Source organism: Geodermatophilus sp. SYSU D00525 (assembly GCF_054050475.1).
The window spans coordinates 115,344-161,124 of sequence record NZ_JBJGZK010000011.1 but is presented as its reverse complement, the minus strand read 5'-3'; the positions used below and the strand labels follow the sequence as shown (position 1 = coordinate 161,124).

Here is a 45,781-nt window from a genome sequence, read left to right as displayed (position 1 = left end):
ATATGGCGGCAACAACGAATAAAAAAAAAAAAAAAACCCAAGCCCCCCCCCCCCCCCCCCCCCCCCCGCCCCCCCCCCCCCCCCCCCCCCCCCCCCCCCCCACAGCGAGATCGCTTCGCACCGGGGGGACGTCCCGCTCACGGACAACGGGGTGGAGATCGCCCGGCAGGTCGGCCGTGACCTCGGCAAGGAGAGGCCGGCTTTCCGTGTCCTGACCGGCGGGACGTTGCGTACCCGGCAGACCGCCGAGGCCGTGGCCGAGGGGGCGCGGAGCGAGGGGGCGGAGGTCGAGGGACCTCGCGTGGCCTTCGCGCTGCGCAATCCCGACATCTACGTGGCAGGCGAACGGGTCGACATGGTGAGCAGCGCCGGTGCCCTCGCCGAGCAGGTTCCCGGCATGACCGAGGACCAGGCGGCGTCGAACCTGTTCTTCTCCGGGTTCTTCGACCACCCCGACCGGATCGGCTGGTGGCTGCGGCTACCGAACGTCCCCGGTGACGACGCGACGACTCTCGCCCGCCGCATCGACGCGTTCGCCGGCAGCCTGGCCGACCCAGGCGGCCCCACCGGTGGGCTCACCGTCGCGGTGACGCACTCCCCCGTGCTGCGCGCCTGCGCGCTGGCCCACCTCGGCGACGACCCCGGGGAGCCGCCGTGGGTGGGTGGCCTGGAGTACGCCGTCCTTCCCGACAGGTCGCTGCGGGTCAGCGCCTTCGCCATCGAACGCCCCTGACGCCGATCGACTGACGGCCTCCGTCCTCACCGACGTGCTCGTCCTCGGCTGAGCCATCGGCCGGCTCGACAACCGCCGCTGACCCACGACCAGCTAGGAGCTGCACATGCCTTCCACCGTCACCACGGTCGACCCGGCCACCGGCGAGCCACTGACGAGCTACCCCGGCTCCGACGTCGACGAGGTCCTCGCCGTCCTCGGCTCGGTGGCTGAGACGCAAGCCTCCTGGGCCGCGACCCCGGTGGAACAGAGAGCCGAGATCATCCGTGCGATCGGCGCTCAGCTGCGCAAGGACGTCGAGGAGCTCGCCGCCCTCATGACCGCCGAGATGGGCAAGCCGATCGCCGAGGCGCGCGCCGAAGTGGAGAAGTCGGCCACGGCGTGCGACTACTACGCCGACCACGGACCCGCTGCGCTGGCTCCAGTCGAGGTCGACACCGGCGACCAGCGCAGCTGGGTCGCGCACGAGCCCCTGGGCGTGGTCCTGGCCGTCATGCCCTGGAACTTCCCCTTCTGGCAGGTGCTCCGCTTCGCCGCGCCGACCCTGCTGGCGGGCAACACGGCGATCCTGAAGCACTCCCCCAACGTCACCGGCTGCGCGCTCGCCATCGAACGCGCCTTCCGGGACGCCGGCCTCCCCGAGAACGTGTTCCGCAGCATCGTCGTCGCCGAGGAGGACGTCCCCGCGGTCAGCCAGGCGCTGATCGAGGACGACCGGATCGCCGCGGTCAGCCTCACCGGCAGCGAGCGGGCCGGCTCGGCCGTCGCTGCCGCCGCCGGCCGGGCGATCAAGAAGAGCCTGCTGGAACTCGGCGGCTCCGACCCCTTCGTCGTCCTCGACGACGCCGACCTCGACCTCGCCGTCGCCGCCGCGGTCAAGAGCCGCTTCATCAACGGTGGGCAGAGCTGCCTGGCCGCCAAGCGGTTCGTCGTCCACCATGGGGTCGCCGCCGAATTCAGCCGCCGGTTCGCCGAGGCGGCGACCGAGCTGACCGTCGGACCGCCCACCGACCCGACCACGACCATCGGCCCCATGGCGCGAGCGGACCTGGTCGACGGGCTGGAGCGGCAGGTCCGCGAGTCGGTGGACGCCGGGGCCACGCTGCTGACCGGTGGTGAGCGGCTCGACCGACCGGGCGCCTGGTTCCCACCGACCGTCCTCGCCGACGTCACGCCGGAGATGCCCGTGATGGCCGAGGAGACCTTCGGACCGGTGGCCGCGGTCGTCGCGGTCGCCGACGACGACGAGGCAGCCCGCATCGCCAACACCACCCGCTACGGGCTGGCGGCCAGCGTCTGGAGCACGGACACCGAGCGCGCACTGTCCGTGGGACGGCGCATCACCTCCGGCGCGCTGTTCGTCAACGCCGTCGTCGCGTCCGACCCCCGCCTGCCGTTCGGCGGCACGAAGCGCAGCGGCTACGGCCGAGAACTCGGCGAGGCAGGCGCGATCGAGTTCACCAACGCCCGCACCTACGTCATCGGCTCGGGCGTGCTGCCCAGCGGCCCGCCCACGGAATGAGGTCCTGATGCGCGTCGTCCTGCTGGGCCCGCCGGGTGCGGGCAAGGGAACCCAGGCCCAGATCATCGCCGGGAGACTCGGTGTCCCGGCCATCTCCACCGGGGACATCTTCCGGGCCAACGTCAGCAACGGCACCGATCTCGGCCGGCAGGCCAAGGCCTTCATGGATGCCGGGGACCTGGTGCCGGACGAGATCACCGTCGCCATGGTGCTGGCTCGACTGGCCGAGACCGACGCCACCGGAGGTTTCCTCCTCGACGGCTTCCCGCGCTCCATCCCGCAGGCGGAGCGCCTGGACGAGGCGTTGGCCGAGCGGGGCCAGCGGCTCGACATCGTCCTGGAGCTCGTCGTCGACGAAGAGGAGGTCGTCCGCCGCCTCTCCGGTCGCCGGCTGCTGGTCGACGGCGAGTGGGTCGCGCGCGAGGACGACAAGCCCGAGACGGTCCGCCGCCGTCTGCAGGTGTACCGGGACCTCACGGCGCCGCTCACCGCCTTCTACGCCGCCGCGGGCCTGCTCCGTCGAATCGACGCCATCGGGGAGATCGCCGAGGTGACCAAGCGGGCATGCGCCGCACTCGGTCCCAGCCCAGTCTCCACCATCAGTCATCCCTGACCAGTCACCCCGGAAGGACGGCGAGGATGCCGAGGTACTACCGGCCGACCACCACGGCCGACGCGCTGACCGCACTGGCCGACGGCGGCGAGCGCGCACGGCCGCTCGTCGGCGGCACCGACCTGCTGGTCGGGCTCCGGCACCACACCGTCGAGCCGGACCTGCTCGTGGACCTCAAGGCGGTCACCGACCTGCCCGAGCCGATCATCGCCACGGACGACGGCGTGCGGATCGGCGCCACGTGCACGCTCGGCGAGCTCGTCGCGCATCCGGTGGCCCAGGACTGGTACCCGGCGCTGGTCGAGGCGGCCCTCACGGTGGGGTCCGTGGCCATCCGCAACCGGGCGAGCCTGGTCGCCAACTCCTGCAACGCGTCGCCCGCAGCTGACACCGCTCCCCCGCTGCTCGTGCACGACGCGCGGGTCACCATCGCGTCGCTGGACGGCGAGCGCACCGCGTCGCTCGACGAGTTCTTCCTGGGGCCACGGCGCACCCTCTGCGGGCCCGGCGAGCTGGTGACGCGCATCGATCTCCCCCACCCCTCGCCAGGCTCGGGGTCGGCCTTCCGCCGCCTCACCCGGCGGCGCGGCGTCGACCTCGCCACGGTCAGCGTGGCCGCGGGGGTGCGCTCCGACGGCGGGCTGGTCGTCGGGATGGGGGCTGTCGGGCCACGGCCGCTGCGCGCCGAGGTGCCCGGACCGGTCGACCTGGCCGACGAGGGCGCCCTGGGCGCGGCCCTCGACCAGCTGCTGTCGGCCGCGACTCCGATCTCCGACGTCCGGGGCAGCCGCGAGTACCGCCTCGCCACGCTCCGCGTCCTCGCCGCCCGTGCGGTGCACGCCGCCGCCAGCCGACGCAACCCCAGGGAGATGGCCTCATGAGCGTCAACGACCACCTCGTGGACGACGAGTTGCAGCCGGTCACGCTGACCGTGAACGGCAGCGAGCGCACCGTCGCCGTCCCCGCCCACCGCACCCTGCTGGACGGCCTCCGCGACGAGGTCGGGCTGCCGGGGACCAAGAGCTGCTGCGCCGAGGGCGAGTGCGGCGCGTGCACCGTGCTGCTCGACGGCAAGGCGGTCAACTCCTGCCTCGTCCTCTGCGTCGAGGCCGAGGGCCACGAGGTCACGACCGTCGAGGGGCTGTCCGCCGACGGCCTCACCGACCTGCAGGAGGAGTTCCTCAACGCGGGCGCGGTCCAGTGCGGCTTCTGCATCCCGGGCCAGGTCGTCTCCGCGGAGTACCTGCTGCGGACCAACCCGGCGCCCGACGAGACCGAGATCCGCGAGGCCCTGTCGGGCAACCTGTGCCGCTGCGCCGGTTACCAGCGCATCGTGCGCGCGGTGCAGGCGACCGCCGTCCGGCGAGGAGCGGCGCAGTGACCACCGCGCCGGAGCGCGCGATCGAGCAGCGCGACGACCTGGGCATCCCGGCGGATCTGCATCCGGGCGGGCAGGTCGGCCGGCCCGTGTTGCGCTACGGCGGGGACGCGCGGACCTCGGGCGCCCAGCGGTTCCTCGCCGACCTGCGCTTCCCCGGGGCGCTGCAGGTCGCGGTCGTGACGCTGCCAGTGGGCAGCGCGGACGTGCTCCGCATCGACGCGACGGCCGCCCGAGCGATCCCCGGCGTCGTCGACGTGGTGACCCCGGCGGACCTGCCCGCCCCCATGCCGCGGTTCGGCGTCTCCCACACCGACCGTCCGGTGCTGGCCGACGGCCGGGTCAACTACCACGGCGAGCCCGTGGCGGCGGTGGTCGCCGAGACCCTCGATGCGGCCCAGGCCGCCGCGCGCGCCGTCGTCGTCGACTACCGGGAGCTGCCGGGCGTCTACACCCTCGAGGCCGCCCTCGACCCGGGTGCGCAGCTCGTCCAGGACCCCTCGATCCGGCCGGGACACGCCCTCGCCGGCACCAACGTGCTCGAGGACGCGCACTACGCCTGGGGCGACCTCGAGACAGAGGAGGCGCGCACGGACGTCGTGGTCGAGAACACCTACACGTTCCCGATGGTCACGCACTTCCCGATCGAGCCCGGCGGCACCGTCGTCGTCCCGACGGACCAGGGCGGCCTCGACGTCTACTCACCCGTGCAGCACCCCTTCGTGCTGCAGCGCACGATCGCCTCGGTCATCGGACTGCCCCTCAACCAGGTGCGGGTCTTCGCGCCCGACCCCGGCGGAGGCTTCGGGGGCAAGCAGAACCCCAAGATCGAGCCGCTGATCGCCTTCCTCGCGCTCCGGACCCGGCGGACCTGCCGGATCGTGCTGTCCCTGGAGGAGACCTTCCAGAGCATGCGGCGTGCCGGCTGCCGGATAGCCGCCCGGACCGGCTTCACGTCCGACGGCGCGCTCACGTTCCACCAGGTGTGGGCCGACTTCCAGATCGGCGCCTACGCCGACGTGGCCCCACGAGTCATGGGCAAGGGCAGCTACGTCGCGGCCGGGCCCTACCGCATCCCCGGTGTGCGGATCGACGCCCGCGCCGTCATGACCAACACGACGCCCAGCACCGCCTTCCGCGGCTTCGGCAGCCCGCAGGTCGCGTGGGCGATCGAGTCGCAGCTCGACGCGGGCGCGAGGGAGCTGGGCTTGGACGGCCTGGAGATCCGTCGGCGGAACCTGGTCGCCCAGGGCGAGGCTTTCGTGCGCGGCGAGTCCGAGGCCGCGGCCGACGGCAGGTGGCACGAGAGCCTGGAGAAGGCCGCCGAGCTGATCGACTGGGGGACGCCGCTCCTCCCCAACAGGGGCCGTGGCATCGCGGTGGGCATCAAGCCGGGCGCCACCTCGGGGCTGTCGCAGAGTCTCGTGCGGCTGCTGGCCGACGGCAGCGCGATCGTCTACGCGGGCACCTCCGACATGGGCCAGGGCGCCCGGACGCTGTGGCAGCAGATCCTCGCGGACGAGCTCGGGGTGGCGCTCGACCACGTCTCAGTGGTCAGCGGCGACACCGGCACCGTGCCCTTCGACCTCCAGACCTCGGCGAGCCGGTCGACGGTGTTCATGGGCTCGGCCGTACTCGAGGCCTGCCAGGACGTGCGCCGGCGGGTGCTGGAGCTCTACGCCGAGTCGAAGGACGTCCCCGCCGACGAGTTGTCCGAGCGTCCCGGCGTGCTGGTCACTCCCGACGGCGAGCTGAGCCTGCCCGAGGCGGCCCGGCAGGCACTGGGCCCGCTGCGCGGGGAGTTCATCGGCCAGGGCACCCGGCGGCTGCGCGGCAAGAGCAAGCACCCGCTCGGCGGCGACGCCGCCTTCTACGAGTTCAACGCCACCGCCATCGAGGTGGAGGTGGACCGGGAGACAGGAGAGCTGCTCCTCACCAGGCACGTGACGGTGAGCGACGTCGGCACGGAGCTCAACCCGCTGCAGGTGGTCTCCCAGGACGAAGGCGCCGCGATCATGGGACTGGGCCACAGCCAGATGGAGCAACTGCTGCTCGACGAGCACGGACGAATCCGCAACCTCGGCGCCCTGGACTACCGCATTCCCACGTTCAAGGACGTCCCGGTGGAGCTGGTGAGCGCCGCCGTCGAGAACCACGACGGTCCAGGGCCCTACGGGTCGAAGGGAATCAGCGAAGGCGCGCTGCTGTGCACGGCCGGGGCCCTCGCCGCGGCAGTCACGGACGCCACCGGCGTAGTGATACGGGACCTCCCCCTGACACCGGAGCGGGTCTGGGCCTCGATCCAGGAGGCCGCGACCGACCGGCCCGGCTGAGCACGCGCCTCCCGCGGTGAGGACCCGGACTGCCCGGAGGCCTGGCTAGGGCCACCGCGACGCCTGGGTCCAGCAGCGCGTCGACGGCGACCTCGTCACCGGGACGACGTCTCCCGGCCGGCAGCCCTGCCCCGGCCCACATCGCGGCGGTGAGCAACGACGCGGACGGGTCGTGCTCACCGGGCTCGAGCACGAACGTGCTCCAGCAGCCGATCGCATGCCTGGCCTCCGGCAGGCGAACAGCAGCGACCGAGCCCTTAGGGCACGTCACATAGGCGCCCTCCAGACGAGCCAGGCGCTGGTGTCCCTGAGCGGCCGACTTTGGGACATCCGTCCAGCCATACTCCGTCGGAGCGTCCCTCGGTTGGCCCTGCCCCAAGTCCTCGTTATGTCCGACTACGCCCGCTTCACGTGATCGAGTTGTCCGGACGTTTCTCGATTGCATTGGGCGGCTGCGCCGTTAGCCGAAGCTTGTCAAGGGCCCCACCACTGAACCTGAACGTCCTTCACCTCCACTCCGTCGCCCATCTCCCAACTGATGGTGTCTGACGGGGTGATCTCGAGCGATCCATCCTCCCTCCTAACAGCACTTTGGATGGTCGACGAATCGAGTGAGAACTGAGGATATTGACGCAAGGGATGAGTCAAGTGGTCGACTCCCCCGACCATGACCGCGGTTACGTATCGCGACAGGGGAGCGCAAGCAAGTGGCGACGCGGAATCGCCTGACCCCATCTCCTCAGCAAAAGACTCCTCCACGCCCAGGAGTTGCAGTATCGCCTCACGAAGATAAGCGGCGATGGTCCGATAATGAGTACCTGAGAGTTGGCGAATCTTCACCATGTCCAGATAGCCGTGCTCCAAGCCATCACTGGCCTCACGCGCTTCTGCGTACGCTTCCGCGTCTCCTCGGCAGAGAACCCGTCTACGAACCTCGGAATCCAGTTGCTTCAGCTCTATGCCCCACTCGGCGAGCAGGTCATCTCTCGAGCCTGCACGCGCGACCTCTCGCGCCCGCGCGATCGGGGTGAGAGCCTCCATAGCCATCCAGGCATGCGCTATTGCCATTATCTCCATGCCGGGACGCATGTATCGAAGCGTCTCGATGTATTGCCCAACGGCTCTCAGCATGCGCGCGGGATCATTTATTCGATGAACCGCCCTGAGGATCGCGTCGAAGTGCTCGCCGTTCGGGCGGCGCATGACGCGGGGTATGCCGACCTCCCGGTCGAAAAGTTGTTGCCAGAGCTGGTGCTCTTGCACGGCCGGAGTCGCATCGAATACCAACTCAAGCTGCAAGTAATCCATGGCAGCATTGGCCGCCAAGGACAGCATCTGCAATATTATGCTCGTAACTTGGGGTCCGTGTTGCATCGCGTCTTCAATCGTTGGCGCAGGCATCGAAACCTCGCACCAGAGATGGCGCGGAACCGAGCCACGGTCTCCGAGATCCTCATAAAAGGTTCGAATTGCTACGACACCCTCACCGAAGGCGGTCGCGACCGACACTGTGAACGTCTGATCCTCGTCCAGTCGCACGGCGGACTGGCAGCGAACGACAACAACGAAGCGGGGTAGCGCAGTAGGGGCTTCCACGGACGGGACGGTATCCATCCGCAACTGCGGGGCACTCGCGCCGGCGCAGCAATCTGGTACGGGCCTCGGCCCGACAGCTCACCGGACGAGCGCCCACGTCCCTAAAGCCGCCTTCAGGGACGGTCTCCAGCCACCGCGGCTGACTCGCGCATGGCCTAGCTTCACACCTGTCGTTCGCTCCTGGCCTTGATCCCCTCGGCCTCGGCGATGAGGTAGCGATCGGTCAGCCGGCGGTAGAACCGTCCCATCACCACGCCCACGGGCCCGGCCTGCTCCACCGCCAGGGTGACGCGCGTGCCGCCGACGCCGAGATCCTCGAGCAGGTGCCGAGCGGTGGTGCGGACGCCCGGACCGGTGGCCACCCAGGTGAACGAGCGGCTCGGCTCGAGCTCCGTGACCACGTACTCGGTCGAAGGGATCCGGGGCTGCTCCACCCGAACCCGGGACCCGACGGTGAGTGGCCCGTCGTCCAAGCGTCGAACGGAGGTCACCGTCGGCGCCCACTCCGGCCACAACTCGACCTCGCTCAGCACCTTCCAGACCTGCTCGACCGGCGCCTCGACGTCGATCCTGGTGCTCTGCTCCACCAGGTCATCCTGCTCTCATCGCCACCGGAGATGGCCAAGATCAAGTGCCACACACCTCTTGCATTGTCGGCCGCGGCTTTCGTCGTGATGATTAGGATGGCCGCCATGGCCAGGAGGCGGAGGGAACAGCGAGAGCCCAATCAGCAGCCACGGACAGCGGCGTCTCCGAAGCCTGCGCCCAGCGTCGATGCCGGACGCGCAGAGGCGACTTCCGTTGCGGCCGATCCGAGTGATCGCCGCCGAGCAGCGACGACCTGCGGATGGTGCGGCGGACCGATCCAGCCGAAGGCCCGCGGGCGCATCCCCACCTGGTGCTCACCGGCATGCCGGCAACGCGCCTGGGAGCAATCACGGGCCGCGGCCTCCGGCCTCAGCGCAGTCCATGTCGTCGAGCGGCGCGTGGAGGTCCCGATGCGGCAGCCGCTCACTCGCCGAGACTGGCCCCAGGCGCTACAGGAGCTGGCTCAGCAGATTGATGACGGGCGGATCTACGACCGCGACCTCTCCGGGCTGTCCGTTGCTCTCGACGCCGTCCTCGACGCCTACAACCGCCGGCCCTACGTCCGCCTCCGAGCTGCCGACGAGCACCGCATGACCTGGGGTCCCCGACACCCGTCCCGCTGACGTGTGCGCCTGGGACAACGGGCGTACCGGAGGTCTACTGCAGGCGCCGTTCTGCAGACCGCCTCGGGAACGTGTCCTGAGCGGCCCTCTCCAGCTCTCCTCCAGTTGAGGCTCCGGGACCTGGAGAACAGTCGCAGCCCCGAGCCCCCCGCCGTGTCGACAGCGCATGCCTGGTCGCAGATGCACTGGAGGAGCACCCGAGACCGTTCCCCCATCGTCGACGGACGCACCGCATCAGCCGCCGTGCGCGAATGGCCGCAGTCGGGCGTCGGCGGGCGGAGTGGAAATGCGGAGGAGATGACATGGGCGACCCGGAGCGCCTTCACGACCTGCTGGCCAGCAATCCCCTGCTGCTGACCCCCGAGGAGGCAGCGACGGTCCTCCGCATCGGTCGGACGACCATCTACGCGCTCATGAAGGCCGGCGACCTACGCCCGGTGCACATCGGCCGCAGTTGCCGACTCCCCCGCACCGAGCTCGAGCGCTACGTCCGCTGCCTGGAGACGTCCGCGAACGCCGCGCCGGCACCGACGGCCGAGCGCCATGCAGCAGGCTCTCCGCGACGTCGGATCGACGCCAGCCCACGCCGCATACACGCCCGATAGCCGTCCCGCCTCTCGGCTGGGGACAACGCCGCCGCCATCCACCGGTTTGTCCCGCCGGCGGCTGCACCAGGCGCACCCGTGGTGACGTCGCCCAGCTGGTCTCGGGACCGCAGGTCGCCGGCAGGGAGCGAGTGCCCGGGTAGGCCGACATCGCCGGAGGAGTCGACGTGGCAAGACGCGCGAACGGCGAGGGGTCGATCTTCCGGCGGAAGGACGGCACCTGGTCGGCAGAACTCAGCTACCGAGACGACCACGGCACCCTGAAACGTCGGACGGTCCACGGGAAGACGCAGGCCGAGGTCCGGGCCAAGCTCCGCGAGGTCCGCGAGCGGATCGAGTCCGGAGCACCGGTCAAAGACGCCTCCATGACGGTGGCCGCATGGCTTGAGGACTGGATCACCAAGTCGCTTGCCGCCAGCGACCGCAAGCAGGCAACCAAGGACCTCTACGCCACCCTCGCCCGCACCCACCTCGCGCCCACGGTCGGGACGATTTCCCTCGGCCGGCTGCGTCCCTCAGACGTCGAAGCGCTCATCGTCACCAAGCGGGACGCCGGCCTGGCTGCATCAACGGTGCGGACGATCTACACCGTCCTGCGGGCGGCGCTCGACGTCGCCGCTCGCGACGGGCTGATCCGCAACAACCCCGCGGCCGCCGTCAAGCGGCCCGGCGTCGAGCGCAAGGACGGGCCGCACCTGCCCACGGAGCAGGCGCATGCACTCCTACACGCGATCCGTGGCGACCGGTTGGAGAGCCTGTTCCGGCTCATGCTGGCCACCGGGCTGCGCCGCGGAGAGGCGCCGGCCCTTCACTGGTCCGACGTGGACCTCGACTCCGGGCTACTGCGGGTCCGCTGGACCCTCGCCCGGACCTCTCAGGGGCTGCGGCTCGACGAGCCCAAGACCGACAAGTCCCGCCGGACCGTGCCACTCCCCCGCTCGGCCATCGAGACGCTCCAGGTGCACCGAACCCGGCAACTGGAGGAACAGCGCACGGCTGTCGGAGCCTGGCAGGACCACGGCCTGGTCTTCACAACCGAGATCGGCACACCGCTCGAACCCCGCAACGTCCTACGGCGCTTCGAAGTCCTCGCCGCGCGCGCCAGCCTCCGCGGCATCACCCTGCACACCCTCCGGCACTCCGCGGCCAGCTTCCTGCTGGCGGCCGGAACCCACACCAAGGTGGTCCAGGAGCACCTCGGTCACTCGTCCTATGCGATCACTGCCGACATCTACAGCCACGTCGGCCCCGCCCAGCAGCGCGAGGCCGCCGACCGGCTCGAGCAGGCACTCCGCTGGTGACCGCTGCTGTATCGAGCGCCGCGTTGCTGTACGCGTTGCTGTACTGACGCGAGAGGCGGGCCACCCTCGTCGGGTGACCCGCCTCTGACCTGCGGTGTCGCTGTCGGGCTGACAGGATTTGAACCTGCGACCCCTTGACCCCCAGTCAAGTGCGCTACCAAGCTGCGCTACAGCCCGAGCGCCGGGCGGCTCGCGCCGCCCGATCGCTGCGTAGAGCAGGTTACCGCACCTGCTCCCCCGCTCCGCCCGGTGGTCGGCCGCGTGCCGCGGTGAGTCGTTCGCCGGCCTCCCACAGCCGGCGCCGGACGTCGGGGTCGCTGCCCTGTCCGGGCGTGGGCAGCTCCCGGCGCCGCGCGAACAGCTTGCCCGTCACGGTCGCCGTCTCCGGGGCGGTCGCCGGCCACAGCACCGTGTCCGCGCCCTGCTCGGGCGTGCGGCCGAAGCGGTGTCGGGAATGCGCGACGACGGCCGGCGTTGGTGGTTGACCGTGACAACCGTGACCCGGGCCTCGGTCGGGCTCCGTTCCGAGCGCGGCCCCGTGCTCGGGGCGGTCATGCTCAGCACCGCGCTGATCGCCCTCGACAGCACGATCATCGCCACCGCCGTCCCCGCCGTCGTCGACGACCTCGGCGGGTTCAGCCAGTTCCCCTGGCTGTTCAGCGTCTACCTGCTGACCCAGGCGGTGACCGTGCCGGTCTACGGCAAGCTCGCCGACGTCCTCGGGCGCAAGCCGGTGCTGCTGTTCGGCATCGCGGTGTTCGTCGCCGCCTCGCTGTTCTGCGGCCTGGCCTGGTCGATGCCGGCGCTGATCGTCGGGCGGGCGCTGCAGGGCATCGGCGCCGGCGCCATCCAGCCGATCGGCATGACCGTCATCGGCGACATCTACACCGTCGAGGAGCGCGCCCGGGTCCAGGGCTACCTCGCCTCGGTGTGGGGCGTCTCGTCGGTGCTCGGGCCCACGCTCGGCGGCGTCTTCAGCGACTACCTGTCCTGGCGCTGGATCTTCCTGGTCAACCTGCCGCTGGGCGCGCTGGCGTTCGTCGCGCTGCTGCGCCGGTGGAGCGAGCGCGTCGAGCGCCGCGAGCACCGCTTCGACGTCGCCGGAGCCGTGCTGCTGTCGGCCGGGTTCGCGCTGCTGATCCTCGGGCTGCTGCAGGGCGGCAGCGCGTGGGCCTGGACGTCGGGGACGTCGATCGCGGTCCTCGCGACGGCGGTCGTCCTGCTCGCGGCCTTCGCGGTCGTCGAGCGGCGGGCCGCGGAGCCGGTGCTGCCGCCGTGGGTGCTGCGCCGCCGGATCCTGCTGTCCGGCAACGTGGCCGCCCTCGGCCTCGGCGCGCTGCTGATCGGGCTGAGCTCCTACCTGCCGACCTGGGCGCAGGGCGTCCTCGGCGCCGGTGCGCTCGAGGCCGGCTTCGCCCTCGCCGCGCTGACCCTCGGCTGGCCGATCGCGGCGAGCCTCGCCGGCCGGCTCTACCTGCGGATCGGCTTCCGCAACACCGCGCTGATCGGCGTCGCGCTCGCCGTCGCCGGGACCGTCGGGACGGCGCTGCTCGGCGCCGACGCCCGGCTGTGGCAGGTCGGCGCGTGGATGTTCGTCACCGGCGCGGGCCTCGGGCTGTCGTCGTCGCCGCTGATCGTCGCGGTGCAGTCGGTGGTCGGCTGGGACCGGCGCGGCGTCGTCACCGCCACCAACATGTTCGCCCGGTCGATGGGGTCGGCGGTCGGCGCGGCGGTGTTCGGCGCGATTGCGAACACCACGCTGGCCGCCCGGTTCGCCTCACCACCGCCGGGCCTGGACGGCGCGGTCCCCACCGACGTCGACAGCACCACCGCGGCGCTGTCGCAGGGCGGCGCCGTCGCGGAGTTCGCGCGGGAGAGCCTGCACGCGGCCTCGCACGGCGTGTTCGTCGCGACCGCCGTGACCGCCGTCGTCATCGCGCTGGCGGTGCTGGCCATGCCCCGCCGGACCGAGCCGCTGCGCTTCGACGACGACCCGGCCCCGGCGGGCTGACCTCAGCCGCGCCGGTCGTTCCCCCGGCCCTCGCGGACCTTGACCGAGATGTCCAGCGGCGTGCCGCCGAAGCCGAACCGCTCGCGCAGCTTGCGCTCGAGGAACCGGCGGTAGCCGGCCTCGAGGAACCCGGTCGAGAAGACGACGAACCGCGGCGGCCGGACGTCGGCCTGCGTCACGTACTTGATCTTCGGGGCGCGCCCGCCGCGGGCCGGCGGCGGCGTCTCCTGCACCAGCTGCCGCACGTAGGCGTTGAGCTCCGCCGTCGGCACCCGGGTCTCCCACGAGGCGAGCGCGGCGCGCAGGTGGTCCGGCAGCTTGCCGATCCCCCGGCCGGTGGCCGCGGAGATGTTGACCCGGCTGGCCCACCGGACGCGCGCGAGGTCGCGCTCGACCTCGCGCTCCAGCTGGGCGTGCCGGTCCTCGTCGAGGGTGTCCCACTTGTTGAACGCGATGACCAGCGCGCGGCCGGCCTCGATCACCTGGGTGATCACCCGCTGGTCCTGCTCGCTGATCACCTCGTCGGCGGCGAGCAGGACGACGGCGACCTCGGCGGCCTGGATCGCGGCCTCGGTGCGCAGGCTCGCGTAGTACTCCGTGCCGCTCGCCGTCGACACCTTGCGGCGCAGGCCCGCGGTGTCGACGAACCGCCACTCCTCGCCGCCGAGGGTGATGATCGAGTCGACCGGGTCGACGGTGGTGCCGGCCACCGAGTCGACGACCGAGCGCTCCTCCTTGGCCAGCCGGTTGAGCAGGCTGGACTTGCCCACGTTGGGCCGCCCGACCAGCGCCACGCGGCGCGGGCCGCCCTCCTCGGGCTGCTCCCGCGGCGCCTCGGGCAGCGCGTCGAGCACCAGGTCGAGCAGGTCACCGCTGCCCCGCCCGTGCAGCGCGCTCACCGGCTGCGGCTCCCCCAGCCCCAGCGACCACAGCTCGGCGGCGTTGGCCTCGCTGCGCTCGTCGTCGATCTTGTTCGCGACGACGATCACCGGCCGGTCGCTGCGGCGCAGGATGCGCGCGGCGGCCAGGTCGGTGTCGGTGGCGCCCACCCGGCTGTCGACGACGAACACGATGACGTCGGCGGTGCGCATCGCGAACTCGGCCTGCCGGCTGATCGACGCGCCCAGCCCCTCGGCCTTCGGGTCCCAGCCGCCGGTGTCGGTGACGGTGAACCGCCGCCCGTTCCACAGCGCCTCGTAGGAGATCCGGTCGCGGGTCACGCCCGGCACGTCCTGCACCACCGCCGCGCGCCGGCCCAGGAACCGGTTCACCAGCGTCGACTTGCCCACGTTGGGCCGGCCGACGATCGCCACCACCGGCAGCGGACCGCCGGTGCCCTCCTCGCTCATGCCCTCTCCCCTGCCCCGACCGCCGAGAGCGCCAGGTCGACGATGCGGTCGACGACGGCCTCCCGGTCCAGGTCGGTGCTGTCCACGACCACCGCGTCGGCGGCCGGCCGCAGCGGGCTGTCCGCGCGGCTGCTGTCGTACTCGTCCCGGCGGCGCATGTCGGCGGCGAGCGCCGCGACCTCGGCCGCGGTGCTCAGGCCCAGCTGGGCGGCCCGCCGCTGCGCGCGCGCCTCGGGCGCGGCGGTCAGGTAGACCTTCACCGTCGCGTCGGGCAGCACCACGGTGCCGATGTCGCGGCCCTCGACGACGACGGCGTCGGCGGCGGCCACCAGGGCGCGCTGCTGGTCGACCAGCTGCCGGCGCACCGCGGGCACCGCCGAGACCGCCGAGACGTTGCGGGTCACCTCGGCGCCGCGGATCCGCACCGCGACGTCGGTGCCGTCGACCTCGACCCGCTCGGTGTCGGCCGCCGTCCCCACCTCGATGCGCGCGCCGGCCACCACGCGGGCCACCGCCCCGGCGTCCCCGGGGTCGACGCCGGCGTCGAGGACGGCCACGGTCGCGGCCCGGTACATCGCACCGGTGTCGAGGTAGGCCGCGCCCAGCCGGGTCGCCGCCGCTCGCGCGACGCTGGACTTGCCCGTGCCCGACGGCCCGTCGAGGGTCACCTGGCCACGGAACCGCGCGCTCACTGCGCCGTCACCCCGCGCAGTGGTGTCCGCTCGCCGGCGCTCGCTCACTGCGCGATGTCCCGTCGCAGCGCCACGGCACCCCGCAGGTACACGTGCTGGATGTCCTCCCGCGGCCGCTCGGTCTCCACGTGCGCCATGAGCCGCAGCACCCGCGGCAGTGCGTGCTCCACGCCGATCTCCGTGGCGCACATCAGCGGCACGTCGCCCATCCCGAGCTCGCGGGCGGCCAGCGCCGGGAACTCCGAGACCAGGTCCGGGGTGGCGGTGAACAGGATGCTGATGATGTCGTCGTGGTGGAGGCCGTTGCGCTCGACCACGGTGCTCACCAGCTCCCGGGTGGCCTCGAGGACCTGCTCGCGCTCGTCGGCGTCCACCTGCGTCGCGCCCCGGATGGCCCGTACGGCCACGTGCACCCTCCTCGGTCGGTACCGGCTCCCGGATCAGGGGTGCCCGGTCGAGTCTAGGTACCCCGCGCCACCTCCCCGCCGCCGGTGACCGCACCCGTCGGCGCCCCCCGTGCCTTCCCCGTCCGCGCCCGGACCTGCCATTGCCAAGTGGTTGGGGATAACGGGAATGCGCGGAGTGCCGGGCACCGGTGGCCCCGCTTCCTCGACGGGGACGTGCGGACCGTGACGGGCCGCACTCCTTGCGTGTCGGCCCGCGGTGGACCGGGCCGTCCCCGGGACCTAGGGCCCTGGGGATTCCGGACGGATTCGTCACGGTGAGGGGGTGAGTCGAGAAGAGGCCCACCGCCGCACCGCCGCCCGACGACGGCGTGCCCCCTCGGGACCGCCCGCGATCCAGCGGGAGCCCGAGGACGGCGCCCGTCCGCTGCCCCCGCTGTCCACCGCGCGCACCGACCGGACCACCGGCGTCATCAGCGTCCGCGGCCGTCTCGACCGGATCGGCGCCGAGGCGCTGTGCCGGACCGTGACCGGGCTCCGGCGGCTGGGCCACCGGCAGGTCGTCGTGCGGCTCGACACGGCGACCGTGGCTGACGACGCCCGTGCGCTGCTCGCCGACCTCGCCCGCCGGATGCCCGCCGGCGAGCGCCTCGTGCTGCGGTGAGCGCGGACACGCGGCGCCGCGAGCACTGGACGATGGGCGCGGACGACGTGCGCCCCCTCGAGTGCGGCGGGGAGTCGCTGGACCTGCCGGTGGGCCGCCTGCACGCGGTGGGCGGCGACGGGCTGCTGGTCGGCCGGTCGGTGTGCCTGGCGCCGGTGACGCTGCTCGACCCGGCGGTGTGGTCCTGGCCCGAGGACCGGGACGACGCCGGCGACCCGCTGTGCTGGATCTGCCTCGCCCTGACCGCCTGACCCCCGCTCCGGCGGTCAGAGCGGGCGGATGCCCCAGGTGCCGGTCGTGGACTCCCCCGGCGCCAGCCGCCGCACGGCCTCGCCGGTGCGGAACGCGTCCGGCGGGCACGTCATCGGCTCGACGGCGAGCCCGTGCCGGCGGCGCGACGGCGGCTCGACGACGTCGCCGGTGAACACCTGCAGGTGCCCGTAGGAGGCGTCCATCCAGACCGCGGCGCCGCTGCCGTCGGGGCGGACCAGCCGCACCTCGGCGAGGCCGTCGGCGTCGCGGGCGAGGTCGGTGAAGCAGTCGTCGACCACCAGGTCGCCGACCCGCCGGCCTCCCCGCAGGTCGAACGGCGTCCCCTCCACCGGCTCGCGGCCGACCGGCAGCAGCCGGTCGTCGGTCAGCAGCCGGGTGGCCGCGGGCAGGGTGAGCGTGCAGTCGTCGACGAGCAGCCCCGGGCCTACGGCGAGGTAGGGGTGGTGCCCCTCGCCGTAGGGCAGGTCGGTGGCGCCCTCGTTGGTGGCGGTGGTGGTCACCCGCAGACCGTCGTCGGTGAGCTCCCACGCCACCTGCAGCCGCAGGCTGAAGGGGTACCCCGGCTGCGGGTGCAGCAGGTGGCCGAGGACGACGCGGTCCTCGGCCCGCTCGAGCACCCGCCAGGGCACGTGCCGCACCAGCCCGTGGATCGCCGTCCCCCGCTCGGGCTCGGTCACCGGGGTGACGTGCCGGACGCCGTCCCAGGACCAGACGCCGTCGCGCAGCCGGTTGGGCCAGGGCGCGAGCACGTGCCCGCGCACGTCGGCGGCCATCTCGGCGGTGTCGTAGCCGTCGACGACGTCGCGGCCGCCGGCCCGGTAGGTGCGCAGGCCGCCGCCGACCTCGACGACGACGGCCTCGGCGTCGCCGCGGCGGAGGACGTGCTGCTCGCCGGTGGGCGGGAGGCTCACCCGAGCCGCTCGCCGTCGACGGTGGAGAACAGGTGCACGTGGCCGGCGCGCGGCGTGACGTGCACCCGGTCGCCCTTGACCGGCGGGCGGCGGCCGTCGACCCGGACGGTCACGGTGTGCCGGGTCCCGTCGAGGTCGGCCCCCTCCAGGAGGGCATGGCCGTACACGTAGGCGTCGGCGCCGAGCTCCTCGACGACGTCGACCTCCACCGGGATGCCGTGCTCGCCGACCTCGAGGTCCTCGGGGCGGACGCCGAGCACCACCCGGTCGGCGGCCGCGCGGCCGAGCACCTCGCGCTCGACCGGGTGCACGGTGTCGCCGAACCGGACGCCGCCGTCGGTCACCGGCAGCTCGACGAGGTTCATCGCCGGCGACCCGAGGAAGCCCGCGACGAAGACGTTGCGGGGCCGGTCGTAGAGGTCCCGCGGCCGGCCTGCCTGCATGAGCAGCCCGTCCTTGAGGACGGCGACCCGGTCGCCCATCGTCATGGCCTCGACCTGGTCGTGGGTGACGTAGACGGTGGTGATGCCCAGGCGCCGCTGCAGCGCGGCGATCTGGGTGCGGGTCTGCACGCGGAGCTTGGCGTCGAGGTTGGACAGCGGCTCGTCCATCAGGAAGACCTGCGGCTGGCGGACGATCGCCCGGCCCATGGCCACGCGCTGCCGCTGCCCGCCGGAGAGGGCCTTGGGCTTGCGGTCGAGGTACTGCTCGAGGTCGAGCAGCTTCGCCGCCTCGCGCACCCGCTCGCCGATCTCGGCCTTGCCGACCTTGGCCATCTTGAGCGCGAAGGCCATGTTGTCGGCGACGGTCATGTGCGGGTACAGCGCGTAGTTCTGGAACACCATCGCGATGTCGCGGTCCTTGGCCGGCAGGTCGGTGACGTCGCGGTCGCCGATGAGGATGCGGCCGCCGTCGACGTCCTCGAGGCCGGCGAGCATCCGCAGCGAGGTGGACTTGCCGCACCCGGACGGGCCGACGAGGACGAGGAACTCGCCGTCCTCGACCTGCAGGTCCAGCGCGTCGACGGCGGGCCGCTCGGCGCCGGGGTAGACACGGGTCGCGGAGTCGTAGGTGACAGTGGCCATGGGGGTGCTCCTCGGGGGTACGGCGACGGTGCCGGTGGTGCGGGGGTGGGTCAGGTCAGGTCCGGTTCGCGGTGAGGTCGCGGACCTCGGCGTAGCGCTCGCGGACGGCGGGGGTCGGGTCGGCCTCGTGCACCTCGGTGCCCGGCCGCGGCCACTCGGGTGCGGTGTCCGCGCCGGACAACACCCAGGCGGCCTGGCGGGCGGCGCCGTCGGCCACGTACTCCCCCGGCGGCGGCACGAGCACCGGCACGCCGAGGACGGCGGGGGCGATCCGGCGGACCGCCTCCGAGCGGGCGCCGCCGCCGACGAGGAACACCCGGCGCACCTCCGCGCCGGTGGCGCGGACGGCGTCGAGGCCGTCGGCGAGGCCGCACAGCAGCCCCTCGACGGCGGCGCGGGCGAGCGAGGCGGGGGTGGAGGTGGCCAGCGTCAGCCCGTGCAGCGCGCCGGTGGAGTCGGGACGGTCCGGCGTGCGCTCGCCCTCCAGGTAGGGCACGAGGACCAGGCCGCCGGCGCCGGCCGGGGCCGACAGCGCCAGCCGGGACAGCTCGTCGTGGCCGACGCCGAGCAGCCGCGCGGTGGCGTCGAGGACGCGGGCGGCGTTGAGCGTGGCCACCAGCGGCAGGTAGTTGCCGGTGGCGTCGGCGAACCCGGCGACGGCGCCGCTGGGGTCGGCGGCCGGGGTGGTGGAGACGATCGACACGACGCCGGAGGTGCCGATCGAGCAGACGACGTCGCCGGGCTCGGCGGCCAGGCCCAGCGCCGCGGCGGCGTTGTCGCCGGTGCCGGGGCCGAGGACGGCGCCGCTGGTGCCGCCCCACGCCACCGCCCCGGCGGCCTCGGCCGGGCCGAGCACCCGCGGCAGCACCGGCGTGCTGCCGAAGGCGCGCTGCAGCAGGTCGGGGCGGTACTCCCCCGTCGCCGCCGACCAGTACCCGGTGCCGCTGGCGTCGCCGCGGTCGGTGACCAGCGAGTCAAGGCCCGGCTCCCCGGCCAGGACCCAGGTCAGCCAGTCGTGCGGCAGGCACACCGCGGCCGTGCGCTTCGCGTTGTCGGGCTCGTGCTCGGCCAGCCAGCGCAGCTTGGTGACGGTGAACGACGCCACCGGCACCAGGCCGACGGCGTCGGCCCATGCCTGCGGGCCGCCGAGCTCGCGGGTGAGGTCGGCGGCCGCGCCTGCGGAGCGGGTGTCGTTCCAGAGCAGGGCGTCGCGCACGACCCGGCCGTCCTCGTCGAGGCAGACCATGCCGTGCTGCTGGCCGCCCACGGCGACGGCGGCGACGTCGTCGAGCCCGCCGGCCTGCGCCACCGCCTGCTCCAGGGCGGCCGCCCAGGCCGCGGGGGCCACCTCGGTGCCGTCGGGGTGCGGCGCCCGGCCCTCGCGCACGAGGGCACCGGACGCCGCGTCCCGGACGACGACCTTGCAGGCCTGGGTCGAGGTGTCGACCCCCGCGACCAGTGCCATCAGCGGGCGCCGAGCAGGTGCTCGAGGGCCAGCTGGGACAGGCGGACCTGGCCACCGCGGCGGCCGCCGGCGGCCGCGGCGTCGAAGTCCTCGAACGCCGAGCGGTCGGCCAGCAGCTGCTCGTAGGACTCGCCGTCGCCGAGGGTCGGCTGGGCGAGCTCGGGCACGGCGGCGTCGGCGAGGGCCTCCTGCACCTCCGGGTCGGCGCGGAACGCGGCGGCCCGCTCCTTGAGCAGCAGGTAGGTGCGCATGTTGGCCTCGGCCGACTCCCAGACGCCCTTCACGTCCTCGGTGCGCAGCGGCTTGTAGTCGAAGTGGCGGGGGCCCTCGTAGCGGGCGCCGCCGGACGGGAAGCCGTTCTCCAGCAGGTCGACGGTGGCGAACGCCGACAGCAGGTCGCCGTGACCGAAGACGAAGTCCTGGTCGTAGCGCGGGCCCTTCTGCCCGTTGAGGTCGATGTGGAAGAGCTTGCCCTGCCACAGCGCCTGGGCGATGCCGTGCGTGTAGTTGAGGCCGGCCATCTGCTCGTGCCCGACCTCGGGGTTCACGCCCACCAGGTCGGCGTGCTCGAGGGTGTGGATGAAGGCGATCGCGTGGCCGATGGTCGGCAGGAAGATGTCGCCGCGCGGCTCGTTGGGCTTGGGCTCCAGGGCGAAGCGCAGGCCGTAGCCGCGGTCCTCGGAGTACTGCGCCAGGGTGTCGAGGCCCTCGCGGTAGCGGTCGAGCGCGGCCTTGAGGTCCTTGGCGCTGTCGACCTCGGCGCCCTCGCGGCCACCCCACAGCACGTAGGTCTGCGCGCCGAGCTCGGCGGCGAGGTCCATGTTGCGCATGACCTTGCGCAGCGCGAACCGGCGGACGCCGCGGTCGTTGGCGGTGAGCCCGCCCTCCTTGAACACCGGGTGGGTGAACAGGTTGGTGGTCACCATCGGCACGACCAGGCCGGTGTCGGCCAGCGCCTTCTTGAACGCGTCGATCCGCTGGGTGCGGGCGGTGTCGTCGCTGCCGAACGGGATCAGGTCGTCGTCGTGGAAGGTGACGCCGTAGGCGCCGAGCTCGGCGAGCCGGTGCACGCTCTCGACCGGGTCGAGATCGGGGCGGGTGGCCTCGCCGAACGGGTCGCGCGCCGGCCAGCCGACCGTCCAGAGGCCGAAGGAGAACTTGTCCTCGCGGGTGGGCTGAGGTGTCGACATGGGGGGTTCCTCTCGGGTGCGGTGCGGTGCGGGGGTGGAGTCGGGATCTGCGGTCAGCGGAGGGAGACGGCTGTCCAGGAGACCGGCGGCAGGCTCATCCGGAGCCCGCCCTCGATCAAAGCCGTTCGGGCGTTCGGCTGCAGCCGGACCCGGTCCTGCCGGTCACTGGTGTTGGCCGCGTGCGGGTCCGGGTCGGAGAGCGTCAGTGCCTCCTCGACGGTGCTCACGCCCAGCGGTGCGAGGTCGACGGAGACCTCCGCCTCCTCCGTCTGCGAGCGGTTCACGAGGAAGAGCGCGGCCACGCCGTCGTCGGCCGTGGCGGCGGCGTCGACGACGGGCACCTCGCCGTACTCGGCGGTGTCGTAGCCGGGGCACTCGACGCCCACCCGGAGGGAGACGCCGCGCGCCAGGCGCGCGGTGGTCGCGAACGGGAAGAAGGTCGACCTCCGCCACGCCGGTCCCTGCGGCTCGGCCGCGATCGGGGCGATCACGTTGACGAGCTGGGCCATCGAGGCGCTCGTGACCCGGTCCGCGTGCCGGATCAGCGACATCAGCAGGCTCCCCACGACGACGCCGTCGGCCACGGTGTAGGGCTCCTCGCTGATGGCCGGCGCGAGGGGCCAGTCGTCGATGCGCCTGGCGAGGCCGGCCGGCACCTTCGACACGTACCAGACGTTCCACTCGTCGAAGGAGATGTCGATGGTCCGCTGGCTCTTGCGGACGGCCTTCACGTGGTCGGCGGTGGCGACGACCGTCTCGATGAACCGGTCCATGTCCGTCGCAGAGGCGAGGAAGGACCCGAGGTCGCCGTCCTTCTCCTCGTAGTACGCGTGGCAGGAGATGAAGTCCACGTCGTCGTAGGCGTGGGTGAGGACGGTGCGCTCCCACTCCCCGAAGGTCGGCATGGTCGCGCCCGACGAGCCGCAGGCGACCAGCTCGATGTCGGGGTCGACCTGGCGCATGGCCTTCGCGGTCCGGGCGGCGAGCTTCCCGTAGTCGTCCGCGGACCGCTGGCCGAGCTGCCACGGACCGTCCATCTCGTTCCCGAGGCACCACATCCGGACGTCGAACGGCTGCCGGCGCCCGTTCCGGATCCGCTGCTCCGCGAGCGTCGTGCCGGAGGGCACGTTCGCGTACTCGAGCAGGTCGAGCGCCTCGAGGGTGCCGCGGGTGCCGAGGTTCAGGGCGAGCATGAGCTCGGCGCCGACCTCCTCCAGCCACGAGGCGAACTCGTGCAGCCCGACCTCGTTGGTCTCCGTGCTGTGCCACGCGAGGTTGAGCCGGACGGGGCGGTCCTCACGGGGCCCGACGCCGTCCTCCCACCGGAACCCGGAGACGAAGTTCCCGCCGGGATACCGGACCGTCGTCACCCCCATCTCCCTGACGAGGTCGATCACGTCGCGGCGGAAGCCGTCCTCGTCCGCCGTCGGGTGCCCCGGCTCGTAGATGCCGCCGTACACGCCGCGTCCCATGTGCTCGACGAAGGCGCCGAAGAGGCGGCGGGACACCGGGCCCACCGGTCGCGTCCGGTCGACGGTGAGGCGTGCGTGCAGCATCAGGCGCCCCGCCCCTCGAGCCGGCTGCGCAGCCAGGTCAGCTGCGCGCGCTGCTGGAAGGCCTCCCCGCCCTCGTGGTCGTTGAACGGGTAGACCTCGATCTCCTTGGGTCCGGCGTACGCGTGGTACGCCGCGAAGACCGTCGACGGCGGGCAGACCTCGTCCATGAGGGCGACGGAGAACAGTGCCGGTGCCGACGACCGCCGGGCGAGGACCGCGCCGTCGAAGTACGAGAGCGTCCGGAAGACGCGGTCCACGCGGTCGCGGTGGGCCCTGAGGTACCGCACGATCTCGCCGTACGGGTCGCCGGGGGCGACGCGCGTGGCGCGCGGGAAGTCGCAGAGGAACGGCACGTCGGGCATGACCGCCCGCACCCCGTCGGCCAGCGCGGAGACGGCCAGGGCGAGGCCGCCGCCCTGGCTGGTGCCGGTGACCGCGACCCGGTCGCCGTCGACCTCGGGGTGGCCCCGCAGCACCTCGACGGCCCGCGTGGCGTCGGTGTAGACGCGCCGGTAGTAGTAGTCCTCCGGCGCCAGCACGCCCCGGGTCAGGAACCCGGGCTGCGCCGCGGCGGAGCCCACCGGGTCGCCGGTGTCCCCCACCGACCAGCCGCTGCCCTGCCCGCGCGTGTCCACGACCAGCTGGGCGAAGCCCGCCGACGCCCAGAACGCGTGCTCGTGCGGCAGACCCCGTCCGCCGTTGTAGCCCTGGAACTGGACGACCCCGGGCAGCGCGCCGTCGCCGCGCAGCGCGCGGGCAGGCAGGTGCAGCCAGGCGCGGACCTCGGACCCGCCGGAGCCGGCGAAGGACACGTCCTGGGTCTCGACGGTCACCAGCCCGGTGTCGACCGGCGTGCAGGACACGTCCAGCGGGCGCTCGGCCGCCTCGGCCAGGGTCGTCTCCCAGAAGTCCCAGAGGTCGTCCGGGGCCGGGAGGTCCGGGCGGTAGCGCCGGAGCTCCTCGAGCGGGAGGTCGGTGTGCGGCATCAGTCGGTGGCCGTTCCCGGCTCCACGACGGTCCCGGGGTGCAGCACCCGCTCGAACCCGACCGTGCGGCGGCCGCCGGTGAGCGTGAACCTCAGCGTCTCCCGCACGTCGGCGCTGGAGGCGCCCACCCGCAGCTCCACCTCACCCGGCTCGACGATCCGCGCGCCGTCCCGCCCCGTGAAGGAGGTGAGGTCGGCGTGCAGGCTGAACCGGACGGTCGCGGTGGACCCCGGCGCGAGGTCGACCCGCCGGGCGGCGACGAGGGCCTGCACCGGCCGGACCACCTCGGCCACGGGGTCGTGCAGGTAGACCTGCACGACCTCGGTCACCTCGCGGTCAGTGTCGTTGCGGAGCTCGACCTCCAGCTCGGCCGTGCCGTCGGTGTCCCACTCCGGACCGCCGACCGGGCGGACGCCGGCCCAGGTGGCGGCGCCGTAGCCCAGCCCGTGGCCGAAGGGGAACAGCGGGGTCGGGTCCACCGTGCTCACGTCGGTGCGCCGGCCCAGCGGCGCCGCGAGATAGGTCGCCGGCTGGCTGCTCCCCGCGCGCGGGAAGCTCACCGGCAGCCGGCCGGACGGGGACACCCGCCCGCTGAGGACGTCGGCCACCGCCGGGCCGCCCTCCTCGCCCGGGAAGAACCCGCACACCACCGCGGCGAGCCGGTCCACCTGGCGCGACAGCTCGTAGGGGCGCCCGGCGAGCAGGACCAGCACGACCGGCTTCCCCGTCGCGAGCAGTGCCTCGAGCAGCTCCTCCTGACGGCCGGGCAGCCGCAGGTCGACAGCGTCGCAGCCCTCCCCCGAGGTGCCGTTGCCGAACAGGCCTGCCTTGTCGCCGAGGACGGCGACGCACACGTCGGCGTCGGCCGCGGCTCGGGCGGCGGCCGCGATCCCCTCGTCGTCGCCACCCAGCACCGGGCAGCCCTCCGCGACGACGACGTCGAACGCCTCCGGGGCCGCCTCCAGCGCGTCGGCGAGCGTCGGGATGTCGACGCCCACGGGCACGTCCGGGTGGTGCACGCCGACGTGCATCGGGAACGAGTAGCAGCCGAGCATCGCCTGGGCGGTGTCGGCGCGGGGACCGACCACCGCCAGGCGCAGCCCGGGCCGCAGCGGCAGCGTCCCGTCGTTGGCGAGCAGCACGACCGAGCGGCGGGCGAGCTCCCCGGCGACGGCCCGGGACTCCTCGGAGTCCAGGCTCACCGCTCCGTCCAGGACCGCCGGCGAGTCCGGGGACCAGTCGGCGTCGAGCAGGCCGAGCTCGCACTTCTGCAGCAGCACCCGGCGCAGCGCCCGGTCCACCAGGCCCTCGTCCACGGCTCCGCCGCGCACCGCCTCGACCAGCGGCCGGCCGTAGCAGTTCACGGTCGGCAGCTCCACGTCGATCCCCGCCTCCAGGGCACGCGCGGCCGCCTCCGCCGGCGAGGCCGCCACGCCGTGCAGGGTCTGGAGGAAGGCGATCGAGAAGTAGTCGGCGACGACCGTGCCGGTGAACCCGTAGGTCTCCCGCAACAGGGACGTGAGCAGCGCCGGGTCCGCCGCGGCGGGCACGCCGTCGATGTCGGTGTAGGAGTTCATCACCGACCGGGCACCCGCCCGCAGGGCCATCTCGAACGGTGGGAGGAACACGTCGGCGATCTCCCGGGGGCCGGCCGAGACCGGCGCGAGGTTGCGCCCCGCCCGGGAGCCGGAGTAGCCGACGAAGTGCTTGAGGGTCGCCACGACGCCGCTGGACTCCAGGCCGCGGACGTAGGCGCTGCCGATCGTGCCCACGAGGTGCGGGTCCTCGCCCATGGTCTCCTCGACCCGTCCCCAGCGCAGGTCGCGGGCGACGTCGAGGACCGGGGCGAGCCCCTGGTGGACGCCGAGCCGGCGCATGCCCTCCCCGATGAGCGCGCCCATCCGCTCCACCAGGTCCGGGTCGAAGCTGGCCGCCCAGCACAGCGGCGAGGGGAAGACGGTCGCCGTCCACGCCGCGAGACCCGTGAGGCACTCCTCGTGCACCAGCGCGGGGATCCCGAAGCGGCCGGCCGCCACGATCTGCCGCTGGCTCTCCGCCAGGCCCTTGGCCCCCACGAACGGGTCGACGGGCGCGGTCCCGAACGGCCGGGTCAGCTGCCCCAGCCCGCTGCGGATCAGCTCGCTCCAGTCCACCGGCGCCGCGGCCATGTCGTGCTGGTGCGGGGCCACCTCGCCCTCGGTCTCGTCGATGCCCACCCAGACGCCGTACAGCTGGGCGACCTTCTCCTCCAGCGTCATGCGGGAGACGAGGTCTGCGACCCGGTCCTCCGCGGGGACGGCGGGGTCCCGCCACGGCGCCTGTCCGGTGTCCCTGCCGATCTCGTCGTTGGTACCCATGCCCTCGGGAGTCCGTCCAATCTCGTCGTTGTGATCGCGGTGGGCCGGCGTCGCCGGCGGTGCTGGGTGGTCGGTGCAGCGGTCAGGCCAGGGTGACCTCCGGCTGCAGCGCGTCGGGCCGCAGCGTCCAGGACCCGGAGCCGTCCTCCGCCGACACCAGGTAGTCGCCGGCCCACCCGCGCACCGACACCCGGCCCTCGCCGTCGGTCCGCAGCCGGGTCGGCGCGAGCCACCACTCCCCCTTGACCAGGCCGCGGAGGGCGTCGTACGCCGGCTTGGGAGTGCCGTCGGCGCGCACCAGGCCCGCGGGTGCGCCGAGCCAGGACCCCCGGTCGGTGATGCCCCAGTAGGTCACGGCCTGGACCGCGGGGTGCGACAGGAGCGTCCGGTAGTGGCGGACGACGTCGTCGGCCTGCCGCTCCTCGCCCTGGGGCGTCGACGGCCACTCGTCGACCTGGTGGTCGTTCAGGTCCACGATCTCCGGCGGCATCAGGTCCCCGGACACCAGGGTCGTCTCGGTCCAGTGCAGCGGGAGGCCGTAGCGCGCGAACCGCTCCAGGACCGCCAGCGTCCGCTCCTCGCCCCAGTAGCCCTGGTGCATGTGGCTCTGCAGACCGATCGCGTCGACCTGCACCCCGGCTTCGAGGACTCCCTCGATGAGGCACTCGTACGCCGTCGACAGGTTGAAGTCGTTCAGGACCAGCGTGGTCGCCGGGTTCGCCGCGCGCGCCTCCTCGAAGGCCAGGCGGATGGTCGGGATGCGACCGATGCGGCGGCACAGGCGGGTGATCGCGTTCTGCCTGTCCTCGTTCGCGAAGACCGGCATGATCACGACCTCGTTGATCGCGTCCCAGGTGTCGACCAGCCCCGCGAAGGCCCCGACCTCCCTCCGGACCCGCGCCCGCACGATCTCCTCGACCTCCTGGTCGGGGTACTCCCTCAGCCAGTCCGGGGCGAGCGTGTGCCAGACCAGCGGGTGGCCCTTGACGGACACGCCCCGTTCCCGGAACCACGCTGCCGCGGCCTGCAGGCGGCGGGTGTCGGGCTGCCCCTCCACCGGCTCGAAGCCGGCCCAGTAGAACGGGAGGGTGGCGGTGTTGAACAGGTCGAGCCAGAGGTGCTCGAGCCGCTCGGCCGCCGCCGGGTCGGCGCCGCCGAAGACGTTCTCGCGGGACTCGCCCCGCTCCCCGTTGGCCAGCCCCACGAAGTCGAAGCCGATGTTGCCGAAGGCGAAGTCGTGCCGCACCTGCTCGACCACCACCTCCCGGTCCGCGCAGGGCGAACCGTCGGCGTGGCGCACGGTCAGCGTGGCCTCGGAACACCGGACGTCGGGGACGGTGGATGTGGAGCAGGTCACCTCGAAATCGTTATCGACAACGATTGACAGCGCAAGGCCTTGCTGCCACCTTCTTCGAATGTGTTCCACGCCACCGAGGCGTGCGGAGTGACGAAGGGGTCAGACATGCGGCGTACGGGGCGAGCAGCTCTCTCTGTGCTGTGCAGCAGTGCGGTGCTGCTGACGGCCACTGCCTGTGGCGGTGGCGACAGCAGCGCCTCGGGAGGCGACGACAACACGATCACCTGGTGGCACAACTCGAACAACGAGCCCGGCAGGGGCTACTACGAGCAGGTGGCCGCCGACTTCGAGGAGGCCAACCCGGGCGTCGAGGTCGAGGTCGTCGCCATGGCCCACGAGGACATGGTCGACAAGCTCGAGGCGGCGTTCCAGAGCGGCGACGTGCCGGACGTCTACATGGAGCGCGGCGGCGGCGAGCTGGCCGACCACGTGGAGGCCGGCCTGGTGCGCGACCTGTCCGAGGACGCGGCGGAGGAGATCGACAAGGTCGGCGGCTCCGTCGCCGGCTGGCAGGTGGAGGACAAGACCTACGCGCTGCCGTTCTCCGTCGGCGTCGTGGGCTTCTGGTACAACACCGAGCTCTTCCAGCAGGCGGGCATCACGGCGCCGCCGACCACGATGGAGGAGCTGGCCTCCACGATCGAGACCCTGAAGGGCGCCGGCATCACGCCGATCTCGCTCGGCGCGGGCGACAAGTGGCCCGCCGCCCACTACTGGTACTACGCGGCGGTGCGCGCGTGCTCCGAGGACGTGCTGACCGACGCGGTCACCAGCCTCGACTTCTCCGACCCGTGCTTCGTCCAGGCGGGCGAGGAGGTCCAGGCGGTCATCGACACCGAGCCCTTCAACCCCGGCTTCCTGACGACGCCGGCCCAGGAGGGTGCCACGTCGGCCTCGGGCCTGCTGGCGACCGGGCAGGTCGCGATGGAGCTGACGGGCCACTGGGAGCCCGGCGTCATGCAGGGCCTCACCGAGGACGGTCAGGGCCTCGGCGACAGGACCGGCTGGTTCCCGTTCCCGGCGGTCCAGGGCGGCGAGGGTGACCCCCAGGCCCAGCTCGGTGGCGGCGACGCGTGGGCCGTCGCGCAGAGCGCTCCGGACGAGGCGGTCGACCTCGTGAAGTACCTGCTCTCCGACGAGGTGCAGACGGGCTTCGCCGAGAACGACATGGGTCTCCCGACGAACCCGGCGGCCTACGGCTCGGTCTCCGACCCGGCGCTCGCCCGGCTGCTCGAGGTCCGCGACGCGGCGCCCTACGTCCAGCTGTACTTCGACACCGCGTTCGGGGCGTCGGTCGGTGGTGCGATGAACGACGCGATCGCGCTGCAGTTCGCGGGCGAGGCGACGCCGCAGGACATCGTGGACCAGACCCAGCAGGCCGCCGACCAGGAGGGATGATCCGACGATGACCTCCCAGGGCGCCGTGACGGCGGCTGACCCGGGGACCGCGGTCACCCGGCGCGCGCAGGCGCGCCGGGTGACCGGCCGTTCCGGTCGTGACAGGGGCCGGAAGCGCCTGGAGATCCTCTTCTTCGTGGCGCCGGCCCTGGTGCTGATGGCGATCTTCGTCGTCTACCCGGTCTTCTCCGCAGCCCGGATGTCGTTCTACCGCTGGAAGGGCTTCGGCCCGATGGTGGACTTCGTCGGGCTGCAGAACTACGTCCGCGTGCTGGCCGACGAGGTCTTCACCGACGCGGTCGTGCACAACTTCATCATCGTCTTCGCGTCGATCCTCGTGCAGCTGCCGCTGGGCCTGGCGCTGGCGCTGCTGCTCAACCGCCGCATCAGGGCGCGAGGCGTGCTGCGGACGATCATCTTCGTCCCGTACGTGCTGGCCGAGGTGATCGCCGGCGTCGTGTGGTTCCAGCTGCTGCAGCCCCGGACCGGCCTCATCGAGACCATGCTGACGTCGGTGGGGCTCCCGGTCCCCGCGCAGGGCTTCCTCGGCACCCCCGACCTGGCCCTGGCCACGGTGTTCGTCGTGCTCACGTGGAAGTACCTCGGCCTGGCCGTGCTGCTGTTCCTGGCCGGGCTGCAGGGGGTCCCCGACGAGCTCCACGAAGCCGCGCAGCTCGACGGGGCCTCGTGGTGGCAGGTCCAGCGCCGCATCGCGATCCCGCTGCTCGCGCCCACCATCCGGACCTGGGTCTTCCTGTCCATGATCGGCTCCCTGCAGCTGTTCGACATGGTCTGGATCCTCACCGGCGGGGGACCGGCGAACGCGACGACGACGATGGCGACGTACCTGGTCAGCCAGGGCACGCAGCGGGGCAACTTCGGGATCGCCGGAGCCGCGTCGGTCGTGCTGTTCCTGATCGGGTTCGCGATGGCCGTCGCCTACCAGCTGCTGGTGCTGCGCCGCGACACGAAGGCGGACACGTGAACCCGGTGGACGAGACACGCGAGAGGAGTGCCCGGTGATGGCCCGACGGGCGACGACGTACGGGCGGGGCGGCCCGCTGGTCTACCTGGTGGCGCTCGCGGTCGTGGCGCTCACGCTGGGGCCGGTGCTCTACGGCGCACTCGGCGGCTTCCGCAGCAACGAGCAGCTGGCGCGGGACCCCGCCGGGCTCCCCGACCCGTGGGTGCTGGAGAACTACACCGGCGTCCTCACCAACCCGGCCTTCTGGCAGTACGCGCTGAACTCCACGGTGATCGCCCTCCTCACCACGGCCGTGGCGGTGCTGGCGGGCGTGATGGCCGCCTACCCCCTGGCGCGCTACCAGTTCAGGTTCCGGGAACCGCTGTTCCTGGTGTTCGTCCTGGGGTTGCTCTTCCCGGCGGCCGTGGCGATCGTCCCGCTGTTCATCCTCGTGACGCGCGACCTGCAGCTGGGCAACACCTGGTGGGGGGTCGCCCTGCCGCAGGCGGCGTTCGCGCTGCCGACCACGGTCGTGATCCTGCGGCCCTTCCTGATGGCGCTGCCCCGGGAGGTCGAGGAGGCGGCCATGATCGACGGCGCCTCCCGGATCGGCATCTTCTGGCGGATGGCGCTGCCGCTGTCGATGCCCGGGCTGGTCACGGTCGGCGTCCTCGCCTTCGTCGCGTCCTGGAACGCCTACCTCCTCCCGCTGCTGCTGCTCCAGGGGGAGATGCGCACCCTCCCGCTGGGGGTGGCCGACTACTCGACCGAGCACTCGGCCGACACCGCGGGGGTGCTGGCGTTCACGACCATCGCGATGATCCCGGCGCTGATGCTGTTCCTGGCCATGCAGCGGCGCATCGTGGGCGGGCTGCAGGGGGCGGTCAAGGGCTGAGCCGGCTCCGGCGCCCGGAGCCGTGCGGACCGGCTCCGGCGCCCGGAGCCGTGCGGACCGGCTCCGACCCGGGTCCTCCGTGTCCGACTACCTGGACAGTGCGCTGTCCTCGACAGTGCACTGTCCAGGACGGCGCCGCACCCACCCCCGGCGATCCGACCACCGAGGGCCCGACCGAGAAGAGGTTGACCCATGCAGCTCGACTCCCCGAGTGACGACGTCGTCGGCTCCGCCCTCCTCGGGGGGCCGGGCAACGGGACGACCGACGGGCACCCTCCCGCGCCGTCCCTCCGCGGCCGGGTGACGATGCAGCAGGTGGCCGCGGAGGCCGGCGTCTCGATCTCCACCGTGTCGAAGGTCATCAACGGGCGGTACGGCGTGTCCGCCGAGACCGTCGACCACGTGGCCCGGGTGATCGATCGCCTCGGCTACGAGGCGAGCCTCGTCGCACGCAGCCTGCGCAACCGCCGTACCAACGTCATCGGCCTCCTCGTCATGGACTTCGAGCCCTTCAGCACCGAGGTCCTCAAGGGGGTGGCCGACGCCGTCCACGGCTCCGGCTACGAGCTGATCGCCTACTCCGCCGGCGGGCACGTCGAGGCGCACACGGGGTGGGAGCGCCGATCGCTGAGCCGGTTGATGGCGACGCTCGTCGACGGTGCCGTGCTCGTCACGCCGACCGTGACGGACGTCCCGGCCGACGGACCGGTGGTGGCGGTCGATCCGCAGGCCGGGCCGTCGCGGCTGCCCTCGGTGGCTGCGGACAACCTGCAGGGTGCGCGGATCGGCGTGGAGCACCTGCTCGCGTCCGGACACACCCGGATCGGCATGATCACCGGACGGTCGGACCTACTGTCCGCGCAGCAACGCGAGCAGGGCTACCGCCATGCGCTCGGCGCCGCCGGGTTGCCCGTGGACGAGACGCTGGTGCGGTCCGGCGGCTTCGACCCGGAGCTGGCGCGTGAGGCGGCCCGCGAGCTCCTCTCACGCCCCGAGCCACCGACCGCGGTGTTCGCGGCCAACGACCTCTCGGCGCTGGCGACCCTGGAGGTCGCGACCGAGCTGGGTCTGGACGTACCGCGTCAGCTCTCGGTGGTGGGCTTCGACAACATCCCGGAGTCCGCACTCGCCGATCCCCCGCTGACCACGGTGCAGCAGCCGATCCGGCGGATGGGCGAGGAGGCCGCGAAGATGCTCCTGACCCTCATCGCCGGCGGTGAGCTCCCCCAGCAGCACCGCACGCTGACGACCTCGCTGCTGCTGCGGGCGTCCACCGCCCCTCCGGAACGGGCGCGCTGACCGGGCCGGGGTCCTCCGTCAGAGCCCGACGAGCTCCTTGAGCGCGCCGACCTCCTGGCGGGTGAGCCGGCGGATCGAGCCGCTGCGCATCCGCTGCAGCGAGACCGGCCCGATGGCGGTGCGGGTCAGCCGGGACACCGGCAGGCCCACCGCGGCCAGCAGCCGCCGGACGACGTGCTTGCGGCCCTCGTGCAGCACGACCTCGACGACCGACTGGCCGGCGTGGGTGTCCACGACGTGGAAGGCGTCCACCTTCACCGGGCCGTCGTCGAGCTCGATCCCGGCGCGCAGCCGGCGGTGCAGGTCGCGCGGGACCGACCCGGACACCTGCGCCAGGTAGGTCTTCTTCACCTCGTAGGAGGGGTGCGCGAGCCGGTGCGCCAGCTCGCCGTCGTTGGTGACCAGCAGCAGGCCCTCGGTGTCCTGGTCGAGCCGGCCGACGTGCACCAGCCCGGGCGCGAGGTCGCCGACCATGTCGCCGACGGTGGGACGGTCGCGGTCGTCGCTCATCGCGGTGATGACGCCCGGCGGCTTGTTGAGCGCATAGGTGACCCGGTCGTCGCGCAGCTCGATCCGCCGCCCGTCGACGGCGATCTTGTCCGTGTGCGGGTCCACGCGCATGCCCTGCACGGTGACGACGCGGCCGTTCACGCTGATCCGGCCGCGGTCGATCATCTCCTCGCAGACGCGGCGGGAGCCGACGCCGGCGCGGGCGAGCACCTTCTGCAGCCGCTCCCCCTCGCGCTCCGCCGGCGCGGCGGACGGCTCGCGGTCGCCGGGGTGGGCCGGGGCGAGCTCCATGTCCTCCGACCAGCCCTCACCGCCGGGGGTGCCGGGGGCCTCGTCGGGGTCGGTGTACTCGTCGCTGTGCGGTGCGGTGTCCATGTCGCCCTCCAGTCTCCCACCCCCGTGACGGGAGCCGGCCGGTGCAGCAGGACGGTCAGCAGTTCTCCCGGCCGCAGGCGTCCACGGCCTCGCCGGAGGAGGTCAGGTCCTCCTGCAGCTCCTGCAGCCGCGGCGCCAGGTCGGCGTTCGCCGAGGGGTCGGCGAGGTCGGCCTCGCCGAGCAGGTCCGACAGCGCCCGCCAGGAGGTGACCAGGTCGCCCCAGTCCGCGGCCACCCCCTCCGGCGGCTCGACGGCCTCCAGCCGGCCGACCGCCTCCTCGACCACCTGCGGCGCCGACTGCGGGTCGGCCGCGACGGCCTCCACGTCGCCGGTGACGTCCTCCAGCAGCCCGGGGACCTCCTCGCAGAAGGCCTCCTGCCGCTGCGCCTCCTCCGACGAGCAGCCGGCCGCGGCCAGCGCGCAGAGGGCGAGCGCGGCGGCGGTGCGCGGGGTCCTGTGGCCGGTCACCGGTCCGGGTCCTCCTCACGGGCGAGCACGGTGGGGTCGGGCAGCAGCGGCGCCAGCGGCGGGAGCTCCTCGAGGCCGGTGAGCCCGAGCCGCTCGAGGAACAGCGGCGTCGTGCCGTAGAGCCCGCCGCCGCTGTCGGGGTCGGTGCCGACCTCGGCGACCAGGCCGCGGGCGAGCAGGGTGCGCATGACGCCGTCGACGCCGACCCCGCGGATCGCCGACACCCGCGCGCGGGTCACCGGCTGCCGGTAGGCGATGACGGCGAGGGTCTCCAGCGCCGCCTGGGTCAGCCGGGTCCGCTGCCCCTCGGCCAGGTGCCGCTCGACGACGGGCGCGAACTCCTCGCGGGTGTAGAACCGCCAGCCCTCCCCCGCCCGGCGCAGCGTGATGCCGGACCGGCGTGCGTCCTGGTCGGCGGCGAGGTCGGCCAGCGCGGTCCGCACCCGGGCGACCGGGCAGCGCAGCGCGCCGGCCAGCGTCGCCTCGTCGACCGGCCCGTCGGCGACGAACAGCAGCGCCTCCAGCCCGCCGCGCAGCTCCGCCGGGTCGAGCTCCACCTCCGGCTCCGGCTCGGGCGCCGGCGGCGGCTCGGGCATCCCCGGGAGGACGAGCGGCTCCTCGGGGACGGGCGGGACGTCGTCGTGCGCCGGCGCCGGCCGCTCGGCGACGCGGGCGGCGAGCTCCGCGGCGACGGCGTCCCACACCGCGGGGTCGGCCGCGTCCGGGCGCCCGGGGTCCTGCTCGCGGGTGGCCTCGAGCTCGGCGGCCAGGGTCTCCCAGGAGATCGGGCCCCGCCCCTCCGGCTCCTGCCCGGCCGGCTCCTGCTGCTCCGGCCGGTCGGTCACGGCAGGTCCTCCGTCGCCACGTCGTCGGCGGGGTCGTCGGCGGGGTCGTCGGCGGGGTCGTCGGCGGGGTCCTCCCCCGCGGGACCGGACGGGACCGGCCCGGTCCAGCGCACGTGCAGCTCCCCCAGCGGCGTCAGCTGGGTGAAGGTGACCCGCTGCTGCCGGTAGAGCTCCAGCAGCGCGAGGAAGCGGGCCACGACCTCCAGCGTCGAGCCGCACCCGGCGGTCAGCGCCCGGAAGGTGAGCGTCCCGGCGCCGATCAACGCGGTGCGCACGGCGAGCAGCTGCTCGGCCACGCTCACCGGCGGGGCGTGCAGGTGGGAGACGCCGACGGTCGGCGGCTCCTTCGGCGCGAGCGCCTTGGCGGCGAGCGCGGCGAACCGCTCCGGCGTCACGCCGAGCAGCACCTCGGGCAGCAGCCCGGCGAACCGCGGCTCCAGCGGCGCCTCACGGGGGTACCGGCCGGCGGCGACGGTCTCGCGCTCGCGGAGGAACGCGGCGGCCTGCTTGTAGGCGCGGTACTGCAGCAGCCGGGCGAAGAGCAGGTCGCGGGCCTCGAGCAGCTCGAGGTCCTCCTCGTCCTCGATCTCGGCGGCGGGCAGCAGCCGCGCGGCCTTGAGGTCGAGCAGGGTCGAGGCGACGACGAGGAACTCGCTGGCCTGGTCGAGGTCGAGCTCGTCGCCGAGCGCCCGCAGGTGGGCGATGAACTCGTCGGTGACCACCGACAGGGCGATCTCGGTGACGTCGAGCTGGTGCTTGCCGATCAGCTGGAGCAGCAGGTCGAACGGGCCCTCGAAGTTGGTCAGCCGCACGGTGAAGCGCGCCGGCTCCGCCGGGCGCTCCGCCACCGCCTGCACCTCACCGCTCACGGGGAGCAAGCGTATGCGCCCTGGCCCCCGTGCAGGGGCCCGCCGCGAGCGTGCGAGGGGCGGGGGCGTCCGTCGTCAGCCCCGGAGCCGGCGCACCAGCACCGAGTCCTCGCCCTGCTCCTCGAGGTCGGCGAGCAGCACCGCGATCGCCTCGCGCACGATGCGGCCGCGGTCGGCGGCCACGCCGTGCTGGGCGCGCAGCGTGAGCCGGGCGCTCTCCAGGCCCAGCAGCTCCTCGGCCGACAGGTAGACGGTGATCTTCTCGTCGTGCTTGGTCCGGCCGTTGCCCGCGGCCCGGGCGGGCTTGCCGCGGGTGCGGGCGCCGGGGGCCGGGGCGGGGCCCGGGGTGCGGAAGGCGGCCAGCGCGTCGGCCGGCGCGCCGCCGGGGACCAGCGTGAGCGGGGCTGGCGCCTCCTCGGCGGGGGGCGGCTCCACCGCGCGGCGGGCACCCCGCAGCGCCGGGGAGCTGACCGCCGAGCTCACGCTCGGCAGCTCGGTGACCTCCGCCTGCGGCACGTCGGTGCGGCGGAACAGCTCGGCCGCGCCGGGGAGGACGGGGCGACGCGTCACAGGGCGATGACCTCCTTGGCCAGGTCGCGGTAGGCGGCCGCACCCGAGGAGGTCGGCGCCCAGGTGGTGATCGGCTGGCCGGCGACGGTCGTCTCCGGGAAGCGCACGGTGCGCTGGATGACCGTCTGGAACACGGTGTCGCCGAAGGCCTCGACCACCCGGCTGAACACCTCCCGGCAGTGCACGGTCCGGGTGTCGTACATCGTGGCGAGGATCCCGGAGATCTCCAGCTCGGGGTTGAGCCGCTCGCGCACCTTGTCGATCGTGTCGACCAGCAGCGCCACGCCGCGCAGCGAGAAGAACTCGCACTCCAGCGGGATGACCACGCCGTGCGCCGCGGTCAGGGCGTTGACCGTGAGCAGGCCCAGCGAGGGCTGGCAGTCGATGAGGACGTAGTCGTACTCGTCGCGGACGTCGGCCAGCTTGCGCATGAGCGTCTGCTCGCGGGCGACCTCGCTGACCAGCTGCACCTCGGCGGCGGACAGGTCGATGTTGCTCGGCACCAGGTCCAGGCCGGGCACGTCGGTGGGCACGCGGACGTCGGCCAGCGTGGTCCGCGGCTCCATGAGCGCGTTGTAGATCGTGCGGTCCAGCTGCTGGGAGGGCACGCCCAGGCCGACCGACAGCGCGCCCTGCGGGTCCAGGTCGACCAGCAGCACCTTGCGGCCGTACTCGACCAGCGCGGCGCCCAGGTTGATCGTCGACGTCGTCTTGCCGACGCCGCCCTTCTGGTTGCACATCGCGATGACCCGCGCCGGGCCGTGCTGCGTCAGCGGCGGCGGCTCGGGCAGCCTGCGCTGCCGCGCGCGGGCAGGGTCCAGCTTCGAGGCGGCCGCACCCATCTCCCCGCCGTCGGCCGGGAGTGCGAGCGCCTGGCCGGCCACGTCCCCTCGGATCGCCATGAGTCGCCACTCCTCCGTGCTCCCCGGCGGAGCCGGCCGCGGTCTCGGCCGGCCCGGTCCGCTCGGGTCGTCCGTGACGGTAGGGAGATCAACTCGAACGATCCACGGGACACGCCGGTTGCTGGCGGATGTCGCCCAGGTTCCGGCGTACCGGCGGGTAGCCGTGGGCAGGACCTGCCAGACGGGCCGCCCCGCACTCGTCAGGACAGGGCCCTCGGGTGGCTGCTGGCGTAGACCTCGCGCAACTTGTCGACGGTGACCAGCGTGTAGACCTGGGTCGTCGTGACCGACGCGTGGCCGAGCAGCTCCTGCACCACGCGGACGTCGGCGCCACCGTCGAGCAGGTGGGTGGCGAACGAGTGCCGCAGCGTGTGCGGCGAGACGTGCTCGAGGTCCAGCCCGGCCCGCTCGGCCGCCGACCGCAGGATCGCCCAGGCGCTCTGCCGGGACAGCGGCCCGCCACGGGCGTTGAGGAACAGCCGCCCGCCGCGGACCCCGCCCCGGCCCGCGGCGGCCAGGGCCGGCCGGGCGCGCACCAGGTAGTCCTCGACGGCGCGCAGCGCGTAGCTGCCCACCGGCACGATCCGCTCCTTGCCGCCCTTGCCGGCCAGCCGCACCACGGCCTGGCCGCGGTCGAGGTCGTCGACGGCGAGGCCGACCGCCTCCGAGATGCGCGCGCCGGTGCCGTAGAGCACCTCGAGCAGCGCCCGGTCGCGCAGCCCGCGCGGCCCCTCCACCGAGCCCGCGGCCTCGATCAGCGCCGCCACCGCCTCGACCGGGATCGCCTTGGGCAGCCGCCGCGCCGGCGCGGGCGGGCGGACCTCCACGGCGACGTCGCCGGGCACCAGCCCGTCGAGCAGCGCGAAGCGGTGCAGCCCGCGGACGGCGACGACGGCGCGCGCGGCCGAGGTGGCCGACAGCGGCGGGTGCTCGTCGTCGCCGGCCCGCAGCGCCGCGAGGAACCCGGAGACGTCGCTCTCGGCGACCTCCCCCAGGCCCCGGACCCCGGCGTCGGCGAGGAACCGCGTGTACCGGCGCAGGTCGCGCCGGTAGGAGGCGATGGTGTTGGCGGCCAGGCCACGCTCGACGGCGAGGTGGTCGAGGTAGCCGCTCACCACCCGCTCGACGTCGGGACCGGCACCCAGCGTCGCGGTCAGGGCAGGACCTCCTCCCACGGCACGGCGGTCATCCCGTGCGCCTCGGCCACCTCGGACAGCGTCACCTGCCCGGCGACGACGTTGACGCCGTGCGCGAGCGCCGGATCCGCGGCGACGGCCGCCCGCGTCCCCTGCTCGGCCAGGGCCATGACGTAGGGCAGCGTCACGTTGGTGAGCGCGTGCGTGGAGGTGTTCGGGACGGCGCCGGGCATGTTCGCCACGCAGTAGAACACCGACTCGTGCACCCGGAAGGTCGGGTCGTCGTGTGTCGTGGGACGGGAGTCCTCGAAGCACCCGCCCTGGTCGACGGCGATGTCGACGAGCACCGAGCCCGGCTTCATGCGGCTGACCAGCTCGTTGCTCACCAGGGTGGGCGCCTTGGCGCCGGGGACCAGCACCGCGCCGATCACCAGGTCGGCGTCGAGGACGGCGCGCTCGACCTCGTAGGCGTTGGAGGTCACCGTCTGCAGGTGGCCCCGGTAGACGCGGTCGGCGGCGCGCAGCTTGTCGACGTCGCGGTCGAGGACGACGACCTCGGCCTGCATGCCCAGGGCGATGGTCGCGGCGTTCATGCCCGACACCCCGGCGCCGATGACGACGACCTTGGCCGCGTACACGCCCGACACCCCGCCGAGCAGGACGCCGCGGCCGCCGTGCGCGCGCTCGAGGCTGTGCGCGCCGACCTGCGGCGCCATCCGCCCGGCGACCTCGCTCATCGGCGCGAGCAGCGGCAGCGCGCCGCCGGCCGTCTGCACGGTCTCGTAGGCGATGGCGGTGGTGCCGGAGGCGACCAGCGCCTCGGTGCACGCCCGCGAGGCGGCCAGGTGGAGGTAGGTGAACAGCGTCTGCCCGGCGCGCAGCCGCCCGTACTCCTCCTCGACCGGCTCCTTGACCTTGAGCAGCAGGTCGGCGTCGGCCCAGACGTCGTCGGCGCCGCCGACGATCCGCGCGCCGGCGGCGGTGTAGTCGGCGTCGGGGATGGAGCTGCCCTCCCCCGCGCCCTGCTCGACGAGCACCGTGTGCCCGGCCCGGGTCAGCTCCGTGACCCCGGCCGGGGTCAACGCCACCCGGTACTCCCTGTTCTTGACCTCGCGGGGCACCCCGACGCGCATGACCAACTCCTGGTTGTCGACCGGGCCGAGGTCGTCGGCCCGCGCCTGCCGTCCGCTCCCGGGTGAGGGAGCTCACTCCCGGACCCTAGGGCCTGGCCCGTCCCGTGCTGCCGGGACGGTGCACAGCGCCGACGATGGCGGGGGCCGCCGAGTGTCGCCGAACCCCCGGGGAGGACCCGCTGATGCGCCTGTACGCCGCCCGACCCGACCACCGCCTGCGCCAGGTGGGTGCCGACGCCGGCCTGCTCGCCTGGGTCGTGCTGTGGGTGCTGGTGGCGCGCGCGGTGCACGGGGCGGTGCTGGCGCTGGCCGCGCCCGGCCGGGCGGTGGAGGACCTCGGGTCGTCGGTGGCCGACAGCATGGGCTCGGCCGCGGACGCCGCACAGGACGTGCCGGTGGTCGGCGACGAGCTGTCCTCGCCGTTCGACGCGCTGGGCGACGCCGCGGGCTCCGTGCGGGGCGCCGGGCAGGCGGCGCAGGACGCCGTCGGCACGCTCGCGCTGGTGCTCGCCGTCGTCCTGGTGCTGCTGCCGGTGGGCTGGCTGCTGCTGCGCTGGCTGCCGTGGCGGCTGCGCTGGGTGCAGGAGGCCACGGCGGTGCAGCGGCTGGCCGCCGGCCCCGACCCGGACCTGCACCTGCTCGCCGCCCGCGCCGTCGCCACCGCCCCGCTCCCCCGGCTGGCCGCGCTGCCGCCGGGGACCGGCGCGGCCTGGCAGGCCGGCGACCCCGCCGCGGTGCGGGCGCTGGCCGCACTCGAGGCCGGCCGGCTCGGGCTGCGGCTGCCCGCGCCGGACGCCGCGGGCTCCGGGGCGACGTCATCCGCGCCCGGGTCCGGCGCCACCGCGCCCCCGCTCTCGGGTTGAGTCCCGCACGGCGGTGCCGATGTCCCCTCCCGAGCCGGGAGGTGTCCGTGGGACGAGCGAGACGGCGGCGGGGCACTGCCGCCCGCCGGGTGGCCGGCGGGATCGCCGGGCGGGTGGCCGCCGTGGCGGCGGTGGGGCTGGTCGCGCTGTCGGCGCCGGCCACGGACCTCGCCGCGCAGGTGACCGCCTCCTGGGCGCCGTTCCGCGACGCGGGCACCGCCGGCGGCCCCGAGCCCACGCGCGTGGCCGACGCTCCGCAGCCGGTCGCCGCGGCGCCCGAGCCGGTGGTCGACGCCCCGGTGCTCGCGCTGCCGGTGCCGCGCCGGCTGCACGTCGAGGTGCCGAGCCCGCTGGTCCCGCACGGCGAGCCGCTGCGGACCACGCCGCCGCCCGCGCAGTGCGGCGGGTACGGCGGCCTGCGCCAGGTGCCGCCGGGCGTCGTCCCCGGGGTGGGGTCGGCGACGGTGAGCTGGCAGGCCGACGGCCGCGAGGCGGTGCAGGGCTACCGGGTGACGGCGGTCAGCCAGCAGCTGGTCGCCGGCCCGCAGCCGGCGCCGCCGCAGGTGACCGTCGGGCAGCGCGGCGACTGCGGCGAGGTGACCGCCGTCCTCGGCGGCCTGACCAGCGGGGTCCCCTACGTCTTCTGGCTCGAGGAGCTCGTCCTCGACGCCGGCACGCAGGTCACCGGGTACGAGCAGGTCGGCTGGTCCGCCCCCGTCGTCATCGGCTGACGCGGCTCGTCGAGATCGCGCGATCTCGCCCGCGACACGCCGGCCGGCCCGCCGAGATCGCGCGATCTCGACGCCCAGGGGGCCCGGAAGTGCCGAGATCGCGCGATCTCGACGACGGGGAGCGGGCTCAGCCCCGGCGGGCGGCGTTGGCCTGGACGGCGGTGCTCACCCACTGCGCCAGGCCCGGCGCCACCTGCTCGTAGGTGGCGGTGAACCGCTCGTCCTCGACGTACATCCGGCCCAGCGCCGCGTGCATCTCCGGCGGGCAGTCGTAGAACCACCGGGAGATCTGTTGCCGCGCCTCCTCGGCGAGGTCCATGCCCTGCGGCGAGTCGGGCGCCACGCCGCCGCGCAGCGCCTCGGCCATCCGCCGGTTGAGGTCCTCGCCCTCCGCCTTGATCCGGACCCAGTCCTCCTTGGTGTAGGCCGCGGTGCGCCGCGCGGACTCGCGGTAGGCGTCCGTGTCGCCCCAGCGCTCCTGGACCTCGGCCTCGTACCGCTCCGGGTCGTGCTCGCCGAACACCTCGAACCGCTCCTCGGGGGTCAGTGCGATCCCCATCTGCCTCGCCTCCATCTCCTTCTCGACGGCCGCGACCATCGCCCGCGTCCGCTCCAGCCGGTCCCGCAGCAGCCGGTGCTGCCGGCGCAGGTGCTCGGCGGGGTCGGCGGACGGGTCGTCCAGCAGGGCCGCGACCTCCTCGAGGGGGAACCCCAGCTCGCGGTAGAGCAGCACCTGGTGCAGCCGGTCCAGGTCCGCCGCCGAGTAGCGGCGGTAGCCGGCCGCGGTGCGTCCCGACGGCGACAGCAGGCCGATCCGGTCGTAGTGGTGCAGCGTGCGCACCGTGACGCCGGCCAGCGCGGCCACCTCGCCCACCTTCATCCCGGGTCCCTCCTCCCTGACGGCGACGAGTGCACAGCCTGACGTCGCGTCAGGGTCAAGCGCGATCGTCGCGTCAGGGCCGAGCGTGATCGTCGCGTCAGGGCCGGGCGCGATCGTCGGACGGCGGGGGAGCGGTGCCTGGGCGAGGATCGCGGCATGGCCGACCAGGACGACAGCGCCCACGAGGAGGTCTCGCCCGAGGACCCCTTCCCCCGGCAGCGGGTGACCGTCCGGGGCACCGAGATGGCCTACGTCGACGTCGGTGAGGGCGACCCGATCGTCTTCCTGCACGGCAACCCGACGTCGTCCTACCTGTGGCGCAACGTCATCCCGCACGTGCAACACCTCGGCCGCTGCATCGCGCCGGACCTCGTCGGCATGGGCGAGTCCGGGAAGCTGCCCGATCCCCGGCGCGGCACCTACTCCTTCGCCACGCACGCCGCGCACCTGGACGACCTGCTGGCCGCCCTCGGCGTCGAGCGCCGGGTCACGTTCGTGCTGCACGACTGGGGCTCGGCCCTGGGCTTCTCGTGGGCGCACCGCCACCCCGAGGCGGTCCGCGGCCTGGCCTTCACCGAGGCGATCGCCACCCCGATGACCTGGGCGGACTGGCCGGCGGACGGCCGGAAGATCTTCCAGGCCATGCGCGGTGAGGACGGCGAGGTCGTCATCCTGGACAAGAACGTCTTCGTCGAGCGGATCCTCCCGGCGTCGACGCTGCACCTGTCCCCGGAGGCGCACGAGCGCTACCGGCAGCCGTTCCGCGAGCGGGAGGACCGCTGGCCGACGCTGGAGTGGCCGCGGCAGATCCCGATCAGCAACGTGCCGCCGGCCGTCCACGACGTCGTCGCCCGGTACGGGCACTGGCTGCGCACCAGCGCCGTCCCGAAGCTGTTCCTCGACGCCGAGCCCGGCTGGCTGCTGACCGGGCGGGCGCGTGGGCTGGTGCGGAAGTGGCCCTCGGTCACCGAGGTCACCGTGCCGGGCTCGCACTTCGTCCCCGAGGACTCGCCGCACGCGATCGGCCGGGCGCTGGCGGACTGGATCCCGACGCTGCCCTGAGCGCCGTGTCGGGTTCGTCCAAGACTGCGCCCGGCCACGGCGGCAGGGTGAGGGCATGGCGATCACCGACGGCCGCCCCGACGGCTACTCCTCCCTGACCCCGTTCCTCGTCTGCTCGCCCGCGGCCGAGGCGATCCGCTTCTACGAGGAGGTCTTCGGCGCGACGACGGTCAGCCGGATGGACGCCCCCGACGGCACCGTGCCGCACGCGGAGCTGCAGTTCCCCGTCGGCCGGCTGCAGCTGGGGGACCCGAACCCGCAGTTCGGGCTGACCGCGCCGACCGGCCAGGCCGAGGACCGGGTCAGCGCCTCGACCTGTGTCTACGTCCCCGACGTCGACGCGGTGGTCGCCGCGGCCGTCGAGCGCGGCGCCACCGTGCGCGAGCAGCCGGCCACCTTCGTCACCGGCGACCGGTTCGCGTCCGTCTACGACCCGTTCGGCCACCGCTGGGCGGTGATGACCCGGGTCGAGGACGTCAGCCCCGAGGAGGCCGAGCGGCGGCTGGCCGAGTGGGCGGCCTCCGGCGCGCTGGGCTGATCCGCCGGCACGCCGGTCAGCGACGGGAGCGCTTGACCTCGTACATCGCCGCGTCGGCGCGGCGCAGCAGGCTGTCGGGGGTGTCGCCCCGCCGGGAGAGTGCGACGCCGGTGCTCGAGCGCAGCGGCGGGCCGCCGTCGGTGGGGGAGGCGAGGGTGGCCGCGATCCGGTCGACCAGGCGCCGGGCGGCGCCCTCGGTGCCGGTGCCGGGGCACAGCACGACGAACTCGTCCCCGCCGATGCGGGCCACCGTGTCGCCCGGGCGCACCGCCGCCCGCAGCGCCGCGGCCATCCGCAGCAGGGCGGCGTCGCCGGCGGCGTGGCCGAGGGCGTCGTTGATGCCCTTGAACCCGTCGAGGTCGCAGTAGAGCAGCGCGGCCGCCAGCCCCTCGCGCGCCTGGACCTGCAGGGCCTGCTCGAGCCGGTCCAGCAGCAGCGCCCGGTTGGGGAGGCCGGTGAGGGAGTCGTGCAGGGCGGCCTCGCGCAGCCGGGCCTCGAGCTCGCGCTGGGCGGTCACGTCCATCATCGCGACGACGGCGCCGGTGGGCCGGCCCGCGGCGTCGAGGATCCGCGTGCCCGAGGCGCGCACCACGCGCAGCGGGGCGCCCGGCAGGTCGATCGCCATGTCGGCGTCGCGCACCCGCCCCTCGGTCTGGACGCGGGCCAGCGGGACCTCGGCCGGCGTGAGGCGGCGCCCGTCGGGGGTGCTCAGCCCGAAGGCCTCGACGACGTCCTCGGTGAGCCGCCCGCCCTGGACGCGGTCGGCGGAGGCCTCGGGGAGCCCGTGCCACTGCCGGCAGAGCCGGTTGAACAGCGTGATGCGCCCGTCGGCGTCGGCGGCGACGACCCCGACGGGCAGCGCCTCCAGCAGCGCGCGGGTGAACGCCTCGGAGCGGGCGGCGTGCGTCGCGGCGGCCTGGGCCTGGTCGCGGGCGGCGGCGCTGGCGGTGGCGAGGTCGGCGAGCTGGCGGGCCTGCCGGCGCCGCTGGAACAGCGCCACCACGACCGCGGCGAGGTCGGCCAGCCGGTCCCCGGCGCCGGGGGAGAAGGCGTGCGGCTCGGAGTCGAAGACGCACAGGGTGCCGACCGTCGTCCCGTCGACGACCAGCGGCGCACTGGCGTAGGCGCGGACGCGGGCGCGGCGGCCGTCCACCCAGGGGTTGCCCGCGTACCGCGGCTCGGCGGTGAGGTCCGCGTGCACCCGGACCCGCGGGCTCCCGGCGTCCACTCCCGCGCACAGCGACTCCTCGCGCGGCGACGAGCAGCCCAGGAAGCCGTGCGGCACCAGCTGGTGCTGCTCGCAGGCGTCGAGCAGGTTGACCGTCGCGTACCGCACGCCCGCCACGGCGGCGGCGACCCGCACGACGGCGGCCAGCTCGGCGTCCCGGGCGAGCCCGCGGACGTCGAGGTCGGCGCCGGCGAGGACGCCGCGGTCGGGCGGTGTGGAGACGGTCATGCGGCAGGCAACGGCCGCCGCGCCCGTGTTCCGCACCGCCCGGTCCGCGGCGGTCCCCCGATCAGGTGAGGGCGCGGACCGTCTCGACGGCGGCGAACACGGCGAAGACGACGAACAGCCCGGCGGCCACCCGGCGGATGAGCGCCACCGGCAGCCGGTCGGCCAGCGTCTTGCCGAGGAACACCGCCAGCCCGGAGACGGTCAGCAGCGCCGCCCACGCGCCGACGAACACCGACACCGGCGCGTCGAACCGGGCGGCCAGGCCCGCGGTGGCCAGCTGGGACAGGTCGCCCCACTCCGCGGCGAACAGCACGCCGAAGGAGATCGCGGCGGCGCGCAGGAACGACGTCCGCTCCCGGGCGTCGGCCGTCTCCCCGCCGTCCTCGGGCCCCTCGGACGCGCTGCGCCACAGCAGGACCGCCCCGACGAGGAACAGCACCGCCACGACGCCGCTGACCAGCGCCTCCGGCAGCAGCGACAGCAGGCTGCCCGCGGTGACGGCGATGGCGACCTGCAGGCCGAAGGCGGTGCCGACGCCGACGAACACCGGTAGCGGCGGGAACCGGGTGGCGAGGACGAGGCTGGCGAACAGGGTCTTGTCCGGGAGCTCGACCGGCAGGACGAGGGCGAACGCCGTCACGACGACGGACCAGACGATCACGGGTGGGACTCTCTTCCGCTCGGCACGGCCGGGCGGGGGCGCACGCCTCCGACCGGCAGTGCGACGACTGCTCAGGCCGGAGGTCTCGCCCACCCGCGCGGGGCGCGGGCCCGCTGACCGGGCGGCCACCAGGTGGCGCGCCAGCGTGTCGACCAGCGGACGGGGGGCTACTCCCCTCCTCGGCCGACCAGGCTAGTCGACGGGCTCCGGTAAACCCGGTGCGCGTCGGTGTGGGCCTCGTTACCGTCGTCCCGTGCCGTTCCGTTGACGCCCGTCGTCCGCCGCACCGCCGTCGCCCGCCCGGCCGCTGGCCCGCCTGGCCGTGGCCTGGACCGCGCTGTCCGGGCTGGCGCCCGTCTACCCGCTCTACGCGCTGCTGTTCCTCGACACCGGGCTCTCCCCGGCCCAGGTCTCGGGGCTGTTCGCGCTGTGGTCGGTCACCTCCCTGCTCGCCGAGGTGCCCACCGGGGTGCTGGCCGACCGCTGGTCGCGCCGCGGCGCGCTGGTCCTCGCCGGGGTGCTAGAGGCCGCCGGCTTCGTCCTGTGGACCGTGGCGCCGGGGCTGCCCGGCTTCGCCGCCGGGTTCGTCGTGTGGGGCGTGGGCGGCGCGCTGGTCTCCGGCGCCGCCGAGGC

Annotated in this window: 44 protein-coding genes and 1 tRNA gene (1 of these 45 running past the window's edge); 20 read left to right on the top strand and 25 right to left on the bottom strand. The window is 73.9% G+C overall.

What is annotated here, in order from left to right; all coding sequences use genetic code 11:
- Nucleotides 1–109 precede the first annotated feature (109 nt).
- The 6 genes from ACI796_RS12245 to ACI796_RS12220 all read left to right on the top strand — a co-directional run bounded on the left by ACI796_RS12245 (nucleotide 110) and on the right by ACI796_RS12220 (nucleotide 6,579).
- A complete protein-coding gene (locus ACI796_RS12245) occupies nucleotides 110–733 on the top strand; it encodes a histidine phosphatase family protein (protein WP_456941508.1) in 624 nt (207 codons plus the stop codon).
- A 106-nt stretch (nucleotides 734–839) separates the two neighbouring features.
- The gene (locus ACI796_RS12240) at nucleotides 840–2,255 is read left to right on the top strand and encodes an aldehyde dehydrogenase family protein (protein WP_456941506.1); all 1,416 of its coding nucleotides are present in this window, start codon (nucleotides 840–842) and stop codon (nucleotides 2,253–2,255) included.
- 7 nt (nucleotides 2,256–2,262) lie between these two features.
- The gene (locus ACI796_RS12235; protein ID WP_456941505.1) at nucleotides 2,263–2,868 is read left to right on the top strand and encodes an adenylate kinase; all 606 of its coding nucleotides are present in this window, start codon (nucleotides 2,263–2,265) and stop codon (nucleotides 2,866–2,868) included.
- 26 nt (nucleotides 2,869–2,894) lie between these two features.
- Nucleotides 2,895–3,749 (top strand): FAD binding domain-containing protein, encoded by an 855-nt coding sequence (locus ACI796_RS12230; protein WP_456941504.1) that lies wholly within the window; start codon nucleotides 2,895–2,897, stop codon nucleotides 3,747–3,749.
- Nucleotides 3,746–4,249: a (2Fe-2S)-binding protein gene (locus ACI796_RS12225; protein WP_456941503.1), complete on the top strand. Its 504-nt coding sequence runs from the start codon at nucleotides 3,746–3,748 to the stop codon at nucleotides 4,247–4,249. The genes ACI796_RS12230 and ACI796_RS12225 overlap by 4 nt, the downstream gene beginning before the upstream one ends.
- Nucleotides 4,246–6,579, top strand: a complete 2,334-nt coding sequence (locus ACI796_RS12220; protein WP_456941502.1) for a xanthine dehydrogenase family protein molybdopterin-binding subunit — start codon at nucleotides 4,246–4,248, stop codon at nucleotides 6,577–6,579. Before ACI796_RS12225 ends, ACI796_RS12220 begins: the two co-directional genes overlap by 4 nt.
- 474 nt (nucleotides 6,580–7,053) lie before the next feature.
- On the opposite strand, the gene ACI796_RS12215 is transcribed toward ACI796_RS12220, so the two are convergent.
- Together ACI796_RS12215 and ACI796_RS12210 are read right to left on the bottom strand one after the other, a co-directional pair.
- Nucleotides 7,054–8,175 carry a hypothetical protein gene (locus ACI796_RS12215; RefSeq protein WP_456941501.1) on the bottom strand — a complete coding sequence of 374 codons (1,122 nt, stop codon included), beginning with the start codon at nucleotides 8,173–8,175 and terminating at the stop codon, nucleotides 7,054–7,056.
- A 161-nt stretch (nucleotides 8,176–8,336) separates the two neighbouring features.
- The gene (locus ACI796_RS12210; RefSeq protein WP_456941500.1) at nucleotides 8,337–8,762 is read right to left on the bottom strand and encodes an SRPBCC family protein; all 426 of its coding nucleotides are present in this window, start codon (nucleotides 8,760–8,762) and stop codon (nucleotides 8,337–8,339) included.
- A gap of 926 nt (nucleotides 8,763–9,688) precedes the next feature.
- On the opposite strand from ACI796_RS12210, the gene ACI796_RS12205 reads away from it, so the two are divergent.
- Nucleotides 9,689–9,991, top strand: coding sequence for a helix-turn-helix domain-containing protein (locus ACI796_RS12205; protein WP_456941499.1), 303 nt, complete (start codon nucleotides 9,689–9,691; stop codon nucleotides 9,989–9,991).
- Nucleotides 9,992–10,158: 167 nt separating this feature from the next.
- Nucleotides 10,159–11,292: a tyrosine-type recombinase/integrase gene (locus ACI796_RS12200; protein WP_456941498.1), complete on the top strand. Its 1,134-nt coding sequence runs from the start codon at nucleotides 10,159–10,161 to the stop codon at nucleotides 11,290–11,292.
- 103 nt (nucleotides 11,293–11,395) lie between these two features.
- On the opposite strand, the gene ACI796_RS12195 is transcribed toward ACI796_RS12200, so the two are convergent.
- A tRNA-Pro gene (locus ACI796_RS12195) sits at nucleotides 11,396–11,469 on the bottom strand.
- 319 nt (nucleotides 11,470–11,788) lie between these two features.
- Between ACI796_RS12195 and ACI796_RS12190 the strand changes: the two genes are divergently transcribed.
- Nucleotides 11,789–13,303: an MDR family MFS transporter gene (locus tag ACI796_RS12190; RefSeq protein WP_456941497.1), complete on the top strand. Its 1,515-nt coding sequence runs from the start codon at nucleotides 11,789–11,791 to the stop codon at nucleotides 13,301–13,303.
- A 2-nt stretch (nucleotides 13,304–13,305) separates the two neighbouring features.
- Here ACI796_RS12190 and der read toward each other — a convergent pair whose 3' ends face one another.
- Genes der through aroH form a run of 3 tightly spaced genes read right to left on the bottom strand, consistent with a single transcriptional unit; the run spans nucleotide 13,306 to nucleotide 15,751 of the window.
- Nucleotides 13,306–14,652: a ribosome biogenesis GTPase Der gene (der, locus tag ACI796_RS12185; protein WP_456941496.1), complete on the bottom strand. Its 1,347-nt coding sequence runs from the start codon at nucleotides 14,650–14,652 to the stop codon at nucleotides 13,306–13,308.
- Nucleotides 14,649–15,344 (bottom strand): (d)CMP kinase, encoded by a 696-nt coding sequence (cmk, locus tag ACI796_RS12180; RefSeq protein ID WP_456941495.1) that lies wholly within the window; start codon nucleotides 15,342–15,344, stop codon nucleotides 14,649–14,651. The genes der and cmk overlap by 4 nt, the downstream gene beginning before the upstream one ends.
- A 44-nt stretch (nucleotides 15,345–15,388) precedes the next feature.
- A complete protein-coding gene (gene aroH, locus ACI796_RS12175; protein WP_456941494.1) occupies nucleotides 15,389–15,751 on the bottom strand; it encodes a chorismate mutase in 363 nt (120 codons plus the stop codon).
- 322 nt (nucleotides 15,752–16,073) lie between these two features.
- Between aroH and ACI796_RS12170 the strand changes: the two genes are divergently transcribed.
- On the top strand, nucleotides 16,074–16,412 hold the full coding sequence (locus ACI796_RS12170; protein WP_456941493.1) for a hypothetical protein: 339 nt from the start codon (nucleotides 16,074–16,076) through the stop codon (nucleotides 16,410–16,412).
- Nucleotides 16,409–16,663, top strand: a complete 255-nt coding sequence (locus tag ACI796_RS12165; protein ID WP_456941492.1) for a hypothetical protein — start codon at nucleotides 16,409–16,411, stop codon at nucleotides 16,661–16,663. The genes ACI796_RS12170 and ACI796_RS12165 overlap by 4 nt, the downstream gene beginning before the upstream one ends.
- A 15-nt stretch (nucleotides 16,664–16,678) precedes the next feature.
- Here the strand turns inward: ACI796_RS12165 and ACI796_RS12160 are convergent, their stop codons facing one another.
- The 8 genes from ACI796_RS12160 to ACI796_RS12125 form a co-directional block, all read right to left on the bottom strand.
- Nucleotides 16,679–17,596, bottom strand: a complete 918-nt coding sequence (locus tag ACI796_RS12160; RefSeq protein ID WP_456941491.1) for an aldose 1-epimerase family protein — start codon at nucleotides 17,594–17,596, stop codon at nucleotides 16,679–16,681.
- Nucleotides 17,593–18,681, bottom strand: a complete 1,089-nt coding sequence (locus tag ACI796_RS12155; protein WP_456941490.1) for an ABC transporter ATP-binding protein — start codon at nucleotides 18,679–18,681, stop codon at nucleotides 17,593–17,595. The genes ACI796_RS12160 and ACI796_RS12155 overlap by 4 nt, the downstream gene beginning before the upstream one ends.
- A gap of 55 nt (nucleotides 18,682–18,736) precedes the next feature.
- Nucleotides 18,737–20,146 (bottom strand): xylulokinase, encoded by a 1,410-nt coding sequence (gene xylB / locus ACI796_RS12150; RefSeq protein WP_456941489.1) that lies wholly within the window; start codon nucleotides 20,144–20,146, stop codon nucleotides 18,737–18,739.
- Complete coding sequence (gene xylA / locus ACI796_RS12145; RefSeq protein ID WP_456941488.1) at nucleotides 20,146–21,336, bottom strand: xylose isomerase; 1,191 nt, start codon at nucleotides 21,334–21,336, stop codon at nucleotides 20,146–20,148. The genes xylB and xylA overlap by 1 nt, the downstream gene beginning before the upstream one ends.
- Nucleotides 21,337–21,389: 53 nt before the next feature.
- On the bottom strand, nucleotides 21,390–22,892 hold the full coding sequence (gene arfA / locus ACI796_RS12140) for an arabinosylfuranosidase ArfA (RefSeq protein WP_456941487.1): 1,503 nt from the start codon (nucleotides 22,890–22,892) through the stop codon (nucleotides 21,390–21,392).
- On the bottom strand, nucleotides 22,892–23,878 hold the full coding sequence (locus tag ACI796_RS12135) for an acetylxylan esterase (RefSeq protein WP_456941486.1): 987 nt from the start codon (nucleotides 23,876–23,878) through the stop codon (nucleotides 22,892–22,894). Before ACI796_RS12135 ends, arfA begins: the two co-directional genes overlap by 1 nt.
- Nucleotides 23,878–26,235 (bottom strand): beta-xylosidase/alpha-l-arabinosidase, encoded by a 2,358-nt coding sequence (locus ACI796_RS12130; protein WP_456941485.1) that lies wholly within the window; start codon nucleotides 26,233–26,235, stop codon nucleotides 23,878–23,880. The genes ACI796_RS12135 and ACI796_RS12130 overlap by 1 nt, the downstream gene beginning before the upstream one ends.
- 82 nt (nucleotides 26,236–26,317) lie before the next feature.
- Entirely contained in the window at nucleotides 26,318–27,592 is a 1,275-nt protein-coding gene (locus ACI796_RS12125) for an endo-1,4-beta-xylanase (protein ID WP_456941484.1), read from the bottom strand.
- 135 nt (nucleotides 27,593–27,727) lie between these two features.
- Here ACI796_RS12125 and ACI796_RS12120 point away from each other — a divergent pair, with 135 nt between their 5' ends.
- From ACI796_RS12120 to ACI796_RS12105, 4 genes are all read left to right on the top strand, one after another.
- Nucleotides 27,728–28,990 (top strand): extracellular solute-binding protein, encoded by a 1,263-nt coding sequence (locus ACI796_RS12120; RefSeq protein WP_456941483.1) that lies wholly within the window; start codon nucleotides 27,728–27,730, stop codon nucleotides 28,988–28,990.
- A 7-nt stretch (nucleotides 28,991–28,997) separates the two neighbouring features.
- A complete protein-coding gene (locus ACI796_RS12115) occupies nucleotides 28,998–29,975 on the top strand; it encodes a carbohydrate ABC transporter permease (RefSeq protein WP_456941482.1) in 978 nt (325 codons plus the stop codon).
- A 37-nt stretch (nucleotides 29,976–30,012) separates the two neighbouring features.
- Nucleotides 30,013–30,849, top strand: coding sequence for a carbohydrate ABC transporter permease (locus tag ACI796_RS12110; RefSeq protein ID WP_456941481.1), 837 nt, complete (start codon nucleotides 30,013–30,015; stop codon nucleotides 30,847–30,849).
- Between the two features lie 192 nt (nucleotides 30,850–31,041).
- Complete coding sequence (locus ACI796_RS12105; RefSeq protein ID WP_456941480.1) at nucleotides 31,042–32,148, top strand: LacI family DNA-binding transcriptional regulator; 1,107 nt, start codon at nucleotides 31,042–31,044, stop codon at nucleotides 32,146–32,148.
- A gap of 18 nt (nucleotides 32,149–32,166) precedes the next feature.
- Here ACI796_RS12105 and ACI796_RS12100 read toward each other — a convergent pair whose 3' ends face one another.
- From ACI796_RS12100 to ald, 8 genes are all read right to left on the bottom strand, one after another.
- The gene (locus ACI796_RS12100; protein WP_456941479.1) at nucleotides 32,167–33,033 is read right to left on the bottom strand and encodes a pseudouridine synthase; all 867 of its coding nucleotides are present in this window, start codon (nucleotides 33,031–33,033) and stop codon (nucleotides 32,167–32,169) included.
- A 55-nt stretch (nucleotides 33,034–33,088) separates the two neighbouring features.
- Nucleotides 33,089–33,502: a hypothetical protein gene (locus ACI796_RS12095; protein WP_456941478.1), complete on the bottom strand. Its 414-nt coding sequence runs from the start codon at nucleotides 33,500–33,502 to the stop codon at nucleotides 33,089–33,091.
- Entirely contained in the window at nucleotides 33,499–34,347 is an 849-nt protein-coding gene (gene scpB, locus ACI796_RS12090; RefSeq protein ID WP_456941477.1) for an SMC-Scp complex subunit ScpB, read from the bottom strand. Before scpB ends, ACI796_RS12095 begins: the two co-directional genes overlap by 4 nt.
- On the bottom strand, nucleotides 34,344–35,216 hold the full coding sequence (locus ACI796_RS12085; RefSeq protein WP_456941476.1) for a segregation and condensation protein A: 873 nt from the start codon (nucleotides 35,214–35,216) through the stop codon (nucleotides 34,344–34,346). Before ACI796_RS12085 ends, scpB begins: the two co-directional genes overlap by 4 nt.
- A gap of 75 nt (nucleotides 35,217–35,291) precedes the next feature.
- Nucleotides 35,292–35,786 carry a hypothetical protein gene (locus tag ACI796_RS12080; RefSeq protein ID WP_456941475.1) on the bottom strand — a complete coding sequence of 165 codons (495 nt, stop codon included), beginning with the start codon at nucleotides 35,784–35,786 and terminating at the stop codon, nucleotides 35,292–35,294.
- On the bottom strand, nucleotides 35,783–36,688 hold the full coding sequence (locus tag ACI796_RS12075; RefSeq protein ID WP_456941474.1) for a ParA family protein: 906 nt from the start codon (nucleotides 36,686–36,688) through the stop codon (nucleotides 35,783–35,785). Before ACI796_RS12075 ends, ACI796_RS12080 begins: the two co-directional genes overlap by 4 nt.
- Nucleotides 36,689–36,888: 200 nt before the next feature.
- Entirely contained in the window at nucleotides 36,889–37,863 is a 975-nt protein-coding gene (locus ACI796_RS12070) for a site-specific tyrosine recombinase XerD (protein ID WP_456941473.1), read from the bottom strand.
- Nucleotides 37,842–38,957 carry an alanine dehydrogenase gene (gene ald / locus ACI796_RS12065; protein ID WP_456941472.1) on the bottom strand — a complete coding sequence of 372 codons (1,116 nt, stop codon included), beginning with the start codon at nucleotides 38,955–38,957 and terminating at the stop codon, nucleotides 37,842–37,844. Before ald ends, ACI796_RS12070 begins: the two co-directional genes overlap by 22 nt.
- Before the next feature lie 182 nt (nucleotides 38,958–39,139).
- On the opposite strand from ald, the gene ACI796_RS12060 reads away from it, so the two are divergent.
- Nucleotides 39,140–39,820 (top strand): hypothetical protein, encoded by a 681-nt coding sequence (locus tag ACI796_RS12060; RefSeq protein ID WP_456941471.1) that lies wholly within the window; start codon nucleotides 39,140–39,142, stop codon nucleotides 39,818–39,820.
- Between the two features lie 47 nt (nucleotides 39,821–39,867).
- Nucleotides 39,868–40,551, top strand: coding sequence for a hypothetical protein (locus tag ACI796_RS12055; RefSeq protein WP_456941470.1), 684 nt, complete (start codon nucleotides 39,868–39,870; stop codon nucleotides 40,549–40,551).
- A 127-nt stretch (nucleotides 40,552–40,678) separates the two neighbouring features.
- Here ACI796_RS12055 and ACI796_RS12050 read toward each other — a convergent pair whose 3' ends face one another.
- A complete protein-coding gene (locus tag ACI796_RS12050; RefSeq protein WP_456941469.1) occupies nucleotides 40,679–41,431 on the bottom strand; it encodes a MerR family transcriptional regulator in 753 nt (250 codons plus the stop codon).
- Between the two features lie 156 nt (nucleotides 41,432–41,587).
- Between ACI796_RS12050 and ACI796_RS12045 the strand changes: the two genes are divergently transcribed.
- Nucleotides 41,588–42,493 carry a haloalkane dehalogenase gene (locus ACI796_RS12045; RefSeq protein ID WP_456941468.1) on the top strand — a complete coding sequence of 302 codons (906 nt, stop codon included), beginning with the start codon at nucleotides 41,588–41,590 and terminating at the stop codon, nucleotides 42,491–42,493.
- A gap of 55 nt (nucleotides 42,494–42,548) precedes the next feature.
- Entirely contained in the window at nucleotides 42,549–43,031 is a 483-nt protein-coding gene (locus ACI796_RS12040; protein WP_456941467.1) for a VOC family protein, read from the top strand.
- Between the two features lie 16 nt (nucleotides 43,032–43,047).
- Here ACI796_RS12040 and ACI796_RS12035 read toward each other — a convergent pair whose 3' ends face one another.
- Both ACI796_RS12035 and ACI796_RS12030 read right to left on the bottom strand, forming a co-directional pair.
- A complete protein-coding gene (locus tag ACI796_RS12035; protein ID WP_456941466.1) occupies nucleotides 43,048–44,487 on the bottom strand; it encodes a diguanylate cyclase domain-containing protein in 1,440 nt (479 codons plus the stop codon).
- 61 nt (nucleotides 44,488–44,548) lie between these two features.
- A complete protein-coding gene (locus tag ACI796_RS12030) occupies nucleotides 44,549–45,148 on the bottom strand; it encodes a TMEM165/GDT1 family protein (protein ID WP_456941465.1) in 600 nt (199 codons plus the stop codon).
- A 322-nt stretch (nucleotides 45,149–45,470) separates the two neighbouring features.
- Between ACI796_RS12030 and ACI796_RS12025 the strand changes: the two genes are divergently transcribed.
- Nucleotides 45,471–45,781, top strand: the start of a protein-coding gene (locus ACI796_RS12025; protein WP_456941464.1) for an MFS transporter. The gene runs 811 nt beyond the window's last position; only the first 311 of its 1,122 coding nucleotides appear in the window; its start codon is at nucleotides 45,471–45,473; its stop codon lies off the right edge, out of view.

Excerpts from the sequence above, each read along its gene's own strand:
- ACI796_RS12135 (WP_456941486.1), bottom strand. The coding sequence starts at position 23,878 with ATGCCGCACACCGACCTCCCGCTCGAGGAGCTCCGGCGCTACCGCCCG.
- ACI796_RS12040 (WP_456941467.1), top strand. The coding sequence starts at position 42,549 with ATGGCGATCACCGACGGCCGCCCCGACGGCTACTCCTCCCTGACCCCG.
- ACI796_RS12225 (WP_456941503.1), top strand. The coding sequence starts at position 3,746 with ATGAGCGTCAACGACCACCTCGTGGACGACGAGTTGCAGCCGGTCACG.
- ACI796_RS12075 (WP_456941474.1), bottom strand. The coding sequence starts at position 36,688 with ATGGCGATCCGAGGGGACGTGGCCGGCCAGGCGCTCGCACTCCCGGCC.
- der (WP_456941496.1), bottom strand. The coding sequence starts at position 14,652 with ATGAGCGAGGAGGGCACCGGCGGTCCGCTGCCGGTGGTGGCGATCGTC.
- ACI796_RS12235 (WP_456941505.1), top strand. The coding sequence starts at position 2,263 with ATGCGCGTCGTCCTGCTGGGCCCGCCGGGTGCGGGCAAGGGAACCCAG.
- ACI796_RS12240 (WP_456941506.1), top strand. The coding sequence starts at position 840 with ATGCCTTCCACCGTCACCACGGTCGACCCGGCCACCGGCGAGCCACTG.
- arfA (WP_456941487.1), bottom strand. The coding sequence starts at position 22,892 with ATGCTGCACGCACGCCTCACCGTCGACCGGACGCGACCGGTGGGCCCG.
- ACI796_RS12100 (WP_456941479.1), bottom strand. The coding sequence starts at position 33,033 with ATGGACACCGCACCGCACAGCGACGAGTACACCGACCCCGACGAGGCC.
- ACI796_RS12130 (WP_456941485.1), bottom strand. The coding sequence starts at position 26,235 with ATGGGTACCAACGACGAGATCGGCAGGGACACCGGACAGGCGCCGTGG.
- ACI796_RS12230 (WP_456941504.1), top strand. The coding sequence starts at position 2,895 with ATGCCGAGGTACTACCGGCCGACCACCACGGCCGACGCGCTGACCGCA.
- ACI796_RS12115 (WP_456941482.1), top strand. The coding sequence starts at position 28,998 with ATGACCTCCCAGGGCGCCGTGACGGCGGCTGACCCGGGGACCGCGGTC.
- ACI796_RS12035 (WP_456941466.1), bottom strand. The coding sequence starts at position 44,487 with ATGACCGTCTCCACACCGCCCGACCGCGGCGTCCTCGCCGGCGCCGAC.
- ACI796_RS12205 (WP_456941499.1), top strand. The coding sequence starts at position 9,689 with ATGGGCGACCCGGAGCGCCTTCACGACCTGCTGGCCAGCAATCCCCTG.
- ACI796_RS12110 (WP_456941481.1), top strand. The coding sequence starts at position 30,013 with ATGGCCCGACGGGCGACGACGTACGGGCGGGGCGGCCCGCTGGTCTAC.
- ACI796_RS12105 (WP_456941480.1), top strand. The coding sequence starts at position 31,042 with ATGCAGCTCGACTCCCCGAGTGACGACGTCGTCGGCTCCGCCCTCCTC.
- xylB (WP_456941489.1), bottom strand. The coding sequence starts at position 20,146 with ATGGCACTGGTCGCGGGGGTCGACACCTCGACCCAGGCCTGCAAGGTC.
- xylA (WP_456941488.1), bottom strand. The coding sequence starts at position 21,336 with ATGTCGACACCTCAGCCCACCCGCGAGGACAAGTTCTCCTTCGGCCTC.
- ACI796_RS12045 (WP_456941468.1), top strand. The coding sequence starts at position 41,588 with ATGGCCGACCAGGACGACAGCGCCCACGAGGAGGTCTCGCCCGAGGAC.
- ACI796_RS12060 (WP_456941471.1), top strand. The coding sequence starts at position 39,140 with ATGCGCCTGTACGCCGCCCGACCCGACCACCGCCTGCGCCAGGTGGGT.
- ACI796_RS12050 (WP_456941469.1), bottom strand. The coding sequence starts at position 41,431 with ATGAAGGTGGGCGAGGTGGCCGCGCTGGCCGGCGTCACGGTGCGCACG.
- ald (WP_456941472.1), bottom strand. The coding sequence starts at position 38,957 with ATGCGCGTCGGGGTGCCCCGCGAGGTCAAGAACAGGGAGTACCGGGTG.
- ACI796_RS12155 (WP_456941490.1), bottom strand. The coding sequence starts at position 18,681 with ATGGCCACTGTCACCTACGACTCCGCGACCCGTGTCTACCCCGGCGCC.